Here is a 57671-nt window from a genome sequence, read left to right as displayed (position 1 = left end):
TTGTAGAGCATCAGCTTGTGGCGCTTCAGCCGCCGGCCGACCTGGCGGGTCATCCGGTCGGCAAAACGCATGGCGCCATCGGCGGGGAAAAGCTTCAGGAAGTTCAGGAAGCCGAACATCAGCTGCGCCACCAGCCATTGCTGGAAACGCCTGAGCGCCAGAACGATCCTGGTGATGAACAGCTTCAATCGGTCAGTCCATCTTCAGGATGATCTTGCCGAAGATCTGACGGGATTCCATGCGCTCCAGGGCGCGGTCGATATCGTCGAAGCTGACTTCGGTATCGATGACGGGATGAACGAGGCCGCGGCCCATTTTCTGCATGGCGTCTGCCATGTTTTCCATGCGGCAGCCGAAAGAGCCCAGGAGCTTCAGCTGCTGCTGAAAGAGCATCATCAGGTTCATCTCGGTCGAAACACCCGAAGTGGAACCGCAGGTGACGAGACGGCCGCCGCGCTTCATGCAGAGCATCGAGCCCGCCCAGGTATCCTTGCCCACATGTTCGAAAACGACGTCGACGCCCTTCTTCTTGGTGAGCTTGCGCACCACACCTTCAAAGCGGTCGGTGCGGTAGTTGATGACGTGATCGGCGCCGAGCGCCTTGGCCCTCTCGATCTTGTCGTCGGAACCGACTGTCGTGATGACGGTGCAGCCGATCTTCTTGGCAAGCTGGATCGCCGCCGTGCCGATGCCGGAGCCGCCGGCATGCACGAGAATGGTTTCACCGGGTTCGAGCTTGGCATTGTCGAAAAGCATATGCTCGACGGTGCCGAAGGTGACGGGCGCAAGCGCTGCACCGATCGCATCGACACCGGGAGGGGCAGGAACCAGGAGGCGCGCCGGCAGGTTCACCTTCTCCTGCGCGAAGCCGTCGAGATGGAAGCCATGCACGCCGGAGACATGTTCGCAGAGATTGTCGCGGCCTTCGCGGCAGGGACGGCAGAGGCCGCAGGTGCGCGCGCCGTAGATCGCGACGAGCTGACCGGGCAGAACATTCGCCACGCCGGGGCCCATCGCTTCGACGACGCCGGAGGCTTCCGCGCCGATGACGAGCGGCATCTTGCGCTTGGCGAACGCCATGCCGCGCCAGCCCCAGACATCGATATGGTTCAGCGCAACCGCCTTGACGCGCAACGTCACCTCGCCGGCACCAGGGGCGTCCGGTTCCGGCAGGTCGGTGATCTCAAGCTTGCGGTCATCGATCAGTTGCAAAGCGCGCATGGCAAAACCTCTCGCGTTTAAGGCGTTTTTCTTATTGCTAAAACATGTCGCGCAAAAGTGTGCAGCGGTTTTGCGGCGACGACATGCGTAAAGACAAAGACCTAAACCGTGTCAAGCGAATCCGAACGATCGCGACACGGTTTAGTGTTGTCGGGAACCGCTTAAGCCGGTTCGAGCGCCATGACAAGGCTGGCATTCTGTCCGCCGAAGCCGAAAGAGTTGGAAAGCACGGCCGAGACCTGGGCTTCCCGCTTCTTGTTCGGCACGACATCGAGAACGATCGACGGATCCGGGTTGTTGTAGTTGATCGTCGGCGGCAGCGTGCCTGTCAGCATCGTCTGCAGCGAGAAGACTGCCTCGACAGCTCCTGCCGCCGTCAGCGTATGGCCGATCATCGACTTGTTGGACGAAACCGGAATGCCAACCAGCTTTTCGCCGAAGACGGCAGACATGGAGCCATATTCCATCTTGTCGTTTTCAGGCGTCGAGGTGCCGTGAGCGTTGATATAGCCGATATCGCCTTCGCTCATGCCGGCATCCGCAAGTGCCGCGCGGATCGTCGCGATCGCCGGCCCGCCATCGGGCGAGGAGCGCGTGCGGTGGAAGCTGTCGGCCTTGTCGCCCGCGCCCTTCATGATGCCGAGAATCTTGGCGCCACGGGCAATTGCCGATTCCAGCGATTCAAGCACCAACGTCGCGGAACCTTCGGCGATGACGAAGCCGTCTCGATCCTTGCTGAACGGCTTGGAGGCCTTGGTCGGCGGGTCGTTCTGGGTGGAAAGAGCCGAGAGCAGCGAGAAGCGGATCAGCGCTTCGGCACTCAGCGAACCGTCGGTCGCGACCGTCAGCGCCCGGTCGGTACGGCCCTGGCGGATCGCCTCGATGCCGAGCTGGATGGCCGTCACACCCGATGCACAGGCTGTCGACAGCGTGATCGGCAGGCCGCGCGTGCCGAAACGGTCGGAGAGACGCTCGGAAATCGCGCCGAAAAGCGCCGCCTCATGGAAGGCCGGATCGGGACGCTGGCGCATGGCGGCGAGGAACCGCTCATAGGCGTCACCTGGATGGTCGGCTGCCGGCGAACGGTCGGCAAGTTCGAAGCGGGCGCTCCATTCCGGCTCGATCGGCGGCGCGGCCAGGAACAGCGGGCCGTTGAAATCGCCGGAAATACCGGCATTGGCAAGTGCCTCGATGGTCGTCTCGCGTGCAAAGGCAAAGGAGCGCTCGACCGCGTTCGGCACGGGAATGTCGATGAAATCGACCGTGCCGGCAATGCGCGTCGAAAGGCCGTCCGTCGGGAAACGGGTGATCTCGTGAATGCCCGATGTGCCGGACGAAAGAGCCGCCCAGTTGTCTTTCAGGCCCTGGCCGAGCGAGGTCATGATGCCCATGCCTGTTACCGCAACGATCGGCCGGCCGAGATGATCCCTGTAAGCGGAAGCTGTCATTTCAGTCTCTCCTCACGCTTCTGCGGAAAGAACGGCGACGCCTTCGCCGCGCTGGTGTCCAACGGTAGTGACGACGGCCGCTTTCGTGCCCGCCTTCATCGGCGCTTCGTGCGCGGCATCGAAGGGCGGAACCTTGGCCGTTGCATCGATGGCAAGGGCGGCAAGCGCGAGGCCGAGCGTGAAATGCGCCTCGATCGCGTGGCCCGAAACGCCACCGAAGCCGCGGATCGCAGCGCCCGGAAGCTGATGCTCCAGCACCGCCTTTTCGCGTCCGGCAATCTCATGCATGCCGGTCGAGCCGGAGAAGATCGCCGTGGTCTCAGTCGCAAGCGCAGCCGCGGGCTTCAACAGCCGCTCCATCCGAACTTCGAAATTGCCAGCACCGCGATTGCCGCGATCGCCTTCGACGGCGTTGATGGTGGCATAGATATGCGCGCCCCGCGCTTCGGCATGCTTGCGCGATTCAAGCACCAGGAAGGCGCCGGCCGAACCGGTGATCATCCCGCCGCCTTCGAGGCCGGAGCGCGACCAGAGCGGTGCCCATTCGCCGCGCGTATGTGCGCCGATCGCCTCGGTGAGCAGGATCATGTCCGGACGTTCGGCAGCAAAGGCGCCGCCGACCAGCGCGTGGGTGGATTCGCCCGACTTGATGCGCCAGAAGGCCGTCTCGACTGCAGAAACGCCGGAGGCTTCCTCACCCATGAAGGTGCGCGAGGAACCGGTGACCTTGTGAACGATGGAGATATTGCCGGCGAGCAGATTGGAAAGCTGCGCTAAGAACAGCGTCGGGCGCAGCTCCGTCGTCAGCTTTTCGTTCAGCAGCAGCTCGCGGTCGTTGCGCTTCAGGCCCTCGTCGACGATCAGCGTATCGACATTGATGTCGCGCTCGCCGCCGCCGGCTGCCACGATCATGTCCATGGTGCCGCAGGCTTCCATGTCGTCCTTGAAGCCGGCATCGTCGAGTGCCAGGCCCGCCGTGAAGACGCCGATGCGCTGCCAGTTTTCCATCTGGCGCTGGTCGCCGCGCTTGGCGATCTGCTGCGACCAGTCGATCTCAGGCAGCGGATGAACCGGATAGGGTTTGAACTTCTCGGTCTCGACGACGGTCTGGGGCGCAGCTTCGGCGGTCAGGAGGGCGATATGCGCATCCTTGCCGACACCCTGACAGGTCACGATGCCGATGCCGGTGATGACGACGTCATTGGCGGCCTTGCTCATCTATTCACTCCCCTGGGCCTTCGCCCCCTGCGCAGCGATGGCGGCCATCAGGCCCACCTCTTCCGCGCGTTTCTTCACGATATCGCCGAGCGGAATTTCGCTGAACGGCATGGTGCGCAGCTTGAGCTGCGCATCGCAGACCTTCTTGCCGCCGCTGGTGATCTTTGCCTTGGTTACGGCAAAACCGGAGCCGTCATGTTCGAGGAAAGCCTCGATATCGAGCACCGCTTCCGGCTCGACGAAGGTGCGCATCTTGGCGCCATCGACCGACATCAGGAAAGGCATGGATGCAAAATTCGTGGCAGCCAGCACCAGCATGCCGGAGGCCTGCGCCATGGTTTCGATGAGAAGCACGCCGGGAACGAGCGGCATGCCCGGGAAATGCCCTTCGAAAACGGGGCTCTTGGCCGGCACGACCGAGCGCGCAACGAGCGTGCGCTTCTCAAGGTCCACCGCCTCGATACGGTCAATCATCTGGAAATATTCCAGCAGCATCAGTCTTCTCCGGCGCGACGCGCAAAAGCCCGTCGGAAGGCCTACTTAGGAACAAAACCGCCCGGCCGCCATATCAACGGCGGCAGGGCGTGAAAAAAAGACGATGATGTTGCTTCAAGCCTTTGCGGCGCGCAGCTCGTCAATCTTGGCACAGAGGTTCTTCAGCACGAAGTATTCCTCGGTGGAAACCTTGCCTTCGTTGACTTCCTGCGTCCACTTCTCGAGCGGAATCTTGATGCCGAATTCCTTGTCGATGGCGAAAACGATATCGAGGAAGTCGAGGCTGTCGATACCGAGGTCGTCGATCGTGTGGCTTTCCGGCGTGATCGTTGCGCGGTCGATCTCGCTGGTTTCAGCAATGATGTCGGCAACTTTATCGAATGTAGCGGTCACTCGCTCTACCTCTTGGAAATGAAGATTCTCCTCCTCATAGGCAAATCCATTTCAAAAGCCAATGCTTTCGTCCCGGTTGCAAGCCAATTTGGCGAGCAGGTGTTGCCTAAACAGCAATGGAATGGCGCGCTTCGGCCTGTCCGAGATAGGCATCGATTCGTAAAGCGGCCACCCGGCTAATGATTTTTCTGGCCTCCGTGCCGACAAAACCGTCTGCCTCGACGCCGCAGATATCGTCCTGATCCACGGTTGCAACGGGTAATGTACACACAGAACGAAACCTCCGTGCACCTAAACTTGCGTTGAATTGCGGCGCTGCCGGATGACTCGTATAGGGCGAAACAGAGCCGGATATTTCTGCAGCAGGTTGGTGTTCAAGGTGGGAAATAACCCACTGAAGAAGGAAACTTTGATCTGGATCAAATTGGAATCCGGTCGGAATTGATAAAGATCAAGACGCAGACGCAAGAAATCGGAATAGATGACCTTGGGGCCGAAGCGTAACACAAACGCAGGCACATGGTCGGATCGGGGCACCGGAAAATGGACATCGCGCGTAGTGAAGATCCTGACATAAGTATTCCGGCAACCTGCCGCGTCTGCGAGGCACGCCACGGCGTCGTCTGCGGGGCGCTGGCGGCTGCGCAACTGCGCGAGCTCTGCAAGCACTCGACTCGCCGCAAGCTCGATGCCGGCTGCGAGATCGTCGCCCAGGGCGAAGAAGTCTCGTCCTATTCCAACATCATGAATGGCGTGGTGAAGCTCTGCAAGGTCATGCCTGACGGGCGCCAGCAGATCGTCGGCCTGCAATTCGCCCCCGATTTCATCGGCCGCCCCTTCGTGCCGGAAAGTACATTGTCGGCCGAAGCGGCCACGCCGACGGAAATCTGCGTCTTCCCCCGCGGGCTGCTCGACCGAATGATATCGGATACGCCGGAACTGCAGCATAACCTGCACGCCCAGGCGCTGAAGGAGCTGGATGCGGCGCGGGAATGGATGCTGACGCTCGGCCGCCGCACGGCCCAGGAAAAGGTCGCAAGCCTTCTCTATCTCGTCGCCACGCATGCAGAGCCGGAAACGACCAGCAGCGCTGCCTTCGACTTGCCGCTCTCACGCAGCGAGATCGCCGATTTCCTGGGGCTGACGATCGAAACCGTCAGCCGCCAGATGACGAAGCTGCGCAAGCAGGGCGTCATCCGCATCGAAAACAATCGTCACATCGTCGTTCCCGATATGGATCAGCTGGAGCGCATGATTACCGCGTGATCACCACGCGCGTATTGGCAAGACCGTTTTCCTGCGCCATCGAGAAGAACGCCGCCGCATTGGCGGGATCGAGGCGCACGCAGCCATGCGAGGCCGGCGTGCCCAAACGCTTGCGTTCGAACGTGGCGTGAACGGCATAACCGCCGTTGAAGAACACCGCGAATGGCATTGGCGCATTGTCGTATTTCTTCGAGCGGTGATCGCGCGACAGCCACTTGGCGCTCCACGAACCGGTCGGCGTGGAATAACCTTTGCGCGCCGTCGAAACCCTCCAGCGATACTTGACCCAACCGTTCTGGCTCACAGTCATCGTCTGCTTGCTGATGCTGATATTGGCAACCAGCGTGGCAGCTTCAGCTGCAACCGGAGAAAATTGCAGCAATAATACTGCGGTCGCGGCCGCAAAAAACGTCTTCATAGTGATCCCTCAATCGAACTCTAAACGCTTGCCCCACCCAACGAGAGGAGAAACTACAACAATACTGCGTATATTGCCTTAAGCCGAATGGTAATCACATTTTTAACAGAACAGGGCAGTTATCGCACTGCATCTCACTCCGGAAAGCCAGCCTTGCGGTAGCCATCGACGAAATGCGCGAGCGTCGCTTCGTCGCGGAATGGCTCCATCGCGACCCAATGGCTGATGGTGAAATGCGGGTTTGCGACGAGAAACAGCTCGGCCTCCGCACGGGCCTCTTCGAGCCGGCCGAGCTGGGCCAGGCCCGCCGCCAGGAAACGGCGTGAGCTTGTGCGATAGGTTTCCTCCCGGTGCAGCGTCTCGACAACGGCTTCGTAGTTACCATCAGCATATTGCGCCTGGCCGAGCGTCAGATAGTACCAGCTGGCCGGAAAAGGATTCAGCCGGAAGGCCTTGCCGATATGTTCGAGACCCTCGTCGATCCGCCCGGCGAGAACAGAAATGTCTGACAGGGCCGCCCAGGTGTCTGCCTCGTTCGGGTCTAGCGCGATGGCTTTTGCAAATTCCGCATCGGCTTCTGAAAAGCTGCGCTCGTAGGCAAGCAGGTAGGCCAGCACCCAGCGGCTGCCGGCATCGTTGGGATCGAGCGCGACGGCCTTGCGCGCAAGTTCCAGGGCAACGCTGCGGTCAGCGTCCGTCGGTCCACCGCTATGCACCCATCCCATCCAGTGGTTGAGCGCAAGCCAGCGATGGGCCTCGGCATAATCAGGGTCGAGGGCAATGGCCCGTGTCAGCATCAGCTGCGTTTGCCGCGCACTTTGCGGCGCATCATCCATCAGCGTACGCGCCCGCACGCAGAGATCGTAAGCATCGAGGTTCTTGGGCCGGTTGCGGGGCGGCATCGGCCGCAGCCGGCCGAGCAGCGCCTCGACGATCTTGCCGGTGACCTCGTCCTGAACGGCAAAGATGTCGTCCAGGCTGCGGTCGAAGCGCTCCGCCCAGAGATGGTCGCCACTCCCGGCGTCTACCAGCTGCGCATTGATGCGCACGCGCCCGGCGGCGCGTCTTGCGCTGCCTTCCAGCAGGTAACGCACGCCAAGCTCCGCGGCGATCGCGCGCACGTCCATTGCCTTTCCCTTGTAGGCAAAGGCCGAGCTGCGGGCGATGACGAACAGGTCGGGGAACCTGGACAGGTCAGTGATCAGGTCTTCGGTCAGGCCATCCGCGAAGAAGTCCTGCTCCGGATCAGAACTGACATTGATGAAGGGCAGCACGACAATCGATGGCTTGTCCGGCAGCGCCGGAAGCTTTCGCTTCGCGCTGCCAAGCTGCTTGATGGCCCCGATAAAGCGGTAGCCGATGCGCGGAACCGTAGAAATCCATTCACCGCCATCAGCGGCCGGCCCCAGCAGCTTGCGCAGTTGCGCGATCTGGACGGTGAGATTGCCCTCCTCGACGGCAGTGCCCGGCCAGGCCGCATCCATCAGCTCGGTCTTGGCCAGAATTTCGCCGGGCCGCCCGACGAGCGCGGCAAGCAATTTTACCCCGCGGTGCCCGACGGCAACGGGATCGTCATTCCGAAGAAGCGTCCCCGCCTCCGGATCAAGCACGAATGGACCAAAGGCAAAGCGCAATCCCTGCATGGCGCGCATCCTAGAGGCTTTCATTCCGGGTTGGAACCGTCCTGCCCGATGCCAGACCCAGGTATTCCGCGGCGGTTCATGCGCTTGGCATCAAGGATGCGATCTGTGTACATCAGGCAGCAGACGGTGGCGGCGACAACGAAATAATGACCACCTGAAGATCGAGCATCGAGGCGGTTCCCATGGTTTTCTGGATAGCAAGTCTGGTTGGATTGGCGGTCGCCTATCTCTTCGGCTCCCTACCCACGGGCTACCTGGCGGGAAAACTGCTGAAGGGCATCGATATCCGCGAGCATGGCTCCAGATCCACCGGAGCAACGAATGTATTGCGAACCCTCGGCAAATGGCCTGCGCTGGCGGTTCTCCTCATCGACGTGCTGAAGGGCGTCGCAGCAGTCGTCTTTGCCCGCTGGTTTTACCTCTGGTTCTCGACGGTCTTATCAGATACGCCGCCGACAGCGCTTGATCTGCAGAGCGCCGAGCCCTGGGCTGTGTGCCTGGCCGGTCTTGGTGTGCTGTTGGGGCACGGCCGTTCGATCTGGCTGAATTTTACGGGAGGCAAGTCGGCGGCCACGGGGCTCGGCGTTCTGCTGGCAATGTCCTGGCCTGTCGGCGTCGGCGCTGTCGTGGTTTTCGGCGTTGCGCTCGGCATCTCCAGGATCGTTTCCCTGAGTTCGATGCTGGCGGCGTTGACGGCTATCGCTCTCGTCTTCGGCCTGCAGCAACCCTTGCCCTATCGGTTGCTGGTGATCGCAGGCGGCCTATACGTGATCCTTCGCCATCACGCCAATATCAGGCGGCTGCTGTCAGGGACGGAGCCGCGCCTCGGGCAAAACAGCCGTTGATCGACCCCCTACGCTGCGAGACAAAGCCCGGCTTCAGCCCTGCCTGACGATGGTGCCGAGCACGTTGACGAGCAGGCGCGATGCGGTCAGCGCCGACACGCCGTCGATATCGGCAGGAGGATAAAGCTCCACAAGATCGAAACCGGCGATGCGCGCCCGCTTGCCGAGACCGGCGATCAGGTCGATCACCTGCGTGTAGGCCAGCCCGCCGGGGCTACGTGCCGCCACCCCGGGCATGATGCCGGGATCGAGGCCGTCACAATCGAGAGTGACGACGACCCTTGCGCCCTCGGGAATATGCAGCAGGGCCGCTTCGATGCCATCGGCATGAACCTCTCGGGCGGTGACGATATGGCTGCCATAGCGCAGGGCCGCCTCGATCTCGGTCAGACGCGCGCTGCCGACGCCGCGTATGCCGACCTGCACGATGCCGGCGACGTGCGGCATCTCGCTTACCCTTCGCATCGGGTTTGAATAACCATAGCGCTCGCCATGGAGCTCGTCGCGCCAGTCGATATGGGCATCGATCTGCAGGACCCAGACCGGCCCGTGATCCGCGAAAGCCGCCAGAAAAGGAATGGGTACGGAATCATCGCCGCCGAGCAGGATCGGCACGGCCGGCAATGCCAGCACCTCGCGCGTCTTCGCCTCGATCCGGGCGCGATTGCCGGCATTGTCATGCATGATGGTCTCGATCTCGCCGGCATCGATGCAGGAGACCGGCCCGCCGGCAAAGAGCGGGCCGCCGAGATCGAAATCCCAGTGCTCAATGAGATCGGCATCCTCCTGGCTTGCAGCGCGGATAGCGCCGGCGGCCAGCGCATAACCGCTGCTGTCCTTGCCGGGATAGGTGCTGCCGTGCGCGGCTGCGAAGATCACTGCACGGGGCACACGGCCATCGGGCAGGCGATCGGGAAGGCCGAGAAAGGAAGATGAGGCGGTCATGTCCGTGTTGTCCTGATGGGGCGAAATCCTGTTCTGCCCTGTTTAGTCCCTTTGGAAGTTTTTGCGAACTTTTTGGAAGCGCTTAATTACCGCGCCCGCCCTATCGCGCAGAATTCATCCTCTGTTTCAGGTCGAGGGTCTCAGGACCTTCAAACCCTATGGAGGTAATCATGAGCGATAGCTGCACATTCTCGTCCGCTCCGCATCGCCGGCCACTGCATCGACATCACGGGCTGATGGCTATGAGGAGCGTGATCACGAGCCTTTTCCGGCGCATACGCCTTCGCCAGGAACTGAGGCGAAGGATGAAGGTTAGCTTCCCGCTGATCGACGATATCTGCCCGGCAAGACAGTGGGAGGCGGAAAACGTCGGGGCCTTCTGGCATCTATGAGGCAAATGTCGAATGACACCGGATCACCAGCCTCCGCCGACCGCAGCGCTTCACCGGCACCCGTACGGAGAGGATCGCATCCCCTGGGCCGCAATGGCGGGTATCATCGCCACCGTCACGGTCTTCGCCGTGGCGCAGGGGCTGACCTATCCGCTGCTGAGCTTCATCCTCGAGCGACAGGGCACGACATCCACCCTGATCGGCCTGTCGGCGGCAATGACTCCGACAGGCTTCATCGTCTCGGCGCCCTTCATTCCCGCACTCTCGCGGCGTATTGGCGGAGCCCGGCTTGCGATCCTGTGTTCGGTCCTTGCTGCGCTCACCCTCACCGCGATTGCCTGCATCGATGATGCCTGGATCTGGATGCCGCTGCGCTTCCTGCTCGGTTTCTTCGCCAACCCTCTTTACGTGATCAGCGAAACCTGGCTGCTCTCGCTCACACCCGCATCACGCCGGGGCCGCATCATGGGCCTCTATTCGTCGATCGTTTCCGTTGGCTTTGCCATCGGCCCGCTATCGCTCGGCCTCGTCGGCACCGAGGGCTGGCCGCCCTTCATGATCGGTATCGCCGCCTTCCTTGCCTGCGGCCTGATCGTGCTTGCGGTCACCCCTCGCCTGCCGGACATGCGGCATGAAGGCGAGGCAATATCGGTCGGCGGTTTCTTCGCGCTGGCGCCGCTCCTGTTGTTTTCAGTCTTCGCTGCTGCCGCTTTCGAGCAGATCCTGCTCTCCCTGTTTGCGGTCTATGGCGCAGCCCTCGGCAGCGAGGAGGAGCGCATCGCATCGCTGATCACCTGTTTCATAACAGGCAATGCCGCGCTGCAGATCGTGCTCGGGCGCGCCGCCGAACGGTTCGGCTCGCGGCGGACGCTGTTGTTCTGCGTTGTGGTTTACCTGATCGGCTGCCTGCTCTTGCCTGTTGTCTTCGATGCCTGGCTCATCTGGCCACTGGTCTTCCTATGGGGCGGAGTTTCCTTCGGCATCTATACCCTGTCGCTGATCCAGCTCGGCGAGCGTTTCACCGGCCAGGCCCTGATCGCCGGCAACGCAGCCTTCGCCCTTGTCTGGGGCATCGGCGGCATCGTCGGCTCCCCCGTAACAGGACTGGCGATGCAATTGATCGGGCATCAAGGCCTGCCAATCTCGCTTGGCCTTCTGAGCTGTGTATTGGCGGTGTTGCTGATGGCAAAGAACGGACGAGACTGAAGGCTAACCTAGAGCAGGCAGACGAAAGCCACGAAGGCAAGCAGCGTCAGGGCCATGCAGCTCGCCTGAAAGACCGAAATCCCGGCCTCCACGTCCCCTGCCGTCGCCACATCCCGGCCCGTGCCGTTGATCATCGGCTCACGCACCACGACACCCGAATAGACGCGCGGGCCGGCAAGCTGCAGATTGAGCGCGCCGGCCATCGCCGCTTCCGGGCGGCCGGAATTCGGCGAGCGGTGCAGTTTGCCGTCGCGGATGCCGACGCGGAAGGCTTCGCGGAAGGCAGCCGTGCCGCGGCGGATGCCGGCGCCGACGGCGATCAGCAGGATGGAAAGGCGCGCCGCCGGCCAGTTGGCGATATCGTCGAGCCGCGCCGAAGCCCAGCCGAAATCGACGTATTTTTCCGAGCGGTGGCCGATCATCGAGTCAGCCGTATTGAGCATCTTGTAGAAGAACAGGCCCGGCAGGCCGAAGATCGCATACCAGAGCGCTGGTGCCACGACGCCATCGGAGAAATTCTCGGCGAGGCTTTCGATCGCCGCACGGCAGACGCCCGGCTCGTCCAGCGTTTCCGGATCGCGCCCGACGATGCGCGACACCGCCTTGCGCCCGCCGACAAGGCCTTCGTTCTTCAATGCCGTGGCAACCGCCGCGACATGGTCCGACAGGCTCTTCTGCGCCAGGAAGATCGCCACGCAGAAGACTTCGAGCAGGATGCCGACGGGGCCGAAAAGCATCAGGAACCAGTGCAGCACCAGGCCGGTGACGATCGCAAGCCCTGACAGCGCGAGGATAGCCACTACGCCGTTCTGCCGGCGCTGCGCCTTGCTCAGGCTGTCGCGGTTGAAATGCTGGTCGAAATAGGCGATCGCCCTGCCGAAGATGGCGACCGGATGCGGAACGCGCAGCCACAGCCATTGCGGATCGCCGATGATGCGGTCCAGCAGCAGCGCCAGAACCAGCACGAGAGAATGTTCATCCAAATTCATCGGTCAAAGCTCCGAAGGGCCGCGGCAAGTCGTGCATCATCAGCAGCGTCAGGCGCAAGGCCGAAGCGCAGCCAGTCCGGCGCGTAATCGAACCGGCGGACGAGAATATGATGGCGGCAGAGAGTCGTGTAAATGTCACCGGCCTTCGCGTCGGCAACGAGGGTGAAAAGCGGCGTGCCGCCGGCAACGGCAAGCCCGGCCTCGGCAAGCACGGTACGGAGACCCCGATGGCGCCCAGCAATCGAGCGGGCAATGGCGGAGACATCCGAATTCAATAGCGAGCTCGCCATTGACAGTGCCGGCCCCGAAACCGCCCAGGGACCGAGCCAGTCCTCGAAATGCTGGAGGATATCGCTCCGTGCAATGGCAAAGCCGAGCCTCAGCCCTGCTAGCCCGAAGAACTTTCCGAAGGAGCGGAAGATGATCAGGTTCGAAAGCCCTGATGCACGTGGCGCGAGGCTGGCTTCCGGGCTGGTATCGCCGAAAGCCTCATCGACCACCAGAAAACCACCGCCCGTCTTCAGCCGCTCATGCAGTGCTTCCAGCCTGTCGGCCGCATAAATCCGACCGTCGGGATTGTTCGGGTTGACGACGACCGCCAGCCCGTGCTGCACACCGATGTCATCGATATCGCTGACCGCATCGACCACGAAACCGGCAGCGCTGAACGCCCGCGCATATTCCCCATAGGTCGGCGACAGGATCGCCACTCGCCTCCCCGGCGCGATCAGCCGCGGCAGAAGCTGGATTGCCGATTGCGTGCCGGGAACCGGCAGCGGCAGGATCGCGCCGCTGCGATAATGATCGCGCGCCGCAWGTCGTGCCGTCTCGACCAGATGCCGGTCCGGCAGGCGATGCCACGCCCGCGCTGGTATCTCCGGCAGCGTCACCGGATTGGGATTGATGCCCGTCGAAAGATCGAGCCAGTCCTCCAGCCGTCCACCGAAGCTTGCCGCCGCTGCGGTAATGCCGCCGCCATGCACGATCGGCGCATTCATGTGGCAGCTCCCGCAAGATCGATCAGATGCATGTAGGAGCCGGCCACCTGCCCGCGCCGCAAGCCGGCCAGGCCGAGATCGTTGCCGAGTGCATCCTGCGTGGCAAACATCCGGTCGGCCTCCCCTTCGGAGACGATCGTCGAATAGTGGAATTCATGCGCCGTCATCGGCCTGTCGAAAAATGCGCCGTCGAGTGGTGTAACACGGCGATAGCCGAGATGCCGCTTGCGCGTCTCATAGCTGGTGACGAGAGGCAACAGGCCGAGCATTTCATGGCGCTCGCCCTTCTCGTCGATCAGCCCCTCGCCCAGCACCATGTAGCCGCCGCATTCGCCATAGATGCGCACGCCGCGATCGGCCGCAGCCTTCATCGCCACCGCAAAATTCTGCGAGGCCGCGAGCCTGCCCGCATGCAGTTCGGGATAGCCGCCGGGAAGATAGATCGCATCGGCAGTGACGGACGGGCCTTCGTCGGCCAGCGGCGAGAAGAAGGAAATCTCAGCGCCGCGCCGCCGCCAGCCGAGCAGCATATGCTCGTAGCAGAAGGCAAAGGCGATATCGCGGGCAACGGCAATATGCCTGCCGAACGGCATCAGCCGGGCGATATTGGCAGCCGACGGCCGGTTCATGCCCTGACGCGCGATGCGCATCAGGAATTCGAAATTGCACTCTTCGGAAACGGCATTCGCCGCATAGTCGATAAACGCGTCGAGCGCGCCATGTTCGCCCGCCTGTACCAGCCCCAGATGCCGCTCCGGCAGCCCCAGCATCGCATCCTTGCGGATGACGGCAACGATGGGCATGCGGATCGCTTCCAGCGCCTGACGCAGCATCGCCTCATGCCGGTCGCTGCCGACCTTGTTGAGGATGACGCCGGCAATGCGCACATCGGCCCGGAAACCGGCAAAGCCGCTGACGAGCGGCGCCACCGACTGCGACAGCCGCGAGGCATCGACGACGAGCACGACGGAAAGCCCGAGCTGCGCCGCGAGATCGGCCGCCGTGCCGCGCCCGTCCGCAGCACCGTCGAAGAGGCCCATCATGCCCTCGATCAGCAGCACGCGGTCGCCGGAGCGATGCAGCGTCGCATTGGCGGAAATCAGTTCAGGCCGCATTCCCCAGGGGTCGAAATTCAGGCAGAGCGTGCCGCTTGCCGCAGCATGAAACGCCGGGTCGATATAATCGGGGCCAGCCTTGCCGGGTGCGACGGCCACGCCGCGATTGCGTAGCGCCCGCAGCAGCCCAAGTGTCACCGTCGTCTTGCCGGAACCGGAGGATGGTGCGGCGATCAGCAACCCGCTCATGCCGTCTCCTTTCCTCGGCCGTTGGCATGTCGAAAAGGATCTGGCTGCAGCCGCCGTCCGCCGAGAGCTCCCAGCCAGTCGAGCGAGGCGCGCAGCCGCACCACTTCGCCGACCACGACGATTGCCGGCGGCTCCAGCCCGGAGGCGGCAACGGCCTCCGGCGCTTGCCCAAGCGTCGTTTCCAGCACCTGCTGGTCGCCGGTCGCCGCGTTGCAGACGAAGGCCACGGGTTCGGATGCCGAACGGCCGGACGCAATAAGATTGGCGCTGATCTGGGATATATGTTTCATCGCCATATACATGACGATGACGGGCGAACCCTTGCCGATCGCTTCCCAATTGATCGCATCGGGCACGATGCCGGAGGAATCATGGCCGGTCAGGAAGGTCACGGCATGGTTGATGTCGCGATGCGTCACCGGAATGCCGGCATAGGCAAGCCCGCCGATCCCGGCGGTAATACCCGGCACGATGCGGAACGGAATATTGTGTTCGACCAGCGTCAGCGCCTCTTCCCCACCGCGCCCGAAGACGAAGGGATCGCCGCCCTTCAGCCGCAGCACGCGCTTTCCGGCCCGCGCCAATTCCACCAGTCGAAGCGAAATATCCCGCTGCTTGGCGGAGGGCTTGCCGCCGCGTTTTCCCGCATATTCGAGCTCCGCACCTGACCGCGCGAGCTTCAGACATTCCTCATTGACCAGCGCGTCATGGACGATCACATCGGCCTCGGCGAGCCCCTTGGCGGCAAGCAATGTCAGCAGGCCCGGATCGCCGGGACCGGCCCCGACGAGCCAGACGCTGCCCGGCTCGAGCGCCGGCAGATGTGAGAATGCGCTATCTATCATCCCGCTGATCTAGGCCTGCCGACAGACGAGGTCAACGCTCTCGCTTGCCGCGCACCGGAAGTTGACAAAATGGACCTGAATCAACTCCGCAAGAACCGGAATCAACCTCAAAAGAAATACCCCTAAGAGATTGATTGGATTCCGAAATGGAAAACGGGCCGGCAGCGATGCGCAAGGCCGGCCCGTCGAAAGTCATCAGGCGCGCAGCAGCGTATCGCGGATGAGATCGATCACCTTTTCCGACTCGATGCCGGTGGCAACGAACTGGCTCGGCAGGCCGTCCCAGTCGCCCGGCGGGAAGCGGCGGCCATCCGGCTTGATCACCGTCTGACCATCGGCAATGCCGCCGCAGACGACCCGCACCGCACCCGTGATCGTCTTGAACAGTTCCGGTGCCACGACATAGACGCTGGCGCAGCTGTCATGCACCATCATGCCGTCTTCGACCGCGTGCTTGTAGAAGTCGATATAGGACTGGGAGAGCACGTCGAGCTGCTTGACCGCGTTGTCGCCCTTGGCGGCCATGTCGCCGAGATAGCTGCGGCTCATCGTGGTGATCGCCGTGACATCGAGACCGATGACGACGACCTTCCACGGCGCGGTCAGCACGATATCGGCAGCTTCCGGATCGCCATGAATATTGGCTTCGGCAACCGGCGAGACATTGCCCGACACATAGAAGTTGCCGCCCATGATGACGACTTCCTTCACCAGGCTGGCAATCTCGGGGTCTTCCTTCAGCGCCAGCGCCAGGTTCGTCATGCGGCCGACGGCCACCAGCGTCACCTCGCCCGGATTGGCGCGCACCGTCTCGATGATGAAGCGATGCGCCGGACGCGGATCGACCGGCAGGTCGATCACATCAGGCACCGGCATGTCGCCAAGGCCGTTCTCGCCATGAACCATGGTCGGCCACGGACGCTCCTGGCGCGAGGGATTGATGGTAACGCTTGCTCCCTTGGCGACGGGTGCGGCGATATCCCACTCCCGCTTCAGGAACAGCGCATTGCGCGTCGTCGTCTCGATCGAGGCATTGCCGAAGATCGTGGTGATGCCGATCAGATCGATCTCGGGATGGCGATGCAGGAAAAGCAGCGCCATTGCGTCATCGACGCCCGGATCCGTGTCATAAATGACCTTGTGCATATGTATCCTCCAGAGCAATTCCAGCAAAAATCTGCAGCGGTTTTGCGCCTTGAATTGGGTGAAAACAAAGGGATAGAGCACATTCGTGATTCAAAAAACGAAGATGCTCCGGATTCGAATCGCTGGCAGCCGGACGGCGCCGCGAAGTGCCGCCACCATAACGCCCGTCAGGCTTTCTGCAACCCGATGCGGGCGACGGCCGCTGTCGCATGCTGAGATTTGATCTTGCCGAGCACCAGCCCCGCATCCATGCCAAGAGCCGCAAGGGCCGCCGCTTCCGCCACCCCATGGCAGCCGACACGGGCAAAGACGATGGCAGAGGGATTCCTGAGCCGCGGCGTCTCTTCCTCCAGCCGCACCGCATCGAAGAACACGGCAGGCACAACAAAATGCGCCGCAACCGCAAGGATCGCCGCCTCCTGGCTGCGGCTATCGATCGAGGCAACAGCCGCGAGCTCAGCCCCGCTGATACCAGCCGCCCTCAACGCCTCGACGGCAAGCGCCATAACCTCGCTATCAGGCGTCCCGCGCTCGCAGCCGAGCCCGAGCACATGCCGCCTTGCCTCATCAATGGTGATTTCGCTCATTCCCATCAGCCGATTGCGTCCTGCTGTGTCCCCGGAGCCATTGCAGCTCAAGGCGGGAAATGCAACAAGGCCGCCCGAAAGCCCCGCCCCGCATACCTCTCCCGGAACAGCATCTTGCCTGACATTGCCATCCATCTGCTTCTGCTGCTCTGCGCGGCGGCCTTCTTTGCCGGTTTCGTCGATTCCATTGCCGGTGGCGGCGGCCTCATCACCGTCCCCGCCATGTTGATCGCAGGCATCCCGCCGCTGCAGACGCTCGGCACCAACAAGGTGCAGTCCCTCTTCGGCGCGGCCTCGGCAACCATCGCCTATGCCCGCAAGGGCCATGTGAAATTGTCGGAACAATTGCCGATGGCGCTGATGGCCGTCATGGGCGGCGCGCTGGGTGCGGCACTCGCCACGCTCGTTCCCGGCCAGGTGCTGCAGGCCATCATGCCGGTGCTGCTGGTCGCGATCGCCATCTTCTTCGCCGTCAAGCCGAACCTCAACGACCTCGATACCCACAGGCGCATGACGCCCTTCGTCTTCGGCCTGACGCTGGTGCCGCTCATCGGCTTCTATGACGGCGTCTTCGGCCCCGGCACCGGCTCTTTCTTCATGCTCGCCTTCGTGACACTTGCCGGCTTCGGCATGCTGAAGGCGACGGCCCACACCAAGCTCCTCAATCTCGGCTCGAATTTCGGCGCGCTCGTCGTCTTCGCAAGCTTCGGCGCGACACTCTGGAAGATCGGCCTGTTGATGGGTGTCTGCCAGTTCCTCGGCGCGCAGCTCGGCTCGCGTCTCGCCATGCGCATCGGCGCCAAGCTCATCAAGCCCCTGCTCGTCGCCGTCTGCATCGCCTTTGCGATCAAACTTCTGTCCGACTCGGCAAACCCGCTGCGCGTCTGGCTCGGCCTGTAGGATAGCTCACCGACGATCCCGTTAAGCCGCCGCTACGAGTGGGTTTCCTGAAGGATCGCCAGAGCCTCGCCGGCCTTCGACTGCTGCGTTGCGAACCAGCGGTCTTCCCCGGCACCTGCCGCCTGTGCCAGCCGGGCCGATCCCTGTTCTTCAGGCGGCGTTTCAGCGGCACGGCGCTTCTCACGCTCGAGCGCGGTAATATAATCCTGGTTGCTGAGGGCCAGAACCTCGGCAAGCGTCATGCCCTGCGGAATGATCGTCCGCTCGCTCGCATTCCCGGCTTCATCGCCCGATGCCGCCTCTTCGTCCTCCGCCCTTCCAGACCGCGCACTCGTCAGAATTCCGCTCCGCGTATCCCCGACACCCTTGTCGCGCCCGCCTGAGGATGCTTCGAAGGTAGCGCCCATGTTCGAGAAGAATTTCATCACCTGGGTCATGCGAAAATCGGTCAGTTCATCTTCGGTCATGGTCGACTCGAGGCCTTCGCTCAAGGGGCCGATCTTGAGGGCCGAAGGGTCGAAACCATTGGCGACGATGGTGCCGCCACCCTCGTAGACGCGCGCCACGACCTTATCGCCCATCTTGACCACGAGTTTCACGGGCAACGGGTTGCCGTTCTCATCGCCAAACCAGCCCTCGTCACCAAGATCCTGGATGCCGGCAGCGGACGCCGCGCTCATCCTCACGATACCCGAAGATCGTCCCGAGGCATCATAGGTGTGATCGTCATCGTCCTCTTCCGGGCCGGATGATAACAAGGCAACGAGAGGGTTGGAATCGCCGGTAGCATCCGCGCTTTTCGTCCCATCCTTAGGCTTGCCTGCTAGAATACTTGCGGCCGTAGAAGAGCCCGCGAGCCGGCCGAAAATCTCAGTGCTGATAGATGACACGTTATGCTCCTCGCGATGGAAGGGAGACGCCGCGCCGAAACCTTCGACCCGGGGCTGAACCACCATTCAGGTGGTATCCAGCGCACAAGCCAATATCTGTGATTGCTTGTTCCGGGCTGACCGGCCGCAAGCTTGGATTGCAGAACCAGAAATCGGAAAGTGGAAATGGAATAAAAGAGATGGAAAGACGAGTGCACAGGTTCCCGCTCCGCCTCATTCCCGGAAAAGCTAGCCGCTGAACTTGATCTCGTCGATATCAGTCAGCACCGTCTTGGCCGAAACACCCGGCGCATTGGCGAAATGCCAGGCGACATATTGCTCGGCATAAGGATCGGCGGATGACATGCCGTCGATGGGCAGGATGACGTTCATGCCCTTCAGCGCCGCATAGGCTGCCGTATTCAGCACCGCGCCTTCGGATGCCGTGCCGGTCACGATAATGGTCTTGATGTGCTTCTCGGTCAGGATCTTTTCGAGATCGGTGTTGATGAACTTGTTGGCGCCGGCTTGCACGATCGGATCATCAGCGTCGGGCGCCAATACGTCGGCGATATCTGCTTTCGCAGCGCCGCCCGTGATGCTGTAGATAACGGGCAGGCCGCTCTTGCGGGCCTCCTCCATCAACTTTTCCACCTTCGGCAGCGAAGCGATGCAGCGAGGCTTGTTCCTGGTGTTGCATGGCCCCTTGGACGGATCCTGCGCGCCATTGAAATCGAGCAGCAGCAGCGCCGTATCCGACTTATCCACGGTGACCGGCTTCAGCACAGGCGCAGGCGGCACCTTGATCGTATTCCAGTCGTCGATCACGGTCGCTTGCGTCGTGGAGGCGCCGAGAAGTGCGATGGCGAATGCGGCTAAGGCTTTGTACGAACGGGTTTTCATGCCGGACTTCCTCCGGGGCAAAAGGGTCGCCGGAAATCTCCGAACTCATCCCTCGCCTGTCAAATCACCAAGCCGCGACCAGGACTTGATCCTGTAAGAAACTGCCTTCCATTACGTCCGGCGTAATTGATAGGGTGCGCTGCCTTCCCCCATGATCGCGCTGCCTGGAATTGATGGGCGATCAAAAGGAGATGACCCGATGAACGACGCAAACACCAACACCGAGCGCTACCTTGCCATCTGGAACGAGACGGATGCCGCCCGCCGCCGCGCTCTCATAGCCGAGAGCTGGAGCGAAGCCGCCACCTATATCGATCCGCTGATGCGCGGCGAAGGCCATGAGCAGATCAACTCGCTGGTCGAGGCCGTACAGAGCCGCTTTCCCGGCTTCCGCTTCGAACTGATCGGCGTGGCCGATGGTTATGGCGACAACCTGCGCTTCTCCTGGGGCCTCGGCCCTGAAAATGGCGAAGCGCTGATCAAGGGCACGGATTTTGCCGAACTCGAAGACGGCAGGCTGAAATCCGTCCGCGGCTTCATCGACCAATTGCCGGAAGCCGCCTGATGACACCGACCGCCCGCTCCCTTGGAGATCACCTGCGCGAATGGCGCCAGCGCCGCCGCATGAGCCAGCTGGATCTCGCGCTGGAAGCCGATATCTCCCAACGGCATCTGAGCTTCATCGAAAGCGTGCGCTCGACCCCGAGCCGCGAAATGCTGCTGCATCTTGCCGAGCGGCTCGACGTACCCCTGCGTGACCGGAACCCGCTGCTGCTGGCAGCGGGTTTCGCCCCCGTCTTTGCCGAACGCAGACTGGACGATCCGGCCTTAGAACCGGCGCGACGCGCCATCGACAGAGTGCTGAAAGGCCACGAGCCCTTCCCGGCACTTGCCATCGATCGCCACTGGACACTGGTGGCCGCCAACGCCGCCATTGCACCGTTGCTCGAAGCCGTTGCCGATCCATCTTTGCTGGAAACGCCGGTCAACGTTTTGCGTCTCAGCCTGCATCCGCAGGGGCTCGCACCTGGTATCGCCAATCTCTCGGAATGGCGCGCCCATCTCCTCGACCGGCTGCGGCAGCAGATATCGGTCTCGGGCGACCCGGTGCTGGAAAAGCTGTTTAAGGAGCTGCTGTCCTATCCGGCGCCCAAAGATGCGAGCGGGACTCACACCGATCTTGCCGGCATTGCCGTTCCCCTGCAGCTTTCAACAAAGGCCGGCCTGCTCTCGTTCATCTCGACGACAACCGTCTTCGGAACGCCTGTCGATATCACCCTGTCGGAACTCGCGATAGAAACGCTCTTTCCGGCCGACGAGGAAACGGCCGCGATCCTGCGCGGCCATCTCGCTAATTAGGAATCAGAATTCCACGCCCGGCTGCCCCTTGATGCCGGAGCGGAAGGGATGCTTGACGAGCTCCATCTCGGTGACGAGATCGGCGATCTCGATCAGCTCGTCCTTCGCGTTGCGGCCAGTCAGCACGACATGGGTCATGTGGGGCTTTTCGTTCCTAAGGAACTCGACCACCTCGTTGATATCGAGATAGTCGTAGCGCAGCGCGATGTTGATTTCGTCGAGCAGCACCATGGAATTGCGCTCGTCACGGATCAGTTCCTTGGCCTTTTCCCAGGCAGCACCCGCCGCCGCGACATCCCGCGCCCTATCCTGCGTTTCCCAGGTAAACCCCTCGCCCATCGTGTGAAACTGGCAGATATCGGAGAAATGCTTCTCGATCAGATCGCGCTCGCCCGTCCACATCGCGCCCTTGATGAACTGCACGACGGCAGACGGCTTGCCGTGGGCGATATGGCGGAAGATCATGCCGAAGGCAGAAGACGATTTGCCCTTGCCCTTGCCGGTGTGGACGATGATCAGGCCCTTCTCATCCGTCTTCTTTGCCATGATCTTGTCGCGGGCGGCCTTCTTCTTCGCCATCTTCTCGGCGTGGCGGGCATCGTCCTTTTCGGCTGTTTCTACTGGCTCATCACTCATGGCTGGCTGCCTGCTCTTTTCTTGGTTTCGTTGATTTCAGTGAGGTTGAATTGCGCCGAGTTGCTGCGCGGCGTCCAGAGCTTGCGCTCGATCGCCTCCATGAGCCGCTCCTTCATTTCGGAAAGCGCGGCGGGGTTCTTCTCGGCCATGAAATCGCGCACCTTGGGGTCGGCGACATAGGCCTGGTAGACCGCCTCGAAATGATGGTTGCCGACAGCACCGGTCGTCGCCGCAAAGGCAAAGAGATAATCGACCGTGGCGGCAATCTCGAAAGCGCCCTTGTAGCCGTGGCGCATGACGCCATCGATCCATTTCGGATTGACGACACGACCGCGCACCACCCGCCCGATCTCCTCTTCGAGGGAGCGGATAACAGGCTTTTCCGGCCGCGAATGATCGTTGTGGTAGATCGCCGGCCGCGCACCGCCGAGCGCTTCCGCCGCCGCCGCCATGCCGCCTTCGAACTGGTAATAGTCGTCGCTGTCGAGCAGGTCATGCTCGCGATTGTCCTGGTTCTGGACGACGGCCTGAATGGAGCGCAGCCGTTCCTCGAACACCCCGCGCTCGGCCTGCCCCTCCTCGCCCGCGCCATAGGCATAGCTGCCCCAGACGAGGTAGGCTTCGGCAAGATCGGCCCGCCGCTCCCAGCCCTTCTCGTCGATCAGCGCCTGCAGGCCCGCACCATAGGCGCCGGGCTTCGAGCCGAAGATGCGATAGCCGGCCCGCTTTGCCGCGGCCTTCTCATCGAGCCCGGCAGCGGTCAGCCGCGCCGCCTCGCCGCGCATGCGCTCGGCAATCGGGTTATCTGCGGCATCCTCCTCGAGCGCGCCGACGGCTCGGATCGCCTTGTCGAAGAGCGCGATCTGCTCCGGGAATGCATCGCGGAAAAAGCCCGATATACGCAGCGTCACATCCACCCGCGGCCGCCGCAACATGGCGGGCGGAATGATCTCGTAGCCGGTGACCCGCCGCGAGGCCATGTCCCACACGGGCTTGACGCCGATCAGGGCCAGCGCCTGGGCAATATCGTCGCCACCAGTGCGCATGTTCGACGTGCCCCAGGCCGTCAGCCCGAAGGAGACGGGCCATTCGCCGTGATCCTGTACGTAACGGCGGATCAGCAATTCTGCGGATTTCTTGCCGAGCTCATAGGCTGCCGGCGTCGGCACCGCGCGGCTGTCGACGGAGTAGAAATTCCGCCCCGTCGGCAGGACGTCAGGCCGCCCGCGTGTCGGCGCTCCGGACGGGCCGGGTGGGACGAAACGGCCGTCGAGGCCGCGCAGGAGGGCGTCGATCTCGGCGGGGCCGCAGGCGAGGATGGATGGTTTGAGGCGGGCCTCGATCTCGTCGAGTACGCATCTGGTTTGAGGCCAGAGAATTGGGCATTCCATTTCGCCGGAAACGAACTTGGCGGCAAGCATCTCAATCCGTTCGACGGTGTCGCCGTTTGTGCGCCAGGGAGCGTCGGTAATATCGGCGAGGATTGGTGGACGTGGACCAGTCCAAAGCGCTGCCATATCGCAATCGAGAGGATCGAAGGAACGCTGAAGCGCGCGGCTCCCCTTCTCCCCAGCGGGGAGAAGGTGGCCCGAAGGGTCGGATGAGGGGGCCGCAGACTCGGCTTCGCCTATGCTCAGCCGCTCGCTCCTACCGTCGCTCACCCCCTCATCTGTCCTGACGGACATCTTCTCCCCGCTGGGGAGAAGCGGGAAACTCAACCCAGCATCCCCGGCAATCGCGCGCTGCAAACTCGCATCCTCACCCTCACCCAGCCCACGCGGCACCCGCGCCAGCGCCACGGTGAGATCCGTCAGCAGCCGCCCCTCGGGCGACAATCCAAACACATGCAGTCCGTCACGGATCTGCATTTCCTTGAGATCGCAGAGATAGGCATCGAGCTTCTTCAGCGCCTCGCCTTCGCTCTCACCCTTGGCAATCCCCGCATCACGATCAAGCCCGATATCCGCAACAAGCTCGAGGATCTGGCGGGATAGCAGCCGGATGCGCCTGGGATCGCCGCCCGACGCCTCGTAATATTCATCGACCAGCGCCTCCAGATCCTTCAGCGGCCCGTAGCTTTCGGCCCGCGTCAGCGGCGGCGTCAGATGGTCGATGATGACGGCAGCCGTGCGGCGCTTGGCCTGCGTGCCCTCGCCGGGATCGTTGACGATGAAGGGATAGAGATGCGGCAGCGGCCCGAGGATCGCTTCGGGATAGCAGGTCTCCGACAGCGCCAGAGACTTGCCCGGCAGCCATTCCAGATTGCCGTGCTTGCCCATGTGAATGACGGCCTGCGCGCCGAATTCTTCGCGCAGGAAAGCGTAGAAAGCGAGATAGCCGTGCGGCGGCACGAGATCGGGCGAGTGATAGCTTTCCTTCGGATCGATATTATAGCCGCGCGCCGGCTGGATACCGATCAGCAAGTCGCCGAACCGCGCAAAAGGCAGGGCGAAAGCGCCATCGCGGACATAGGGATCGCTCTCCGGCAAACCCCAGCGCGCGCTGACTTCATCCTGAATCTGAGCGGGAAGAGATTCCAGGAAATCATTGTATCGACTCAGGGAAATCGTTTCGCGCACGACCTTGCCATCGAAGCCGGAATTGGTCGGCCCCTGCATCAGATGCCGTATCAACGCATCGCCATCATCAGGAATATCGGCGACCGGATAACCGGCCTTCTTCATCGTCCGCATGACTTCGATCGTGCCGGCTGGCGTATCCAGGCCGACGCCATTGCCGAGCCGTCCGTCGCGGTTCGRATAATTCGCCATGACGAGCGCGACCCGCCGTCCCTCCACAGGCATCTGCCGCAGCCGCGCCCAGTTCGCCGCAAGCGCAGCGACATAGCGCATGCGCCCGGCATCCGGCTCGCTGGAAACGATATTGGCCTCGACCGCAGCATCGTAGCGCGCCGCCGATTTGAAAGAGACGGCGCGCGACAGCACCCGGCCGTCCACTTCCGGCAGCGCGACATTCATGCCGAGATCACGCGCCGACAAGCCTTGCGAGGAAGCGGCCCAGGCTTCCCGCGACGAAGCGGAAAAGATCGCCTGCAGCACGATGGCGTCATTGGCCTCCAGCACTGTCGGCTGGCGATCGGCGCCGGGTGCGGAGACGGCAAAGCCGGTCGTGTTGATGACGACATCGGGCTTGAGGTCGGCGAAGATAGATTCAAGTATGCCTTTGGAGATGGGATCCTTGAGGCTGTAGGCGAAGACCGGCAGCGGGCGCAGGCCCTGTGCCTGCAAGGCTTCGATGAGTGCTTCGACAGGGCGGGTTTCGCCGCTTTGAACGAGGGCGCGGTAGAATGCGATGGCGACAGTCGGCACCGACCGTCCCTTCTCCCCATCGGGGAGAAGGTGGCCCGAAGGGTCGGATGAGGGGGCCACCCCACAAACCTCGCCATCGTACTCCCGCTGCTCGCTTCCTCCGTCGCTCGCCTCCCTCATCTGCCCCGTCGGGCATCTTTTCCCCGCTGGGGAGAAGGCAGAACCTGCTACCGCCTTCCACTCCTCAATCCCGACAAGCCCCCGCCCCGGCCACCAGATCCCCGCCTTCATCAGCGGCGCAGCCGGCGCCGGCTTCTCCGCCCCAGACAGCATCGCCGCCGCATAGGCCAGAAAGCCTCGCGCATTGGCATCACCACCCTCGATCAGATACCCCCAGAGCGCATTGAGATCATCGAGCGCCACATTCGAAAACGGCGTCAGCCCCGCATCCGGCCGCGCATCCCCCGGCAGCACCGCAATCAGCGCCCCGTTGCGGGCGGCAACCGCATGCAACGCCTCCAGCGCATAATGGAAATAGCTCGCCCCACCCAGCGCCCGCACGATGATCAGCTTCGCATGCCGCGCCGTGCGCTCGATATAGGTATCGACCGACATCGGATGCTTCAGGCTCATCAGGCTCGCAAGCCTCAGCGAATGCCCCGTCGCTCCGCCGCCATGAGCCGCGGCGATTGCCGCAAGCTCGGTGTCGGCGGCAGAGAGGAACAGGATATCGCCCGGCGACTGGCCGAGGTCGATGGCCTCGTCCCCGTCGCTGATCGTTCCCTGTTGAGCCAGAAGCAGATGCATCGAAACTCCTTAGACCAGCGCCACGATCGCCTTGCGCACCGCGTCCTGATCCATCTCGTGCAGGCCGATGACGACGAGGCGCGTGCTGCGTGCTTCGCCCGGCGCCCAGGCGCGGTCGAAATACTGGTCGATGCGGGCACCCACGGCCTGCAGCTGCAAGCGCATCGGCTTGCCGGAGACATCGATGAAGCCCTTGAGGCGCAGCACGTCATGCTCGGCGATAATGCGCTTCAGCTTCTCGACGAAACCTGATGTATCGGCGATAGCGCCGAGCTCGACGACGAAACTGTCGAATTCGTCGTGATCGTGCGGCGTACCGTCCTCATGCTCCAGCTCGTGATGGGACTTGCGGTTGACGATATCGTCTTCCGTGCCGATGCCGAGGCCGAGCAGCACGCTTGCCGGCACGTCGCCATTTTTCGCTTCGATCATCACAGGCTTGCGGGCGATGCGCGAGGCGACTTCTCTTTTCACACGGCTAAGGCCGTCAGCGTCGATCAGATCGGTCTTGTTGAGCACGATGAGGTCGGCGCAGGTCAGCTGATCCTCGAAGAGCTCCTCGATCGGGCTTTCATGATCGAGCGATTCATCCTCGACGCGGCGTGCATCGACGGCATCATGGTCATCGGCAAACCGCCCGGCGGCGACGGCCGCGCTATCGACCACGGTGATGACGCCGTCAACGGTGACTTCGCTGCGAATATCCGGCCAGTTGAAAGCGGCTACCAGCGGCTGCGGCAAAGCAAGACCCGAGGTTTCGATGACGATATGATCAGGGCGCTGCTCGCGCTCCAGAAGCTTCGTCATGGTCGGAATGAAATCGTCGGCCACCGTGCAGCAGATGCAGCCATTGGTGAGTTCAATGATATCGTCCTCGGTGCAGTTCTCCGCCCCGCAGCCCTTCAGCACATCACCATCGACGCCGAGATCGCCGAACTCGTTGATGATGAGCGCAATCTTCTTGCCGCCGGCATTGGTGAGCAGGTTGCGGATCATGGTCGTCTTGCCGGCGCCGAGGAAGCCGGTGATTACGGTTGCGGGGATTTTCTGCTGCATGGAACTAACCCTTCATTTTCAGCGGCAGTCCTGCCGCGATAAAATAGACATCCGCGGCTTCTGCCGCGATCATTTGGTGCAGCCGGCCGGCATGGTCGCGGAACTCCCGCGCCATGCGATTCTCGGGCACGATACCGAGACCGACTTCATTGGAAACGATGACGAGCCGCGCCTTTGCCGTAGGAAGCCAGGTGGCAAGGGCGGCGGACTGGGCGGCGATATCGCGCTCGTCCATCATCAGGTTGGTGAGCCACAGTGTCAGGCAGTCGACGAGAACAGCCCTGCCCTCGCCGTCGATGGCGGCAAGGCGTTCGGTCAGATCCAGCGGCTCCTCATGCGTGGTCCAGGAAGGGCCGCGGTCGGCCTTGTGCTGGTCGATGCGCGCCCGCATTTCGTCGTCCCAGGCGCGGCCGGTGGCGATGTAGTGGCGGTCGAGGCCGCTGGCTGTCACGAGGTTTTCGGCAAAGCGGGATTTGCCGGAGCGGGCACCGCCGAGGATGAAGGTGGCGGTCATGCTCGGACGACCCTCGCAGAAAGCGCCGAACACAAGCAAAGCGTCAAATGACAGGAGTACCCTGCGGCCCCCTCATCCGACCCTTCGGGCCACCTTCTCCCCGCGGGGGAGAAGGGGAAACCCCACCGCACCACCAGAGGCAGCGCTGAATCATATCCTTCAGCCAAGACAACCTCCGTGCTGGCAGCGGGTGAATACCCAGAATGGGCATTATGCCCGGCACGGATGGCAGGTCTCCTGGCTCGCAGTTGTCGGCGGCGACCGGGGCGACCGTTTACGGTCGCCCCTGATCGTGCCAGCGGATCTGCCTCGCCTTCCCGGCTGCATCTCGTGAAAAGGCGGACGATTCGTAGAATTGGAGGCGTCCTGCCCCGGCTGATCACGATGCATTTCCAGTGGCTTTTCCGGCACCTGTCCCGCCTTGCCCGCCTGCACCACGCAGGCTGCCGACGCAGCAGTCGAAATGCCGGATGGAAGACCCTGACTGCTCTACAGTCGCGGGGTCGGCTGTGATGAAAGCGCCCGGTTTGGGTCCGCCCCGTCACATTCCCTTTTCATCCGGAAGGCGTAACGCCGATCCGGAACCATCCATTATGTCTATTCATGGTTAGGCCCCCGCCCCCGCCATGTCAATTGGCGCACTGGGTGCATACGGCCCTCATCTCGACTTAGACTACAGATATTATCGTCTTTAATCAAAGGCTTACGTCACAAAAACTTTACGGCCCGGCCGGTATTTCGCCGCAATTGCCGCTCATGCGGATGGCGGCCCCGCCCTTGACCTGCACTCCTGCTGCCTAGTTTCCCCATGATGCTCTCCCGAATGGATATCCGCCGCCTCGGCCCTCTTGGCACAGTCCTCGATCCGGGACGCATGCGCGCGCTCGTCCGACATAGCGAAATGGGCATGGTCTTTGCCGGCGCGCTCGTCGGTATCGCCTCGGGGCTTGCGGTCACCGCCATGAGCTACGTCTCGGAGGAGATGCACAGGCTGATCTTCGGCATCGACGGCACGACGAGGCTCAGCGCCTCGCAGATCGACAACAAGTTCCTGCTGATGGCCGCCCCGGTTGCCGGCGGCATGCTGCTCGGCCTGCTCATCTTCATTCTCGCCAGATGGCGCAAGAAGCCGATGGTCGACCCGATCGAGGCGAATGCGCTGCATGGCGGCCGCCTGTCGCTGACGGACAGCATCCTCGTCGCCATCCAGAATCTTGTCTCCAATGGTTTCGGCGCATCTGTGGGGCTGGAAGCGGGCTATACGCAGCTTGCCGCCGGCATCGCCTCGAAATTCGGGCTGAAGCTGCAGTTGCGCCGCTCCGACATGCGCGTCCTCGTCGGCTGCGGTGCGGCGGGCGCTATCGCTGCCGCCTTCAACGCGCCGCTGACGGGCGCCTTCTATGCCTTCGAGCTCATCATCGGCACCTACACGATCGTCTCTCTGACGCCTGTCGTCGTCGCCGCTCTTGTCGCTACGCTGGTCGCCCGTCTGCTCTCCGGCAGCGATTTCATCATCGATGTCGGCAGCTTCGGCGCGGTCGCCCCGGCCGATTACGTTCCGGCGCTGCTGCTTGGCGCGGTCTGCGCCGGCGTCGGCATCCTCATCATGCAGGGCGTATCCTTCGTCGAGGAGCTGGCGCGCAAAAGCTCCATCGCACTGCCCTTCCGCCCGGCGCTCGGCGGCATCGTCGTCGGCCTCCTGGCGCTGGTCTCGCCGCAGGTGCTGGCCGCCGGCCACGGCGCGCTGCATCTGAACCTCGCCCATGAGATCACCATCCCGGCACTCATCGGCCTGTTTCTGCTGAAATCGGTGGCCTCAGCCGTCTCGATCGGCTCCGGTTTCAGGGGCGGCCTGTTCTTCGCCTCGCTTTTCATGGGTGCGCTGCTTGGCAAGCTCTTCGCCTACTCGGCTCCTTATTTCGCCGATGCAAGCCTGACGCCGGTTATCTATGCCGTCGTCGGCATGAGTTCGCTGGCCGTCGCCGTCATCGGCGGGCCGTTGACCATGACCTTCCTGGCGCTGGAGATCACCGGCGACTTTCCGATCACCGCTTTGGTGCTCGCCGCCGTCATCACCTCCTCGCTCGTGGTGCGCACGACCTTCGGCTATTCCTTCGCCACATGGCGCTTTCATCTGCGCGGCGAAAGCATCCGCAGTGCCCATGATGTCGGCTGGATCCGCAACCTGACCGTCGACAAGCTGATGCGATCGGACGTGAAGACGGCAAAACCCGGAATAACGCTGGACGAATTCAAGCAGGCCTTCCCGATCGGCTCGACGCAGCGCGTCATCCTCGTGGAAGAAGGTGACAAATATGCTGGCCTCGTGCTGGTACCGGAAATCTACGCCAACCCCACCAGCGCGCAGGACGAAGCCCAGCAGCTGACCGATTTTATCCGGTATAAAAACGACTTCCTGCAGCCGCAGATGAACGCCAAACAGGCGGCTGCGATCTTCGACAAGACCGAAAGCGAAGCGCTTGCCGTCGTCAACAACCTCATCGAGCGCAAGGTAATCGGCCAGCTCAGCGAAAGCCACACGCTGCGCCGCTACAGCGAAGAACTCGACCGCCGCCGTCGTGAGGTCTCAGGCGAGATCTGAGGCATTTGCCGCTGAAGTCAGAAACACGCCGCCATTAGAGCTACGCATCAAACTTTCTGAAAATCGATTCCGATTTCAGGCCACTGCCGTAGTAGGTACCGCGAGCTTGAACACGTCCGCCCTCCTCGAAACGCCGCGCAATTCGAACGATCCCAGATGTTCGCAGGCGACACCGCAGGCGGCCGCGAAGCTTTCCGACATCAGAAGGGGCTGGCCGAGTTCGCCGCAGAGTTTCTCGAGCCGCGAGGCCTCGTTGACGGCCCTGCCGATCACGGTGAAATCAAGCCTGCCGCGAGCGCCGACATTTCCGTAAAACACCTCGCCGAGATGCAGGACGACGTCGACGCCGATATCAGGCCCGCCCTCGCGCATCCGCCGACGATTGAGCGCCTCGTTTGCCTCCAGAACATTTCGGGTCGAGGCGAGCGCAGCCATGCAGGCCTTCTCGGGATCCTCGCCGTCTTCACCGCCTGTCGGAAAGATCGCCAATACGCTGTCGCCCATGAACTTGAGGATCTCGCCGGAATTTTCCTCGACATGGCGGCCGATCAGCTCGAAATGCTCGTTCAGAAACCCGGCGATCTCACCGGGTTGATAGACTTCGGTCAACGCCGTGAAGTTTCTGAGGTCAGCAAGCAGGATCGCGGCATTGATGGCGCCTCCCGTTCCCCTCTGGACCTCGCCCGCAAGGATGCGCGCACTCGTCTTAGCGCCTGTATAGACAGCAAGGATGTCCGAGGCGGTTCTCGATGCCGCGATGCGGTAGCAGGCAAGCCCCAGTGCCGGGAAAAGCTTTGCGATGATCGTCAGCTGATCGTTGGAAAATCCGCCCGGCCTGTCGCTTGTCAGGGACAGGCTGACCCCGCGCAACGCGGCCTCCTTCGGAAACTCCAGCAGGCTGACCAGATGATCCGTACCGCCGCCAAGCGCGAATTCTGCAAGCTGCGGATAGTCGTCGACACCCTCCCCCTTGGCAAGGATCCAGCGCCCCAACGTTTCGCCTCGGCCCAACAGATAATAGATCGGCGTCTTCTCGAAGCTCAGCTGCGCCGCGCTGCCATATTCGGCCCTCTCGATGGTGGTCGCGCCGCCCCGCACGAAATTGGCCGAGATGCCGGCATACATGGGATGAATGGATGGCATCGCGATACTGCCTCGCCAGATGGGAAAGCCATCCGCGATCAGCCGATCGCACAAACCGGCAATGAGCTCACCGATATGTTCGCTCCTGATTCCCTCGTCTATAAGCCACTGAATATGATCGTTAATTTCGGAACCTCCACATGGGCCGGTGCAATTCTATAGTCGGAAATAGGGCGAATGGGCGGCAATGCCGAACCGGGCTGCGACCTCAGGCAATGGCTGCGAGGCCAATGTTTCTAACCATCCATCCCGGCAACGATAACCGCGGGGCAGGCGAAGAGAGAACGATACCTGGCGACACCTTCATTTGCCTGCCTCGCCTCCTCATACCATTCCCGGGCAATGGAGGCGGTGCGGAATTCGATGATCAGAAGCCTGTTCATCTGCCGGTTTCCCTGGACCGGTTGGACCCTGCCGCCCGGAGACCGGACACGGCCTCCATGGAACGTCATATCCGCCGATATGCATGCAAGATAATCATCGATCGCCTGATCTTTGATATCGGGATGGATTTCGAGAATGAAATAGGCGCTCATGGATCGCTGCCTGTAACAAGGGCCGAACAGCCATGCGAGAGTATCGACATGACGCTGACGATTCCTTAGAATATCGAAACAATTAGTTCGGAGATCTAAACGTTTTGCCGAAAAAGTCAACTGACCGCCTCGCGCGCTACATTCCGACGGTCCAGCTGTTTTCGGCCCGGCTCGGGCTGTTCCACCAGAAGGTGGCCGAGCAGGTGGGCTTGACCAGCACCGAATTCAAGTGCTTCCGGCTGTTGGAAAAACTCGGACCGCTGTCGATGACGGCCCTGTCGCGCGAGGTCGGATTGAAGATCGGGACGGTCAGCGGGCTGATCGACAAGCTGGAGGCGACCGGCTTTGTCGTCAGGCAACGGGACGAGACCGACAAACGCCGCCTTGTCCTGGTTGCCTGTCCCGAGGCCTCGGCACGCGCCACCCGGCTCTACGAGGAGCAGAGCGAGCCGGTCTCCGCGATCCTGGACTCCTACAGCGAGCCGGAATTCAACCTGCTGCTGACCTTCCTCACCGATCTCGGCAATATCTTCGCCCGGACCTCTCCGCCGTCGCTGAAAGAACCGCATCCCGAGCAGGCCTCCACCCACTCCGGTGAGAAGCCATGAAAAACGCCGCAGGAATGAAGGCAGGCATCTCCGCTCACATCCTGACCGTCATGCCGCCGTCGACGGTGAGCACGTGGCCGTTGACGAAGGAAGCGGCACCGCTTGCAAGAAACAGCGCCGCGCCGGCGATCTCGTCTGGGCGGCCCCAGCGCTGGACCGGGATGCGCTGGCGCACGAAGGGCATCAATTCCTCGTTTGCAGCCATCGCCGCATTCGTCTCTGTGGCGAACCAGCCGGGCGCAATCGCGTTGCTGGTGATGCCATGCGGGCCGAATTCGACCGCCATGGCGCGCATCAGGCCGGTCAGGCCCTGCTTGGCCGCCGGATAGACGCAGTCGCCGGGCATTACGACATGGCCGCTGATCGAGGTCACCGCGATCAGGCGGCCGTAATTGCGCCGTTTCATCAGCACGGTTGCGTCCCGCGAAAGCGTTATCGCGGCGGCCAGATCGGTGCGCAGCAGCTCGATGATGGCATCGTCGTCGAATTCGGCCAGCGGGCGCCTGTCGCGGGCGCCGACATTGTTGATCAGGATATCGAGACGGCCATGGGTCTTTTCGATGTCGGCCATCAGCCCGCGCTGGGCCTCTCGGTCGGCGATGTCGAACGCGGCGGCCTGCGCCGTGCCACCAGCKGCGCGGATGATCCTTACGGCATCTTCCAGCGTCGCCGCCGTGCGACCGGTGACGATGACGTGCGCACCGGCCTCGGCAAGTGCGCGTGCCATCTCGAAGCCCAGGCCGCGGCCGCCACCGGTCACGAGCGCCACCTGGCCCGCCAGCGAGAATCCATCCAGTATGCTCATAATCTTTATCGCTCTCGACTGGGTGCGTTGCAGCGACAATTAATGGACTCAGTCAACTAATTTGGCAAGAGCTGAGCGTCTTCGCTGAACGCAGGCCATATCCGACCTAGCCGAGCAGCCCTGCAAGCCAGTGCGGGTGGAGATGTTGCTCCAAGCCACCTGCGACCTCGTCGAGCGCACGGTCGACGCTCTCGCGATAATTACCGCCTTCACCTGAGAGGCCAAAGCTTTGAAGCAGCCGGGTGCGGTAGGCGTCGCTGCCGAAGAGGCCATGCAGATAGGTGCCCATGATCCGGCCGTCGGCCGAAACCGCACCATCGGCCAATCCTTCCACGATCGCCGCCGGGCGGGCACAATCCTCCCCTCGCGTGATGCCGAGATGAATCTGATAGCCTGACAGCGGCACGTCATATTCCGCCGAATGGGCAGAGCTGTTGCGCACAGTCTTCTCCGGCGCCATCTCCGTCTCGACATCGAGCAGGCCGAGCCCTTCGATTTCTGTCGTCGCTCCCTCGATGCCGAGCGGATCACGTACAGTGCGGCCGAGCATCTGATAGCCACCGCAAATGCCGATCACCCGGCCGCCGCGCCTGACATGGGCGGCAAGGTCGCGGTCCCATCCCTGGGCCTGGAGATCGGCGAGATCCGATATCGTCGATTTCGAACCGGGAAGGATGACGAGCCCCGCATCATCGGGCAGCCGCTCGCCTGCCCGCACGAAGACAAGCTCGACATCGGGCTCGGCCCGAAGCGGATCGAGATCGTCGAAATTGGCAATGCGCGGCAGCACCGGCACGGCAATCTTCAGCGCGCCCGCCGCCCCTTTCGCCAGCCGCTCCAGCACGACGGAATCCTCGGCCGGCAGTCGCCCCGCCGCCTTCAGCCAGGGCACGACGCCGAAGCACGGCCAACCGGTAAAACCTTCGATAGAGCGGATACCGTCGTCAAACAGCGAAACGTCGCCGCGAAACTTGTTGATGATGTAACCCGAGATCATCCTGCGATCTTCCTCGCTGAGGATCGCATGGGTGCCGACGAGCGAGGCGATCACCCCGCCGCGGTCGATATCGCCGACGAGGACAACAGGCACATTCGCCCGCGTCGCAAAGCCCATATTGGCAATATCGCCGGCCCTGAGATTGATTTCGGCCGGCGAACCCGCACCCTCGACGATGACGAGGTCCGCACCCTCGGACACCTTGCCGAAACTCTCCAGCACAGAGGCCAGAAGCTGCGGCTTCAGCCGCTGATAATCGCGCCCCTTCGCCTGCCCGAACACCCTGCCCTGCACGATGATCTGGCTGCCATTCTCGGACTGCGGTTTCAAGAGCACCGGGTTCATATGCACGGAGGATGGCGTGCGTGCTGCGAGCGATTGCAGCCATTGCGCCCGGCCGATCTCGCCGCCGTCGTCGGAAACTGCCGCATTGTTAGACATGTTTTGCGGCTTGAACGGCCGCACCTTCAGCCCGCGATTGGCCGCCAGCCGGCAAAGCCCCGCCACCAGCACCGTCTTGCCGACATCCGAGCCGGTTCCCTGCAGCATGATGGCTCTGGTCATAACTCTATCCGTGAACGCTTCCAGGCAGGCCTACAATGCCGGCGGGCGGACGGTCAACCGAGGCCTGAAAATGCGAAAACCGCGATCGAGCCATGAAGCCCAATGCGGTTTGCCGTAAACGCTGGCGTCTTCACCCTTACACGATGAAGCTCGCTTTTCCCGGGACGCAGTACCTGATCCGGAAAAGCAGCGGTTGTCCCCGCCACGCATCAACAGATAACGGCACATTCTTACCGGATGGTTATTGAAGGCCCGCCCAGAGGCAAAATTCGACTTTTTTTGAACTTTTCCGAATTTTTCTCATCCGGAACCGCTTCAGCCCTGGCCGTGAGCGTGCATTCCCGCTGATCGAATCCAGGTGGAACATTCATGAGCGCAGCCATAAGTCCTTCGGATTCAATAATTTAGTTACAGATGGAACCCGAAAGACGGATGATTTCTTGAAGCAGATCCGTAGCTTTGCTTACCATGAGCCATCGATAGAAATGGCCGGCGACGAGCCACCGGAAACCAGACGAACGGCGCCGCAAACAGGAGAGGCCGGAGAACCGTGATCTCCGCCGGGCGATTGGCACCTGAAACGGCGGAGAGATTTGTCGGCTAATTATGAAGCTCCTGGATTTCAGCGTGACGCATGATCCGGCCGAATGGAATGCCTGCACCTCGGTTCGGGGCTGCGCCAATCCCAGGATGAACGCCTATCCGGTGTCGCAGGCCTTCACGCTGATGACCCGGTCATTCGCTGACCGCGCCGGCCCCGTCATGACCTGTCTGAAGGCACGCAGCTGGGATAACGAGACCATCAGCCAGGGCTGGCATGGCAGGATGAAAACGGTGAGGACAACGAAAGTGCGGCCCTCTATTTCCTGCAGAATTATGAGGAACTCTGGAGCCGATGGATTCCGGTCGATGTAGCCGAGGAGGTCAAGGCCAGTCTATAACCTTGCTGACAACAAGGACTGGACGATTCGTCATGACTGGCACGGTGCCCTTCCCCGATCGCGATACCGTCGCGGAAAAACTCGCGGCGCTCTCGGAAACCGATAAATCCTATCTGTCGCTGCTGATGGAAAACCCGGCGCAGGACGATAACCTGCTCGCTGGCCTGTATCGGCATCTCGATGTCGCCTCCGCCTCGCGCCTTCTCAACTCGCTGAAGCTCGAAACTCTCGGCAAGTGGATCGGTGAAGCTGGGCCCGACCGTCTGCAGATCAGGCTCATGGAAGCGGCACGCTCCAGCCAGCACCCTGCCTATGCCGCATTCCGGACCGGGCTGACCCGATCCGGCGGGCTGGAAAAAGCTTATCCGACTTCGAAAATCTGAACCTGTTTATCTCTTCGCTGCGCGATCGACACTGCGGCCGGCATCCTGCGTTGCGTTGACGGCACTTGCCGTATCCCTGCCGACGCCGCGGATCGTATTGGCGCAGGAAGAAAGTGCAAGAAGGACCATAAAGGCGGCTGCGATTTTACCCGTGGTCGTCATGTGCGAAATCCTTTTGTGAAATCAACCCCGAACGGCCAATGCCGTCCGGGCGGGATAACGCATTCGTGAGCGAAAAGTTCACCGGCTAAAAGAAATCAGGCAGCCGCCGCTTTCGACCTTTCGGCGAAGGATGCGCGGATGCTGTCGGCGACCGTTTCGATCGGCCCCGTCATCTGCGATGCGGTGAGCAGCTGGATGTCGAAAGAGCCCAATTCCGGCAGCCCTTCCTGGATGCCGAGGATTGCCATATCCTCGCTGACATAGGAGAGTGGCAGCGGCGCGATGGCGAGATCGGAGACCACGGCGGCGCGCTGCGCCATGGTGTGGGCGCTGAGATAGGCGACGCGATAAGGCCGCTTGTTGCGCTCCAGCTGGGAGATCGCTTCCTGCCGCCAGATGCAGCCGTCTTCCCAGATCGAGATCGGCAGCGGATCGCGCCGATGCGCCGAACCGCACTTGGCGCCCGCCCAGACGAGCCGTTCGCGATAGACGACCTCACCATTGGTCGGGAAAGGCCGCGTGGCGCAGTTGATGAGAGCGAGATCGAGGCGTTGCTCCTCCATCCGCTTCTTCAGGCCTATGCTCATGTCGATCGTCACGTCGACCATGATACCCGGATAGATCTGTGCAAAACTCTTCAGTATCTGCGGCAGCAGCCGCTCGCCGATATCCTCGGGCGCGCCGAGCCGCACCACGCCGCTGAGCTCAGGCATGATGAAGCGCGATACTGCCTCGTTGGAGAGCGCCAGGATGTTGCGTGCATAGGACAGCAGCATTTCGCCATGCTGCGTCAGCGTCACCGAGCGCGCATCGCGGCGAAACAGCGTGACACCAAGCTGTTCCTCGAGCTTCTTGATCTGCATGGAAACGGCCGACGGCGTGCGGAAGACGGTTTCGGCGGCAGTCGAAAAATTACCGGTCTCTGCAATGGCTACGAAGGTGCGCAGCACATCATTGTCGAGCAGCGGAATGGGACGGCGAAACGGGATTGTCATCGTCACATCTTTCAATTTTTCTGAATGATGAGGCATTATCATTGCATTTGATTGAAAGTCAATCCGACCCCAAGGGATCGGATCGATGACACTTTAGCCCTCAGTACCGAAACGGTTGGTCTTGAAACTCTTTCCCGCCGCACCTGAAGCAACCGTCCTGCCCCCGCCGACAGCCTTCGGATAGGTATTGCCGACCATAGCAGGCGCCGTAAGTCCGACCGACGCTTCTGGCGACCGCACTGCCCAGGCAATCAGCGCTCGTGCGGACATCTCGCCGACGCCACCCGAGACATGCTCCGACGCGGAAACCGGCAACACGGCGATCTGCTCAGCCGTCGGCGCGGGATGAGTCAACCGGTCGGCGATATCTGAGGTATTGGCGGGCTTGCGACCGACAACGAAGCGCGTGAAATCGGCCGGGGCCGGCTGGACGGATGCCAGCGCAGCGGCAACCGCGGGTACAGGTGCGGGCGTTTCGCTCTCCACGGCCTCGATTTCAACAGGCCGCAGCACTGGCAGCGGAACAGTAAGCGAGGCAAGATCGGCAAAGGCCCGGTCGGCAACTGCCTTGTCCTCGGGCTTGGCAAGCTGCGGCGCCAGTCCGATCTCGGCCCGCTTCTGCGGCGTCGGCAGCATGGCGGTGACAAGGCTTCCGGTCACGACGGGATCAGGTGCCTTCGCAGGTGCTGGTGCGCGTGCGGTCAGCAGGGTCGGTGCCGCTGGCTTTGGCGTTACAGGCGCATCGTCCTCCTCATCCTCGCTTGCGGCAATCTCGATCGGCGCGGAGCGGATACCCTTCTTGCGGTCGGCAAGCGCCACCTGATAGCCCGGAAGCGGCCGACCGTCCGCCGGCAGGTGGATCGTGCGTCCGTCGGGGAAAAGCCGCGCCAGCTCCTGGCGCGACATGCGCGGCCAGGCGCGCACATTGCCGACATCGAGATGCACGAAGGGGGAACCCGATGTCGGGTAATAGCCCACACCGCCGACTTGCATCTGCATGGCAAGCCCGCGCAGCGTCGTGAGCTTGACGCCGGGAATATAGAAATCCATCGCCTTGCCGAGCATGTGCTGGCTGCGCTTGGCGACACCGGTATTGCGCGAGCGGTTGCGCAGCATGTTGTTGGTGGCAGGCGAGCGGTAGGCCGAGACGACGTGGATTGCCTCCTTCGCCCCGCTCTTGCGATAGACCTCCCAGACGAGATCGAGCAGCCGCGGATCCATCCTGGCCGGTTCATTGCGCCGCCAGTCGCGCAGGAAGCGGTTGATCTGGTTGAGGCCGCGCTGGTCGAACTTGCCGTTGCGCTTGAAGACGATCGTCGCACGCTCGCCCGTATGCGTGAAGTAGAGCTTCAGCGCCCTGTCCTCTGCCGCTGCCTCGCTCGATCCGGCAATGACAGCAAAAACGAAGGCCGCAACGATCGCCACGCGATAGGCGACGACAGACAGAAACCACGCAGACGCGGTCGCTGGAATGGCGGCGATGGCTTGATGAAGGGACACAGGCTTCGTCCTTGGTGCGAGACACGAAAACATCACAGGCACCGCATACGCGGCGGCGTTAAGCCTTCATTATGGTCAATAGATCCTTAAGAGGCGGTTTATAAGCAGCGGATTACATGAAGCTCCGTTTCCGGAAGATGCCGTCGTGCGGTTCTCCGGTTGCGCCGGCTGTAGGAAGTCCCGCCACAATTATCTTGCCTGAAGAGCTCGATCTTCGACGGCAACTATCGCAAAGCGAAGCGAGATCGCATAGTTTCGACGGATCGTTGTCATCAAAACAGGCCAAAGTTTGTTTACCGAAATAGCCATCGTCGTCCTTCTCACCATTCTCAACGGCGTCCTTGCCATGTCGGAGCTCGCGATCGTCTCCGCCCGCCCGGCACGCCTCAGGGTTATGGCAGACCAGGGAAGCAGAGGAGCGCGACTGGCCCTGCACCTCGCCGAGGATCCCGGCCGTTTCCTGTCGACGGTTCAGATCGGCATCACCCTCGTCGGCGTCCTGTCAGGTGCCTTCTCGGGCGCCACGCTCGGCGCGCGATTCTCCACCTGGCTTCTGGCGCAGGGGCTTCCCGATGCCTGGGCGGATGGGCTTGGCGTCGGTACGGTCGTCGTGGCGATCACCTATCTCTCCCTCATCATCGGCGAGCTGGTGCCCAAGCAGGTGGCCCTTCGCGCGCCGGAAGCGGTCGCCGCCAGGGTCGCGCCGACGATGACCTACCTGTCGAAGGCCGCATTGCCGCTCGTCTGGCTGCTCGACGGCTCGGGCAAACTCGTTCTCGCCCTGCTCGGCCAGTCGGGAAGGAACAGCGATGGCGTCACCGATGAGGAGATCAAGACGGTTCTCGCGGAAGCCCAGAGCGCCGGCGTGATCGAAATCGGCGAGTCCGCCATGATCACCGGCGTCATGCGTCTTGCCGACAGAACGGCGCGCGCGCTCATGACGCCGCGGCGCGATGTCGAGCTCGTCGATATCGAAGATACCGCCGAGGAGATTCGCAAGACCATTCAGTCGACATCGCGAACGCGACTGCCGGCACGCAAGGGCAGCTCCGACGAGGTTCTCGGCGTTCTCGCCGTCAAGGACTATTACGATGCCCTTGAAGCCAACCGGACGGTCGACATCATGACGCTGGTACGGGATGTTCCGATCATCTCGGATCTCGCTCCCGCCTCCTCGGTGATCGAATCCATCAGGAAGTCGTCGCAGCATATGGTTCTGGTTTTTGACGAATATGGCCACTTCGAAGGTGTCATCACGTCAGGCGACATCCTTGAATCCATCATGGGCGTTTTCGGCGACGCGGCCTCCGGCGAGGAACCGGCGATCAAGCGACGCGACGACGGCTCCTACCTGGTTTCCGGATGGACGCCGATCGACGAGTTTTCGGAATTCATGAATTTCCCTGTTGACGCAGACGTCGAATATCAGACCGTCGCCGGTCTCGTCCTGGAAGAACTGAAGCACCTGCCCGAGCTTGGCGAGACCTTCGTCAAGAACGACTGGAAATTCGAGGTGATCGACCTCGACGGGCGGCGCGTCGACAAGCTTCTCGTCAGCGCGCTGGCGAAGAACGATGCGCGGGCGGAAACATGATCGCCACGATCAGGGCCGCAATGCGAGCGGTCTGACGGCCGCTCACCGCGACTCGACGTGCCATTCTCAGCCTTGCGCCCCATATCCTTCATTCCGAACGACGATCAAGGCCGGACAACAATCAAAGGATCTCCATGTCAGCCACCGCCCACGACGCAGACCGGTCTCATGCAGGCCAACAAAAGTTTGCGGCCCTCCTGCTCGGGGCGGTTGGAGTGGTCTATGGAGATATCGGAACGAGCCCGCTCTATGCCTTCCGCGAAGCGCTACGGCCCTTCGCCCATGACGGCGTCACCCCACAGGAAGTTATCGGCCTGATCTCGCTGATGATCTGGACGCTGACGATCATCGTCACGTTCAAATACGTGCTGTTTCTGCTGAGGGCGGACAATGAGGGCGAAGGCGGGACCCTTTCCCTGCTGGCCCTCCTCATGAAGAAAACCAGCCGGCACGCCACCGTCTTTTTCTTCGCAGGGATCATCGGTGCCGCGCTTTTCATCGGCGACGCGATGATCACGCCTRCGCTCTCCGTGCTGTCGGCGCTCGAAGGGTTGAAGCTCGTCACTCCGGTCTTCACGCCATACATCCTGCCGATCGCCGTCGCGATCATGCTGCTCCTGTTCCTGGTGCAGTCGGTCGGCACGGCCTCCGTGTCAAAACTCTTCGGCCCGATAACGCTCCTGTGGTTCCTCGTGATGGGCCTTGCCGGGCTTGCCCACATCGCCGACGACCCCGCGATCTTCGCAGCACTCAATCCCCTCTACGCCTTCGATTTCATCACCCATGCGGGCCTCATCGGCCTCGTGGTCCTCGGCGCCGTCTTCCTGACCGTAACAGGCGCGGAGGCGCTCTATGCCGATCTAGGGCATTTCGGCAGGAAGCCGATCCAGGTCGCTTGGTTCGCTGTGGTCTTCCCCTCGCTGCTCCTCAACTATCTCGGCCAGGGCGCGCTTGTGCTCGCCAACCCGCAGGCCGCGTCTGATCCGTTCTTCCTGATGTTTCCGGAATGGGCGATCCTTCCCGTGGTCATCCTTGCCACGGCTGCCACGATCATCGCCAGCCAGGCCGTCATCACCGGGGCGTTCTCGCTAGCCCGTCAGGCAATCCATCTCGGTTTCCTGCCGCGGCTGGAGATCTGCTTCACCTCCGCCTCCAATACCGGCCAGATCTATGTACCGGCGGTCAATATGGCGCTGCTGCTTGGCGTGCTTGCCCTGATCTTCGCCTTCGGTTCGTCAGAGGCCCTTGCCACGGCCTACGGAATTTCGGTCACGGGTGCGATGGTCGTCACCACGATCCTGTCCTTCCAGTTTCTCCGCGTCGTCTGGGGATGGAACGTGCTCACGGCGCTCGCCGCACTCCTGCCGCTCCTCCTGCTTGAAAGCATCTTTCTCGGCGCGAACCTCCTGAAGATCCACGACGGCGGCTACGTTCCCGTGCTGATCGCCGGCGCGCTCATGGTGATGATGTGGACCTGGAGGAAGGGAACCAAGCTAGTGCGCCAGAAGTCCGCAAGCAACGACATACCCCTGATGCAATTTCTTGCGTCGATCGAACGAAAATCGGATCACGCTCCCGCTCAGGTCCCCGGCACGGCGATCTTCCTGACCAGCCTTCCCGACATGACGCCCGGCGTGCTCCTGCACAATCTGAAGCACAATCGCGTCCTGCACGCGCGCAACGTCATCCTCAACGTGAAGACCGCGCCGCGGCCCTATGTGTCGGAAACGGATCGGGTGACGATCGAAAAGCTGTCGGAGCGCTTCATCAAGATCCAGCTCCTGTTCGGCTTCATGGAGGACCAGGACGTTTCCAAGGCCCTGCCGCTCTGCCGCAAGGCGGGCTTTGATTTCGAGATCATGTCGACCTCGTTCTATGTCGGCAGGCGCAAGCTCGTCGGGGATCCGAATACCGGTCTTCCGGCCTGGCAGGACCGGCTCTTCATCGCCATGGCGGGCTTCGCCATAGATCCCTCAGATTATTTCCAGCTTCCCAGCAACCGCGTGGTGGAGCTTGGTGAACAGATGGTCATCTGACGGCCTGCACATAGGTCGCCTGCACATCCGCTTACCCCCTTTGCATGTCGCCATCAGGCTTGAAGAGCTGCCGAATGCAGTCCTTCACAGCCATGGGCACGGCCCTACCATCTTTCAATTTCTCTGAACCTAAGAGCCAGTTCATTTCATTTGTTTGAACCAGCCTCAGTACCTATATTTTAGTTGTGACGATGAGGCTGAAGAAAAAGGAGGCCGATCATGTCGCAAATAGCAGGCTTCAACATCCTCCAGGCTTTYTTCGCATTCCGTGCGCGCCTGTTTCGGGTGGCTGCACGTGAAAAGATCAGGCAGGAAATGAAGCAATATCCATCGCACATCGCGGCCGATATATGCGCCCTGCCCGCTCTCGACGAGGAGCGGTGATAGTTCAAAATCGCTTATGGTACTCATAAAATCTATTCGTTTGRATGATGAGTCCCGCAAGCGCATATTTCACTTCAAGGACACGGGAATCCCGGATCCAGCAAGGAAAGGAAACGGCAATGACCTCGTTGACTTACAGGGATGGCGGCAAGGACCTTTCATCCTACAGCAGACATTCTTCGTTCGGTTTCTATGCCGACAAGCTCGTGCGCGCATGGCGCCGGTGGCAGACGGAACGCCAGATCGAATCCATGCCCCTCGACATCCGCAAGGATATCGGCTGGCCGAGCGCCGACGAGACCGGCAAAGACAGAGCTCACTAAAGACAGGGCTCATGAATGCACCATGTAATGAATACGACATACCTCCCAAGCTGAAGGCGGTGTCTGTCCCAACGCAGCACCGCCTTTTTCATCTCCGCCGCCCACCTACTCTCCAGTGAATTTCACAAGACCACAACGCAGCATCGAGGCCATTTTCTCTGCTCGCGCCGCAAATCACTGCTGATGTCGCAGATTTGCTCTTCCTAGCCGCATTTATCCATGCCAGTGTCGCTTTTGGAACATCGGAACGACGCATTCCACGCGACCAATATGCAGTCGCCCTCGAGCATGGATTTTCCAATGAACAAGATGCAGCTCAAGAAACGTTCCGTAGTCTTCTTCATGGTCCCGCAATTCACCATGCTGCCCTTTGCAGCGGCCGTGGATACCCTGCGCATCGCAAACCGCATGCTTGGCTATCAGGCCTATACGTGGCGCCTGAGTTCCGTCGACGGCGAAAAGGTCTATTCCTCCTGCGGCATCGGCGTGGAGGCCAATTCATCGCTCGCCGAAGAGCGCCGCCATCTCGGCGGCGAAAACCGGCCGGGCATGGTGCTCGTCTGTTCCGGCATCGATGTCGAGACTTTCAACCATAAATCCGTCAATGCCTGGCTGCGCGAATCCTACAATCGAGGCGTCGCCGTCGGTTCGCTCTGTACGGGCGCGCATGTGCTTGCCCAGGCAGGTCTCCTGAACGGCAAGCGCTGCGCGATCCACTGGGAAAACCTGCCGGGCTTCTCCGAAGCCTTCCCGCAGGTCGAGGTCTATGCCGACCTCTACGAGATCGACAACAATCTCTACACCTGCGCCGGCGGCACGGCATCGCTGGACATGATGCTGAACCTCGTCGGCGAGGATTTCGGCGAAAGCCTCGTCAACCGTATCTGTGAGCAGCACCTGACCGATCGCGTGCGCAACCCGCATGACCGCCAGCGCCTGCCGCTGCGCGCCCGCCTCGGTGTCCAGAACGCCAAGGTGCTGTCGATCATCGAGCTGATGGAAGGCAATCTCGCCGAACCGCTGTCGCTCCTGGAGATCGCCGAAGGCGCCGGCCTGTCACGCCGCCAGATCGAACGCCTCTTCCGCCAGGAAATGGGCCGCTCCCCAGCCCGCTACTATCTGGAGATCCGCCTCGACCGCGCCCGCCACCTGCTGGTGCAGTCCTCCATGCCGGTCGTCGAAGTCGCCGTCGCCTGCGGTTTCGTCTCCGCCTCGCACTTCTCCAAGTGTTATCGCGAACTCTACCAGCGCTCACCGCAGCAGGAGCGCGCCGATCGCAAGATGACCATGGCGACAGCCCGCCAGCAGGCAGTTGCGGCTTGAGAGAAACGAGATAGGCGGCCGACTGGGCCGCCTTTATCGTTTTGACAAGCCGGCCCGCTTCTCCCGTCATGCTCGGGACGAGCCCGGGGATGACGACGAAGAGAACTGCAAGCGCCCCCTACTGCGCCGCCTCTTCCGTCATCTTGGCATCGGAATAGACCAAATTCCGGCCCTTGTGCTTGGCCATGTAAAGGAACTGGTCTGCCGCGTTCAGATAGTTCTCGAAGGTCTCGTAACCGGTGATCTCGGCGACGCCGATCGACACCGTCACCGCCAGCTCCTCATCGTCGGCCGTCACTCTGAGGCGGGAAATATCCGAGCGGATCTCATCGCAGAGCTTGGTGGCCGCCAGCGAATCCATCAGCGGGAAGAGAATGGCGAATTCCTCGCCGCCGAGGCGCGAGAGAAGATTGTCGCTGCCTTCGAAGATCGTCCGCAGTCTGTCTGCGACAGCCTTCAGCACCTTGTCGCCGATCTCATGGCCATAAGTGTCGTTCAGCCGCTTGAAGTGGTCGATGTCGAGAATGGCGACCGCGCTCGACATTTTCAGCCGCAGGCACTCGTTCACCAGCTTCGGGCCGTTATCGTAGAAATAGCGCCGGTTATAAAGCCCGGTCAGATAATCGCAGGCCGCCGCCGCGCGCAGTTGCTTCATCTGCGTCAGCGTCTCGACATTGTTGGCAATGCGGCACTGCAGCTCTTCGGCGACGAACGGCCGGTAGACGAAGTCGCTGGCCCCGGCCTTCAGGAAACTTGCCGACAGCATGCGGTCGTTCGAGGAGGAAACGCCGATGACGCGCAGCTTGTCAGAGCCGAACCGGTGGCGGATGCGCCGCGTCAGCTCATAGCCGCTCATATCGGGCATATGATGATCGGTGACGACGAGCTCGATATCGCTGTAGGCCTCGAGTGCCGCAATCGCCTCGAGCCCGGAACTGGCTTCGACGACCATATATTGCTGGGCTTTCAGGAGATCGACCAGCACCTGGCGTGCCGATGAAACGTCGTCGACGACAAGCACCCGCGTCTTGCGGTTCATGATCGCCCGGCGCACCGTCGCGACCAGATTGTCGAGCGCGAATTCGTTGTCCTTCAGCACATAGTCAATGACATTCCGCTCGAGGATGCGGGCGCGGGTATTGAGATCGAAGGTCGCGGTAAAGACGATGGCCGGAATATCGTGCTCGATCGTGCAGTCGAGCGCCTCGCCATAGGGTGCGTCAGGCAGGTTCAGGTCGACGACGGCTACGCTGTAGCCTTGGCCGTCCTGCGAGAGCTCTTCGCGCAGCGCCTTCAGCGAGGAACAGCAGACAACACTGAGGTTGAGCTCGGTCTGGAACCGATGGCAGAGCACAGCGGAAAACATCCGGGAATCCTCAACCAGAAGTATGCGAATTCCTCCAAACCGAGGACCTGCATTCTCCCGCTGAAAATCCCCCTGGAATGTCACAGCTACCTATCCCTCCGCACGCCCATGGGGGTCGACTCGCCCCCTCTTGCAGCGTGCGGGACGATAACCGAGGCCTCCCCTCCCGTGAAGGGGAAAACGACGGAAGCTACACCTGCGATTGCAGAAATGTGAGCCTCCGTCATATCTTTCCGGTGTAGACCGATCACGTAGGGGCGTTTGCCCGTACTCGATCTTTGCGGCAGGGTCAGGCAACCGCCCGCTCCTTGCGCATCGACTGGATCTGCAGGAGCGTATCCAGGTTCTGGTTGACGCGGCAGTAGAACTCCTCGTCGATGAACGGACGCAGCATGAAGTCGTTGCCGCCGGCCTTCAGGAACCGTGCCGAAAGCAGCCGGTTGGAAGAGGAGGAAACGCCGATGATGCGCAGCTCATGCGAGCCGATCGAGGCGCGGATGCGGCGCGTCAGCTCGAAGCCATCGATATCGGGCATGTTGTAGTCGGTGACCATAAGGCCGATATCGCGGTTGGCCTTGAGGATCTCCAACGCCTTGGCGCCGCTCTCGGCGGTGCTGACGCGGAAATTATAGCGCTTCAGGCGGCTGGAAAGCAGCGCCCGGGCCGTGGCGCTGTCGTCGACGATCAGCACGTGATGACGGTGGTTCGTCAGGAAGCGGCAGATCGATTCCGCCAGCAGGTCGACGGCAAAGATATTGTCCTTGAGGATGTAGTCGACGATATCCTTGGCGAGCAGCTTGTCGCGCATGCCTTCCTGGAACGTGCCGGTAAAGACGATCGTCGGGATCGACAGATCGACCAGATATTCCAGCGCCTCGCCGTTTTCGGCGCCCGGCAGGTTGATGTTGGAGATCGCGAGCGTAATCGGATCAGAAGATTTGTCGTAGGAAAGCTGCAACTCTTCGAAGCTGCGGCAGATCTCGACATCGATATCGAAGAGCTCCTTCAGGCGCTTTCCGATCATCGACGTGAAGACATTGGAATCTTCAGCGAGGATAATGCGCGCGCCGGCAAACATTTCTCCGGAATATTGCATCCCCGAAATACCTAGAAACGCCATGGCAAACCTTTAAAATGGAAATTGTGTCCCCGAACGAAACGGTTACATGAATTGATTTGAATAATTATTAATTGGGTTGCCATAGCCAGCTATGAAAAAGGCGGCCGATGATGCGGCCGCCCTTTTCTTGTCCATATGCTTAAGAAATTGAAGCATCTCGCGCTAAACATAGACTTAAAGCGCGTCGCGATATCCCTTAGCCACGAAGTGCTGCGTTCTCGGTGTCGAACGGGCTCTCACCGACGACGGTCGCGTTGTACGTGGTGCCGAGGATCTTGATCTTCAGCTTCGTGCCTTCCTTGGCGTAATCGGGCCGCAGCATGGCAAGCGCCAGCGAGCGATTGATACGGAAGCCGAAAGTGCCGTTGGTGGCGCGGCCGACAAGCTCGCCCGCCTCGTTGTAGATTGCCTCCGAGCCGCGCGCATCGACGTCATTGCCGGTCTCGACGACAAGCGTCGCGAAGTTCCACTTCAGGCCCTTTTCCTTGTAGGAAAGCAGGCCCTCACGGCCGAGGAATTCCTTTTCCGGCTTGATGAAGCGGTCGAGGCCGGATTCATAAGCATTATATTCGATCGACATTTCGCGCGGGATCAGGCGATAGGACTTTTCCACCGACATGGACAGCATGGCGCGGATGCCGAAAGGCTTGATGCCGAATTCGGCACCGGCTTCCATCAGCTTGTCGAAAATGTAGTTCTGCATCTCGATCGGATGATGCAGCTCCCAGCCGAGCTCGCCGACGAAATTGACGCGCAGCGCATGGGCGGTTGCTGCACCGACCGAGATCTCCTTGCCTGATAGCCAGGGGAAATCCTTGTTGTCGAGGCTGGCGCGGGTCAGCTTCTTCAACACATCGCGCGACTTTGGACCGGCGAGAACAAGCACGCCCCAGCCTTGCGTGATCGGCGTGAACTTCACGCTGCCGTCTGTCGGCAGCAGCTTGCGCATATAGTCGTGGTCATGCGCCTCATAGGCGCCGGCAGAGACGAGGTAGAAAGTGCCAGGCGCGCTTTCATAGACGGTGAATTCGGCGCGCACGCCGCCTTCCCTGGTCAGCATGTGGCAGAGCGCGAGACGTCCGCGCTTCTTCGGGATCGTGTTGGCAAAAATCGATTCCAGCCATGCGCGCGCACCGGGACCTGTGACCAGTGCCTTGGCGAAGGCCGACATGTCCAGCACGCCGACATTCTTGTTGACGTTCAGGACTTCGTTGCCGACATGCTCGAAATAGTTCGAGCGGCGGAACGACCAGCGCTCCAGGACGCGGCCGTCCTCGGTAGGGTCGGAATGATTGTGGTTGGTCAGGACATCGGCGCCAACGCCGATCTGGTCCTTCGGCAGGTCATAGCCCTCGGGCGCAAACCAGTTGGCGCGTTCCCAGCCATAGACGGAGCCGAAGACCGCACCGAGCTTCTTCAGGCGGTCGTAGACCGGCGTCGTCTTCAGCGGACGGGCGGCGGAGCGCTCTTCATCCGGATAGTGCATGGTGAAGACGTTGGCATAGGCTTCCTCGTTCTTGGCGATGAGGTAGCCTTCCTTCGCGTAAGGGCCGAAACGGCGCGGATCGACGCCCATCATGTCGACGGTCGGCTCGCCATCGACGATCCATTCGGCAAGCTGCCAGCCGGCGCCGCCGGCGGCGGTTATGCCGAAGGAATGGCCTTCATTCAGCCAGAAATTCTTGAGCCCCGGTGTGGGACCGACGATCGGGTTGCCGTCGGGCGTATAGGCGATCGCGCCATTATAAACCTTCTTGATGCCGACTTCGCCGAAGGCAGGCACGCGGGCGATCGCCGTTTCGATATGCGGCATCAGCCGGTCGAGCTCTTCCTGGAACAGCTCGTATTCGCTGTCATCGGACGGACCGTCGACATAACAGACAGGCGCGCCGTGCTCGTAGGGGCCAAGCAGCAGCCCGCCATTTTCCTCGCGCATATACCAGGCGCTGTCAGCCTCGCGCAGCACGCCCATTTCCGGCAGGCCCTTGGCCTTGCGGGCGAGAATATCGGGATGCGGCTCGGTGACGATATACTGGTGCTCGACCGGGATGACCGGGATGTTGATGCCGACCATGTCGCCGGTCTTGCGGGCGAAGTTGCCGGTGCAGGAAATGACGTGTTCGGCGATAATCTCGCCCTTGTCCGTCGTCACTTTCCAGAACCCGTCAGGCTGCTGCTCGATGGCGGTGACCGTCGTGTTGCGGTAGATCGTGGCGCCGTAGTCGCGGGCACCCTTGGCAAGCGCCTGCGTCAGGTCCGCCGGCTGGATATAGCCGTCATCGGGATGCTGAATGGCGCCGAGCAGTCCATCGGTCTCACAGAGCGGCCAGATCTCCTTCACCTGCTCGGGCGTCAGGATATTGACCTTCACGCCGATCGTTTCGGCAATGCCGGCATAATACATAAATTCGTCCCAGCGATCCCTGGTGCGGGCGAGACGAATGTTGGAAACCTTGCTGAAACCGACATTCATGCCGGTTTCCTGCTGCAGTTCCTGATAGAAGCGGACGGAATATTTGTGAATCTGGCCGACCGAATAGCTCATGTTGAAGAGCGGCAGGAGGCCCGCCGCATGCCAGGTCGAGCCAGAGGTCAGCTCCTTGCGCTCGATGAGCACGCTGTCGCCCCATCCCTTCTTCGCAAGGTGATAGAGCGTCGAAACGCCGACCACGCCGCCGCCGATGACCACTGCCCGCGCATGTGATTTCATGGAATAATACCCTCTTCAACCGAATGTCCGGCCTGCGATACCCGGACGAACCATTGTCGCGAACTATGCAGCGAGGCATGAGCCGTGAGAGGCCTGTTTACGACATGCGAAAAGCTTGCCGCGACCACCTGTAAATAGACAAGCGTCAAAAGCCGTGAGGCTCAAAAAATCATAAAAATCGGCAATAACCAGGCTCAAGCCGCCGTCACTTGACGACGGCCGAACCCTTGACGATCTCGATCGTCTCGTCGCCGGAAAGCCCGATACGATCGCCATCGGGCGTCGTCATGAAGCAGCCGGAGGGACAGAACCTTTCGGAAGCGCCGGCGTCGACGACGACTTCCACACGGTTGCCGCCTTCAGTGACGGTCAACACCACGGGCGCCTCGTCCTTGTTGGTGACGGAGGCCGCCTGCGCCAAAGGTGCGGCGGAAAGGAGAAGAAGAAATGCGACTGCGGAACGTGTCACGACATGCGACATAGGCTATACGCCCTCCCCTCGAGCGCTCGTCGCTGCCCGGCAGCGATCGATTGCCTGAGGTTATAGCACCACAGCCGTGAATGAGCGCTGAATGCCCCGTTCAGCCTTTGAGCTTGCCATCGGCCGCCTTGCTGCGCAATTGGCGCACCGGCTGCTCGTCTTCCACCGTCTCGTCGTCCCTGGCCTCATTTTCGGCCGCGGCGTCCTCGGGCTCATCAGGCTTTTGGACAAGCGCCTTCTCCGCCTCGGCATTCGCCTGCCGGTGGATGGTCAGATCGCTCTGCGGCAGCGGGATCTCGATGCCTTCCGCCCTGAAGCGCCTAAGGATCTCGATCCTGAGATCGTTGCGCACCGCCATGCCGTCACCCATGTCGGCGAGGAAGAAGCGCAGCTCGAAATCCAGCGAATAGGGGCCGAAGCGCAGGAACTCGACATGCGGCTCCGGATTGCGCATCACCAGTGGCACCTTGGAAACGAGTTCCAGCAGGATATCCATCACCTTTCGCGGATCGGCCTCGTAGCTTACGGAAACCGGGATTTCCGAACGGCCGATCTTGTTGCGATGCGTCCAGTTGCCGACGAGCCCGTTGATGAGTTCGGAATTCGGCACGATGATCGACTGCTTGCGGAAGGTCTCTATTTCGGTGGCGCGCACCGAGATGCGCTTGACGATACCTTCGGCCGTGCCGGACACGACATGGTCGCCCACCTTGAAGGGACGTTCGACAAGCAGGATCAGACCGGAAACGAAGTTCGACACGATGTTCTGCAGGCCGAAACCGATACCGACGGACAGCGCCGAGGCGACGAGCGCGAGATTGGAAAGGTCGATGCCCGCCGCCGAAACGCCGAAGATGGCGGCCACACCGACGCCGAGATAGCCGATGCCCGTCTTCACCGAATTGCGCACGCCGAGATCGACATGGCTGCGCGCCATGACATTGCTGTCCAGCCACTTCTGCACCCAGCGCGTCGCGAGATAACCGCCGGCAAAGAGCAGGATGCCGGTAAAGATGCCGAGCAGCGAAATGCTGATGCCGCCGAGACGGACTTCCGTAAACAGCCTGTAAGCAAGCAGCTGCAGATCCTGCACGTGGAAGCCCCAGAGCAGCAGGATGAGCGGAATGCCGGTCAAGAGCGCGACCGCATAGATCAGCAGGCCGACAACCAGACCCACCTGGTCGATCGCAACAGGCCCGAGCTTGAAGCGGGTTTCCAGGAAACGCCCGAGGAACGTATCGCCGAAATTGTCCTGCCGTGAGATCGCCTTGCCGAGCAGCAGGCCGATATAGGTGGTCACCACGATGGCGCTGGTGATTATGAGCTGCGTGGCGACGAAACGTGCCAGGCCCACATAGCCCGAAAGTGCAGCAAGGATCAGCCCGGCACCGAAGACGCGCAACAGGATCGCCATGCCGCGCGGCCAGTGGCGGCCAGGCGCATCGGGATCGCCGTTCCTCGCCAGCATCGGCTTTCCGAAGGATACGGCAATCAGGATGAGACCGATGATCAGTGCCGCAAGCAGGCTGCGCACGACCGTCAAAACCAGCGGCGAGCCCATCGCCTCGCCGATGGCGCCGAAGAGATAGTCGAGCGCGTTGACCACCGCCATGGCGATCAGGCAGTAGCCGACCGAGCGCGCGCCGAGATTGGAAAGGCGCACCAGGCGCCAGGACGGATCATTCGGCGCGAAGACCGCATTGACGAAGCGGCCGACGAAATAGACGAGACCGATCGAGCCGAAGAGCGCGGCGATCACGGGCGTGATGTCGCTCCTCAGCACATTAAAGCCGTCGAGGAAGATCAGCGACGTCACCAGCAGCACATCGAGCGCCGCCGTGCGGATCAGCGTCGACCAGAAGGCAAAGGCAAGACGGCTGATATAGGAAGGTTCTTCGACATTGACGTCGCGCCGCAGATACTGGCCGAAAAGCCGGTAGCCGCCCGAGAGCAGGATCAGGGCCGTCGCGAGCGACAGGAAGATCGCCGCAAACAGCGACAGGGCCTTGAACTTCCAGACGAAGGTAATCCAGCTCGAAAGCGTCTGGGAAAACTCGCTCACTTCCTGCACGAAGGCACTGGTCGCATCGTCGAAGACGGAGACGGAGATCTCGGTGCGCCGGAACAGTGTATCGGCAAAAAGCTGGCGGCGCGTCGCCGTGATCACGTTGGAAAGCTTGGTGATAGCGATCGACAGATTCTCCGCGTCACCCGTGACGGCGTTGATCTGCGAGCGCTCGGCCGTCAGCGCGTTACGCTCTTCGGTGACGATCTGCGCTTCCGGCGGCTGCCCGTCCTTCGGCGGTTCGCCGAGCTCGGCAAGGCGGCTCTTGATCTGGTCGAACCGCGGCCGCAGGCTGACGGACGTGGCGATGACGGTGCGGCCGAGCTCGTCGGTCTTGCCGGCAAGCTCCACCAGACCGTCGTCATCGTCGACATTCTGCTTGACGCGGTCCTGCAGCGAAGCAAGCTCGTTCTTCGCCTTGTCGATATCCTTCAGCGCCTGATCGAGGCCGGTACTGGCGAGCGGCGCCTCGGCCGGCGCAGCCTCTGCCGGAGCCGCCGGAACCGGAGCCGATTGGGCCGGCGTCGTCTGGGTCTGAGCCTCAGCCGCCGGCTGCGGGGTCTGCGCAGAAGCGGCCCTTCCATCGAAATGCAGGCCGGCAACAGCCAGCGAAAGCAGAAGAACGGTGCGAAGCAGCCAGTGTATCAAGCGCAAGAAGCCCCCGCGTGGATTCGTCTCATCAGGTAATTGACCGCTTCTTATAGGAAAGAAAGGCGACAGAAAGGCGGAATTTCGAGGTGGCAGCTCAGAAACCGGAACCGGGAAGCGCGAGATAGGCCAGTTCGGCATCACTCGACTCGCGCCCGACAAGGGCATTGCGGTGTGGAAAACGGCCATATGTCGCGATCACTTCGCGGTGGCGAAGCGCATAATCACGAAACTCCTCGTCGCCGAGCGCTGTGAAAAGTGCCACCGAGCGATCCTGCTCAACGAGATCTTCTGCATGCTCGAACGGCATGTAGAAAAAGGTTCGCAGGATACCCTCCACCGACTGATCCGCACCATTGGCAAGCGCAAGCTTCGCCTCGCGCAGCGCCAGCCCATCGGTCGCAAAGGCAAGTGGCGTCGCGCGGTAGATGTTGCGTGGAAACTGGTCGAGCACGATCACGGCCGCAAGCCGGCTCTCGGGGCTGGAGCGCCATTCCTCGGTGACTTCAAGGGCAAGCGACAGGTGGGTGGCACGAAACCGCGCCCGGATTTCCTCGTCCAGTTCTGCAGTCGAGCTGAACCATTCCTTGCGGCTGCAGCGAACGAACCAAAAATCATAAACTTCGCCCGGCGTGCAGACGCTATCCGTATTCATGATGCTCCCCCAAGCGTCAGCTTACAAAAAAGACCACGTCAGCTCACGAAAACCGAACCAGACTACAAAAGCTACGTCAGCTTACGGAAAAGACCAGCATCGCTCTCGTGCCGCGATGCTCCGGATCATAGACGAGTTCGGATTTCAGGCTGGAGGCCATGGCGGTCAGGATCTTTGTGCCGAGACCGGTCCCCTTCGGCGGGCCGTCCTGCTCGAAGCCGCGGCCGGCATCCTCGACCGTCACACGCAGCACATCGCTCTCATGCTCGACGATCACGGTAATCTCGCCGGGAACACCATCCGGATAGGCATATTTGAAGGCGTTGGTGACGAGTTCACTGACGATGAGGCCGAGCGTGATGACCTTGTCGGTCGCCAGATTGACCGGCTGGGAAGTCAGCACCACGCGATGCGGCCGTTTCTCGTCTCGCATCGAGGCTTCGAGCTCGGTCAGGAGGCTGCTCAGATATTCATCCACCTGCACCGTGCCGACCTGCCGGTTGGTGTAGAGACGGCGGTGGACGCTGGCGATCGCATTGATACGCATCTGCGTTTCCTGCAGAGCGTCGATCGCTACCTGGTCGCTGGTCATGGAGGACTGCATGCGGATCAGCGCGCCGACGAGGCCGAGGCTGTTGGCGATGCGGTGATTGACTTCGGCAAGCAGCATTTCCGCATGGTCACGCTGCTGGCGGATCACCTCCTGCGCCTGCGCCGTGTCACGGCGGAAGCGCGCCCGCTCCAGCCCCTGTTCGAGGGCGGCAGCCAGAAGATCGAAATAATCGGGCGAAATGCCCTTGAGAACATAGTCGTCTGCGCCGGCCTTCAGTGCTGCGACCGCAATGCTCGTATCGCCGGAGCCGGTGGCATAGATCACAGGCGGATGGTTGGGCATCGCGATGATGCGCGGCAGGATATCGAGCCCGGTTTCGGCCTTCAGGAAATGATCGAGAACGACGGCCTCGATGCCGCCTTCGGCAAGCACCGCAAGGCCGGAAGCTCCGTCGCTTGCCCATTCGAGCGTAAAGCCGCGGCGGCCGAGATTCTTCTGCATCAGCAGCGCCAGCGCTTCATCGTCATCGATATAGAGGATACGGATCGTTCCACCCGTATCGCCGTTGGACTCGCTCATTCTGCCTCCGGGCATTTTCCCGCAGCAATACCGGCTGTGAGGCCGCCGAGTCTTTCTGCATGAGACTGTCGTATTGCATGGACAGGCGCGCGTAAACAGCACCTAGCCTTTGGTATCATGTGATGCCTGACGCCAGGCAGATCGAAGGAGAATGCCATCGAGAATGTCGACCCTTCCCGGCTGCGGCCGGAAGCCCTCTAAAAAATCGCGAACACGAATACTGAAAATCAGTGCCGTAAACGCAAGGGAAGGCAAATGGTTCCGCGGAAAGTCAGCTTTTTTGAAAGCGCCGGTGGTGAGAAACCTCGGCACCCGCATCGGCAGCAAGCTGCAGGAAGCGCAGGCAGGACAAGAAGCCGATCATGCCGACGACGAAGAACGCCCAGCGGAAATCGCCGAGAACAGGGTCCGCTGCACCCCGAAGCCCCGAGGAAATGTTGAGCACGGCCGCCGCCACCGCAACGCCGAGCAGCATGGAAATCTGCTGCAACATGCTCGACAGCGTCGAGGCCGAGCTTCTCTGCGTCGGGCCGATATCGGCAAAGGAGAGCGTATTGAGCGCCGTAAATTCCATCGACCGCGAAAGCCCGGCAATGAAGAGCAGCGCCGAGATGATGATCGCAGGCGTTTCCGGCGTCAGCAAGCCGCAGGCGACGATTGAGGCGGCAGCGATGATGCCGTTGAAGAAGAGCACGTTGCGGAAGCCGAAGAACCGCAGGAGCGGCGTCGTCACTACCTTCATGCCGAGATTGCCGAGGAAATAGACCAGCAGATAGGTGCCGGCGGCAATCGAGCTCAGGCCGAAACCGAGCTGGAAGAGCAGTGGCAGCAGGAAGGGCGTGGCATTGATCGCGACTCGGCAGGCCGTGCCCGCCGAAAGCGTCGTCATCGAGAAGGTCTGAACCTTGAAGGCCGAGAGATCGAGCAGCGGATTGTCGGCCCGCAGAAAGTGCCGCGTCGCCATGACGGAAAGGACGATGCCGGCGGCAAGCAGCACGAGGAGCGGCACGAACCCGCCCTGCCCTTTGACCGACAGTTCGAGCGCCGCAAGCAGCGAGGTCAGCCCCGCCGCGCTCAGGAAGAAGCCCTTGATGTCGAGAGGCCCGACGCGCTCTTCTCGCTGCTCCGGCACGAAGCGCAGCACGAGCGCAATGCCGACGAGGCCGATCGGGATATTGATGAGGAAATTCCAGTGCCAGCTTGCATAGGTGGTGATGAAACTGCCGAGCACCGGCCCGACGACGGGTGCGGTCAGCGCCGGCCAGGTGATCAGCGCGATCGCCTGCACCAGCTCGGACTTGCGGGCATTTTTCAACACGATGATGCGCCCCACCGGCGTCATCAGCGCACTGCCGACGCCCTGCACCGCGCGCGCGATGACGAACTCCGTCAGGCTTCCCGACAGGCCGCAGAACAGCGATGCCAAGGTGAAGACGGCAATCGACACGAGAAAGACGCGCCGCGCGCCAAACCGGTCGCCGAGCCAGCCGGAAAGCGGAATGAAGGCCGACGTGGTCAGCATGTAGACGGTGATGCCGATGCTCATGGCGACCGGCTGCACACCGAAACTCGTCGCCATCTGCGGCAGCGAGGTGGTGACGATCGTACCGTCGAGGATCTGCATGAAGAAGGAAACAGCAACGACCAGCGCTACGATCTTGGCCTGGCGGACGCTTGCCGCCCCATCTGTCTTCTCATCCGTCTGAACTGCAGTCATCGATCTGCCAATGCGAATTCCTGAATGCGCGGGAAAGGGCGGGAAAACGAGGAGACAAGCCGCGCGGAGGGAGTTCAGCCTGCATACGCCGCTTATGCCAGATCGGAAAGGTCAATTGCCGCCAAGGCTGAATTTTTTGTCAACATGTTCGGCAACAATCGATATCAGTGTCCAACAGCCGTCTCAATCGGCTTCGCGGTCACACTTGCCGGCGAAAGCTTGCCGAGTTCGGATCTGCGGCTGGCAGTATCGAGTTCGGAAAAATCATCCGGCAGCTCGGACGTGACCTCGCCCTGCACCACGCAGTCGATCATGAACATCGGTCGGCGCTTATGCTCCTGCACCAGCCGGCCGACATATTCGCCGAGCGTGCCGAGCGCGATCAGTTGGATGGCGCTCAAGGCCGATATGGCAGCCATGATGCTTGACCAACCGGTGATGACATTGCCTTCGAACCATTGCACGAGCGTGTAGACCAAAAGCCCCACCGCGAAGACGGCCGAAATAAGCCCCATCCAGGCACTGATGCGCAGCGGAATGATCGAGAAACTGGTGATCGCATCGATCGCGAAGCGGATCATCTTGCGCAGCGGATATTTCGTCGAGCCGGCATAGCGGACATCGCGCGTATAACGCAGTGCCACCTGCCTGCCGCCGATCCAGCTCACCATGCCGCGGATAAAGCGATGCCGCTCCGGCATATTGAGGAGGATATGGACAATGCGCGCCTTCATCAGCCGGAAATCGCCTGTGTCCTGCGGGATCGAGATGGACGTCAGCCGCGTCAGCAGCCGGTAGAAGACCGAAGCGGTAACAAGCTTGAACTTCGTTTCGCCCTTGCGCTCGCTCCTCTGCCCGTAAACGACATCGGCCCCCTGATCCATGATCGCCATCATCTGCGCCAACAGCTCCGGCGGATCCTGAAGATCGGCATCGATCAGCAGCACGCGCTCGCCGCGCGTCACCGCAAGGCCCGAGGTCGCCGCAAGCTGGTGGCCGTGATTGCGCAGAAGCTTGACGCCGAGCACCTGCGGAATGTCTGCCGCAAGCCCCGATATGACGTCCCACGTATCATCGCTGGAGCCGTCATCGACGAGGATGATCTCGAAGGATTGGCCGGCTACGGCCTCCGCTGCCGCCCGCGCCCGCCGGCAGAACTCATTCAGCCCCTCGGCTTCGTTGTAGCAGGGCGCGACGATGGAAAGCTTC

The 57671-nt window shown here is 61.6% G+C and carries 52 protein-coding genes, 1 pseudogene and 1 riboswitch (2 of these 54 running past the window's edge); of the genes and pseudogenes, 15 read left to right on the top strand and 38 right to left on the bottom strand.

Going from position 1 to position 57671, the window contains the following annotated elements; translation table 11 throughout:
- The 7 genes from AC1D35_RS01095 to AC1D35_RS01065 all read right to left on the bottom strand — a co-directional run.
- Positions 1-188, bottom strand: partial view of a lipid A biosynthesis lauroyl acyltransferase gene (locus AC1D35_RS01095; RefSeq protein ID WP_113311116.1) — the 5' end (the start) only. Its footprint begins 748 nt before the window's first position; only the first 188 of its 936 coding nucleotides appear in the window; the start codon lies at positions 186-188; the stop codon falls past the left edge of the window.
- 4 nt (positions 189-192) lie between these two features.
- The gene (locus AC1D35_RS01090) at positions 193-1221 is read right to left on the bottom strand and encodes a zinc-binding dehydrogenase (RefSeq protein WP_113311117.1); all 1029 of its coding nucleotides are present in this window, start codon (positions 1219-1221) and stop codon (positions 193-195) included.
- A gap of 161 nt (positions 1222-1382) precedes the next feature.
- Positions 1383-2669, bottom strand: a complete 1287-nt coding sequence (locus AC1D35_RS01085) for a beta-ketoacyl-ACP synthase (protein ID WP_113299347.1) — start codon at positions 2667-2669, stop codon at positions 1383-1385.
- Between the two features lie 12 nt (positions 2670-2681).
- Positions 2682-3887: a beta-ketoacyl-ACP synthase gene (locus AC1D35_RS01080; protein ID WP_113299348.1), complete on the bottom strand. Its 1206-nt coding sequence runs from the start codon at positions 3885-3887 to the stop codon at positions 2682-2684.
- Positions 3888-4382 (bottom strand): 3-hydroxyacyl-ACP dehydratase FabZ family protein, encoded by a 495-nt coding sequence (locus AC1D35_RS01075; RefSeq protein ID WP_113311118.1) that lies wholly within the window; start codon positions 4380-4382, stop codon positions 3888-3890.
- Between the two features lie 114 nt (positions 4383-4496).
- Positions 4497-4775: an acyl carrier protein gene (locus AC1D35_RS01070; RefSeq protein ID WP_007814022.1), complete on the bottom strand. Its 279-nt coding sequence runs from the start codon at positions 4773-4775 to the stop codon at positions 4497-4499.
- Positions 4776-4881: 106 nt separating this feature from the next.
- Entirely contained in the window at positions 4882-5022 is a 141-nt protein-coding gene (locus AC1D35_RS01065) for a hypothetical protein (RefSeq protein WP_162748605.1), read from the bottom strand.
- A gap of 296 nt (positions 5023-5318) precedes the next feature.
- Between AC1D35_RS01065 and AC1D35_RS01060 the strand changes: the two genes are divergently transcribed.
- Positions 5319-6041: a Crp/Fnr family transcriptional regulator gene (locus AC1D35_RS01060; protein ID WP_113299350.1), complete on the top strand. Its 723-nt coding sequence runs from the start codon at positions 5319-5321 to the stop codon at positions 6039-6041.
- Here AC1D35_RS01060 and AC1D35_RS01055 read toward each other — a convergent pair.
- Both AC1D35_RS01055 and AC1D35_RS01050 read right to left on the bottom strand, forming a co-directional pair.
- A complete protein-coding gene (locus AC1D35_RS01055; RefSeq protein ID WP_113299351.1) occupies positions 6031-6459 on the bottom strand; it encodes a L,D-transpeptidase in 429 nt (142 codons plus the stop codon). The two genes, AC1D35_RS01060 and AC1D35_RS01055, sit on opposite strands and share 11 nt — an antisense overlap.
- Positions 6460-6593: 134 nt before the next feature.
- The gene (locus AC1D35_RS01050) at positions 6594-8102 is read right to left on the bottom strand and encodes a winged helix-turn-helix domain-containing protein (protein WP_113311178.1); all 1509 of its coding nucleotides are present in this window, start codon (positions 8100-8102) and stop codon (positions 6594-6596) included.
- A gap of 182 nt (positions 8103-8284) precedes the next feature.
- Here AC1D35_RS01050 and plsY point away from each other — a divergent pair, with 182 nt between their 5' ends.
- A complete protein-coding gene (gene plsY / locus AC1D35_RS01045) occupies positions 8285-8947 on the top strand; it encodes a glycerol-3-phosphate 1-O-acyltransferase PlsY (protein ID WP_113311119.1) in 663 nt (220 codons plus the stop codon).
- A 33-nt stretch (positions 8948-8980) separates the two neighbouring features.
- Here the strand turns inward: plsY and AC1D35_RS01040 are convergent, their stop codons facing one another.
- Positions 8981-9892: an agmatinase gene (locus AC1D35_RS01040; protein ID WP_113311120.1), complete on the bottom strand. Its 912-nt coding sequence runs from the start codon at positions 9890-9892 to the stop codon at positions 8981-8983.
- 404 nt (positions 9893-10296) lie between these two features.
- On the opposite strand from AC1D35_RS01040, the gene AC1D35_RS01035 reads away from it, so the two are divergent.
- Positions 10297-11490: an MFS transporter gene (locus tag AC1D35_RS01035; RefSeq protein WP_113311121.1), complete on the top strand. Its 1194-nt coding sequence runs from the start codon at positions 10297-10299 to the stop codon at positions 11488-11490.
- Positions 11491-11498: 8 nt separating this feature from the next.
- Here the strand turns inward: AC1D35_RS01035 and cbiB are convergent, their stop codons facing one another.
- From cbiB to AC1D35_RS01005, 6 genes are all read right to left on the bottom strand, one after another.
- Positions 11499-12479 carry an adenosylcobinamide-phosphate synthase CbiB gene (cbiB, locus tag AC1D35_RS01030; RefSeq protein ID WP_113311122.1) on the bottom strand — a complete coding sequence of 327 codons (981 nt, stop codon included), beginning with the start codon at positions 12477-12479 and terminating at the stop codon, positions 11499-11501.
- Entirely contained in the window at positions 12476-13477 is a 1002-nt protein-coding gene (gene cobD, locus AC1D35_RS01025; RefSeq protein ID WP_477938173.1) for a threonine-phosphate decarboxylase CobD, read from the bottom strand. Before cobD ends, cbiB begins: the two co-directional genes overlap by 4 nt.
- Positions 13474-14781: a cobyrinate a,c-diamide synthase gene (locus tag AC1D35_RS01020; protein ID WP_477938172.1), complete on the bottom strand. Its 1308-nt coding sequence runs from the start codon at positions 14779-14781 to the stop codon at positions 13474-13476. The genes cobD and AC1D35_RS01020 overlap by 4 nt, the downstream gene beginning before the upstream one ends.
- On the bottom strand, positions 14778-15626 hold the full coding sequence (cobA, locus tag AC1D35_RS01015) for a uroporphyrinogen-III C-methyltransferase (protein ID WP_113299359.1): 849 nt from the start codon (positions 15624-15626) through the stop codon (positions 14778-14780). The genes AC1D35_RS01020 and cobA overlap by 4 nt, the downstream gene beginning before the upstream one ends.
- 195 nt (positions 15627-15821) lie before the next feature.
- Positions 15822-16772, bottom strand: a complete 951-nt coding sequence (locus AC1D35_RS01010) for a nucleoside hydrolase (RefSeq protein WP_113311125.1) — start codon at positions 16770-16772, stop codon at positions 15822-15824.
- A gap of 167 nt (positions 16773-16939) precedes the next feature.
- Positions 16940-17359 (bottom strand): cobalamin biosynthesis protein, encoded by a 420-nt coding sequence (locus tag AC1D35_RS01005; protein WP_113311126.1) that lies wholly within the window; start codon positions 17357-17359, stop codon positions 16940-16942.
- Positions 17360-17473: 114 nt separating this feature from the next.
- Here AC1D35_RS01005 and AC1D35_RS01000 point away from each other — a divergent pair, with 114 nt between their 5' ends.
- Positions 17474-18259 (top strand): TSUP family transporter, encoded by a 786-nt coding sequence (locus AC1D35_RS01000; protein WP_113311127.1) that lies wholly within the window; start codon positions 17474-17476, stop codon positions 18257-18259.
- A 32-nt stretch (positions 18260-18291) separates the two neighbouring features.
- Here AC1D35_RS01000 and AC1D35_RS00995 read toward each other — a convergent pair whose 3' ends face one another.
- Positions 18292-19215: a hypothetical protein gene (locus AC1D35_RS00995; RefSeq protein ID WP_113311128.1), complete on the bottom strand. Its 924-nt coding sequence runs from the start codon at positions 19213-19215 to the stop codon at positions 18292-18294.
- 162 nt (positions 19216-19377) lie between these two features.
- Positions 19378-20031: an isochorismatase family protein gene (locus AC1D35_RS00990; protein ID WP_113311129.1), complete on the bottom strand. Its 654-nt coding sequence runs from the start codon at positions 20029-20031 to the stop codon at positions 19378-19380.
- Between the two features lie 199 nt (positions 20032-20230).
- Here AC1D35_RS00990 and AC1D35_RS00985 point away from each other — a divergent pair, with 199 nt between their 5' ends.
- Positions 20231-20596: a nuclear transport factor 2 family protein gene (locus AC1D35_RS00985; protein WP_113311130.1), complete on the top strand. Its 366-nt coding sequence runs from the start codon at positions 20231-20233 to the stop codon at positions 20594-20596.
- Positions 20596-21390 (top strand): helix-turn-helix domain-containing protein, encoded by a 795-nt coding sequence (locus AC1D35_RS00980; protein WP_477938171.1) that lies wholly within the window; start codon positions 20596-20598, stop codon positions 21388-21390. Before AC1D35_RS00985 ends, AC1D35_RS00980 begins: the two co-directional genes overlap by 1 nt.
- A gap of 3 nt (positions 21391-21393) precedes the next feature.
- On the opposite strand, the gene cobO is transcribed toward AC1D35_RS00980, so the two are convergent.
- From cobO to cobU, 4 genes are read right to left on the bottom strand one after another with little or no spacing between them, the layout of a single operon-like run.
- Positions 21394-22026 carry a cob(I)yrinic acid a,c-diamide adenosyltransferase gene (cobO, locus tag AC1D35_RS00975; protein ID WP_113311131.1) on the bottom strand — a complete coding sequence of 211 codons (633 nt, stop codon included), beginning with the start codon at positions 22024-22026 and terminating at the stop codon, positions 21394-21396.
- Positions 22023-26102 carry a cobaltochelatase subunit CobN gene (gene cobN, locus AC1D35_RS00970; RefSeq protein ID WP_477938170.1) on the bottom strand — a complete coding sequence of 1360 codons (4080 nt, stop codon included), beginning with the start codon at positions 26100-26102 and terminating at the stop codon, positions 22023-22025. Before cobN ends, cobO begins: the two co-directional genes overlap by 4 nt.
- A gap of 9 nt (positions 26103-26111) precedes the next feature.
- On the bottom strand, positions 26112-27158 hold the full coding sequence (gene cobW, locus AC1D35_RS00965; RefSeq protein WP_113311132.1) for a cobalamin biosynthesis protein CobW: 1047 nt from the start codon (positions 27156-27158) through the stop codon (positions 26112-26114).
- A 4-nt stretch (positions 27159-27162) separates the two neighbouring features.
- Positions 27163-27672 (bottom strand): bifunctional adenosylcobinamide kinase/adenosylcobinamide-phosphate guanylyltransferase, encoded by a 510-nt coding sequence (cobU, locus tag AC1D35_RS00960; protein WP_113311179.1) that lies wholly within the window; start codon positions 27670-27672, stop codon positions 27163-27165.
- A gap of 455 nt (positions 27673-28127) precedes the next feature.
- Positions 28128-28276: riboswitch (cobalamin riboswitch) on the bottom strand.
- A gap of 207 nt (positions 28277-28483) precedes the next feature.
- On the opposite strand from cobU, the gene AC1D35_RS00955 reads away from it, so the two are divergent.
- Entirely contained in the window at positions 28484-30274 is a 1791-nt protein-coding gene (locus tag AC1D35_RS00955; protein WP_113311180.1) for a chloride channel protein, read from the top strand.
- 75 nt (positions 30275-30349) lie between these two features.
- Here the strand turns inward: AC1D35_RS00955 and AC1D35_RS00950 are convergent, their stop codons facing one another.
- Positions 30350-31417, bottom strand: a complete 1068-nt coding sequence (locus AC1D35_RS00950) for an adenylate/guanylate cyclase domain-containing protein (RefSeq protein WP_477853631.1) — start codon at positions 31415-31417, stop codon at positions 30350-30352.
- A 236-nt stretch (positions 31418-31653) separates the two neighbouring features.
- Positions 31654-31953: a DUF1330 domain-containing protein gene (locus AC1D35_RS00945; RefSeq protein ID WP_113296735.1), complete on the bottom strand. Its 300-nt coding sequence runs from the start codon at positions 31951-31953 to the stop codon at positions 31654-31656.
- Between the two features lie 104 nt (positions 31954-32057).
- Here AC1D35_RS00945 and AC1D35_RS00940 point away from each other — a divergent pair, with 104 nt between their 5' ends.
- Positions 32058-32561, top strand: a complete 504-nt coding sequence (locus tag AC1D35_RS00940) for a MarR family winged helix-turn-helix transcriptional regulator (protein ID WP_113311133.1) — start codon at positions 32058-32060, stop codon at positions 32559-32561.
- 34 nt (positions 32562-32595) lie between these two features.
- Here AC1D35_RS00940 and AC1D35_RS00935 read toward each other — a convergent pair whose 3' ends face one another.
- Entirely contained in the window at positions 32596-33366 is a 771-nt protein-coding gene (locus AC1D35_RS00935) for an SDR family oxidoreductase (RefSeq protein ID WP_113296733.1), read from the bottom strand.
- 106 nt (positions 33367-33472) lie between these two features.
- The gene (locus tag AC1D35_RS00930; RefSeq protein WP_113311134.1) at positions 33473-34927 is read right to left on the bottom strand and encodes a cobyric acid synthase; all 1455 of its coding nucleotides are present in this window, start codon (positions 34925-34927) and stop codon (positions 33473-33475) included.
- 606 nt (positions 34928-35533) lie between these two features.
- On the opposite strand from AC1D35_RS00930, the pseudogene AC1D35_RS00925 reads away from it, so the two are divergent.
- Both AC1D35_RS00925 and AC1D35_RS00920 read left to right on the top strand, forming a co-directional pair.
- Positions 35534-35868, top strand: a pseudogene (locus tag AC1D35_RS00925) (glycine betaine ABC transporter substrate-binding protein); the annotation flags it as partial.
- Between the two features lie 32 nt (positions 35869-35900).
- Positions 35901-36251 (top strand): hypothetical protein, encoded by a 351-nt coding sequence (locus AC1D35_RS00920; RefSeq protein ID WP_113296731.1) that lies wholly within the window; start codon positions 35901-35903, stop codon positions 36249-36251.
- 6 nt (positions 36252-36257) lie between these two features.
- On the opposite strand, the gene AC1D35_RS00915 is transcribed toward AC1D35_RS00920, so the two are convergent.
- The 3 genes from AC1D35_RS00915 to AC1D35_RS00905 all read right to left on the bottom strand — a co-directional run bounded on the left by AC1D35_RS00915 (position 36258) and on the right by AC1D35_RS00905 (position 38908).
- Positions 36258-36413, bottom strand: coding sequence for an entericidin domain-containing protein (locus AC1D35_RS00915; protein ID WP_113296730.1), 156 nt, complete (start codon positions 36411-36413; stop codon positions 36258-36260).
- Positions 36414-36508: 95 nt separating this feature from the next.
- Positions 36509-37450: a LysR family transcriptional regulator gene (locus tag AC1D35_RS00910; protein WP_477832085.1), complete on the bottom strand. Its 942-nt coding sequence runs from the start codon at positions 37448-37450 to the stop codon at positions 36509-36511.
- Positions 37451-37501: 51 nt separating this feature from the next.
- On the bottom strand, positions 37502-38908 hold the full coding sequence (locus tag AC1D35_RS00905; protein ID WP_113311135.1) for a peptidoglycan L,D-endopeptidase MepK: 1407 nt from the start codon (positions 38906-38908) through the stop codon (positions 37502-37504).
- Positions 38909-39197: 289 nt separating this feature from the next.
- Between AC1D35_RS00905 and AC1D35_RS00900 the strand changes: the two genes are divergently transcribed.
- The 5 genes from AC1D35_RS00900 to AC1D35_RS00880 all read left to right on the top strand — a co-directional run bounded on the left by AC1D35_RS00900 (position 39198) and on the right by AC1D35_RS00880 (position 44568).
- Complete coding sequence (locus AC1D35_RS00900; protein ID WP_113296727.1) at positions 39198-40502, top strand: hemolysin family protein; 1305 nt, start codon at positions 39198-39200, stop codon at positions 40500-40502.
- A gap of 134 nt (positions 40503-40636) precedes the next feature.
- Positions 40637-42538, top strand: coding sequence for a potassium transporter Kup (locus AC1D35_RS00895; RefSeq protein ID WP_477938169.1), 1902 nt, complete (start codon positions 40637-40639; stop codon positions 42536-42538).
- A 219-nt stretch (positions 42539-42757) separates the two neighbouring features.
- Positions 42758-42922 (top strand): hypothetical protein, encoded by a 165-nt coding sequence (locus AC1D35_RS00890; RefSeq protein ID WP_477853625.1) that lies wholly within the window; start codon positions 42758-42760, stop codon positions 42920-42922.
- Positions 42923-43041: 119 nt separating this feature from the next.
- Positions 43042-43245, top strand: coding sequence for a hypothetical protein (locus AC1D35_RS00885; RefSeq protein WP_113311137.1), 204 nt, complete (start codon positions 43042-43044; stop codon positions 43243-43245).
- 300 nt (positions 43246-43545) lie between these two features.
- Positions 43546-44568: a GlxA family transcriptional regulator gene (locus AC1D35_RS00880; protein ID WP_113296741.1), complete on the top strand. Its 1023-nt coding sequence runs from the start codon at positions 43546-43548 to the stop codon at positions 44566-44568.
- A 118-nt stretch (positions 44569-44686) separates the two neighbouring features.
- Here the strand turns inward: AC1D35_RS00880 and AC1D35_RS00875 are convergent, their stop codons facing one another.
- From AC1D35_RS00875 to AC1D35_RS00835, 9 genes are all read right to left on the bottom strand, one after another.
- Positions 44687-46018, bottom strand: a complete 1332-nt coding sequence (locus tag AC1D35_RS00875) for a diguanylate cyclase (RefSeq protein ID WP_113296723.1) — start codon at positions 46016-46018, stop codon at positions 44687-44689.
- A gap of 205 nt (positions 46019-46223) precedes the next feature.
- Positions 46224-47054: a response regulator gene (locus tag AC1D35_RS00870; protein WP_113311138.1), complete on the bottom strand. Its 831-nt coding sequence runs from the start codon at positions 47052-47054 to the stop codon at positions 46224-46226.
- A 196-nt stretch (positions 47055-47250) separates the two neighbouring features.
- On the bottom strand, positions 47251-49764 hold the full coding sequence (locus tag AC1D35_RS00865) for a GcvT family protein (protein WP_477938168.1): 2514 nt from the start codon (positions 49762-49764) through the stop codon (positions 47251-47253).
- A 205-nt stretch (positions 49765-49969) separates the two neighbouring features.
- The gene (locus AC1D35_RS00860; RefSeq protein ID WP_113296720.1) at positions 49970-50245 is read right to left on the bottom strand and encodes a hypothetical protein; all 276 of its coding nucleotides are present in this window, start codon (positions 50243-50245) and stop codon (positions 49970-49972) included.
- Positions 50246-50345: 100 nt separating this feature from the next.
- Positions 50346-52964 carry a mechanosensitive ion channel family protein gene (locus AC1D35_RS00855; RefSeq protein ID WP_113311140.1) on the bottom strand — a complete coding sequence of 873 codons (2619 nt, stop codon included), beginning with the start codon at positions 52962-52964 and terminating at the stop codon, positions 50346-50348.
- A gap of 91 nt (positions 52965-53055) precedes the next feature.
- Positions 53056-53613 (bottom strand): DUF924 family protein, encoded by a 558-nt coding sequence (locus tag AC1D35_RS00850; RefSeq protein ID WP_113296718.1) that lies wholly within the window; start codon positions 53611-53613, stop codon positions 53056-53058.
- Between the two features lie 76 nt (positions 53614-53689).
- Positions 53690-54745 (bottom strand): histidine kinase dimerization/phosphoacceptor domain -containing protein, encoded by a 1056-nt coding sequence (locus tag AC1D35_RS00845; protein ID WP_113296717.1) that lies wholly within the window; start codon positions 54743-54745, stop codon positions 53690-53692.
- A 271-nt stretch (positions 54746-55016) separates the two neighbouring features.
- Positions 55017-56462 (bottom strand): MFS transporter, encoded by a 1446-nt coding sequence (locus AC1D35_RS00840; RefSeq protein ID WP_113311141.1) that lies wholly within the window; start codon positions 56460-56462, stop codon positions 55017-55019.
- A gap of 164 nt (positions 56463-56626) precedes the next feature.
- Positions 56627-57671: the 3' portion of a glycosyltransferase family 2 protein gene (locus AC1D35_RS00835; RefSeq protein ID WP_113311142.1), read on the bottom strand. 35 nt of this gene lie beyond the right edge of the window; the window shows 1045 of its 1080 coding nt (coding positions 36-1080); its start codon lies off the right edge, out of view; its stop codon occupies positions 56627-56629.

This window comes from Rhizobium sp. P1_E6 (assembly GCF_056405875.1).
Note: the sequence above shows the minus strand (reverse complement) of the source record. Positions and strands in the feature narration are given on the sequence as shown.

Excerpts from the sequence above, each read along its gene's own strand:
- AC1D35_RS01090 (WP_113311117.1), bottom strand. The coding sequence starts at position 1,221 with ATGCGCGCTTTGCAACTGATCGATGACCGCAAGCTTGAGATCACCGAC.
- AC1D35_RS01085 (WP_113299347.1), bottom strand. The coding sequence starts at position 2,669 with ATGACAGCTTCCGCTTACAGGGATCATCTCGGCCGGCCGATCGTTGCG.
- AC1D35_RS01080 (WP_113299348.1), bottom strand. The coding sequence starts at position 3,887 with ATGAGCAAGGCCGCCAATGACGTCGTCATCACCGGCATCGGCATCGTG.
- AC1D35_RS01075 (WP_113311118.1), bottom strand. The coding sequence starts at position 4,382 with ATGCTGCTGGAATATTTCCAGATGATTGACCGTATCGAGGCGGTGGAC.
- AC1D35_RS01060 (WP_113299350.1), top strand. The coding sequence starts at position 5,319 with ATGGACATCGCGCGTAGTGAAGATCCTGACATAAGTATTCCGGCAACC.
- AC1D35_RS01055 (WP_113299351.1), bottom strand. The coding sequence starts at position 6,459 with ATGAAGACGTTTTTTGCGGCCGCGACCGCAGTATTATTGCTGCAATTT.
- AC1D35_RS01050 (WP_113311178.1), bottom strand. The coding sequence starts at position 8,102 with ATGCAGGGATTGCGCTTTGCCTTTGGTCCATTCGTGCTTGATCCGGAG.
- plsY (WP_113311119.1), top strand. The coding sequence starts at position 8,285 with ATGGTTTTCTGGATAGCAAGTCTGGTTGGATTGGCGGTCGCCTATCTC.
- AC1D35_RS01040 (WP_113311120.1), bottom strand. The coding sequence starts at position 9,892 with ATGACCGCCTCATCTTCCTTTCTCGGCCTTCCCGATCGCCTGCCCGAT.
- AC1D35_RS01035 (WP_113311121.1), top strand. The coding sequence starts at position 10,297 with ATGACACCGGATCACCAGCCTCCGCCGACCGCAGCGCTTCACCGGCAC.
- cbiB (WP_113311122.1), bottom strand. The coding sequence starts at position 12,479 with ATGAATTTGGATGAACATTCTCTCGTGCTGGTTCTGGCGCTGCTGCTG.
- AC1D35_RS01020 (WP_477938172.1), bottom strand. The coding sequence starts at position 14,781 with ATGAGCGGGTTGCTGATCGCCGCACCATCCTCCGGTTCCGGCAAGACG.
- cobA (WP_113299359.1), bottom strand. The coding sequence starts at position 15,626 with ATGATAGATAGCGCATTCTCACATCTGCCGGCGCTCGAGCCGGGCAGC.
- AC1D35_RS01010 (WP_113311125.1), bottom strand. The coding sequence starts at position 16,772 with ATGCACAAGGTCATTTATGACACGGATCCGGGCGTCGATGACGCAATG.
- AC1D35_RS01005 (WP_113311126.1), bottom strand. The coding sequence starts at position 17,359 with ATGAGCGAAATCACCATTGATGAGGCAAGGCGGCATGTGCTCGGGCTC.
- AC1D35_RS00995 (WP_113311128.1), bottom strand. The coding sequence starts at position 19,215 with ATGGTGGTTCAGCCCCGGGTCGAAGGTTTCGGCGCGGCGTCTCCCTTC.
- AC1D35_RS00990 (WP_113311129.1), bottom strand. The coding sequence starts at position 20,031 with ATGAAAACCCGTTCGTACAAAGCCTTAGCCGCATTCGCCATCGCACTT.
- AC1D35_RS00985 (WP_113311130.1), top strand. The coding sequence starts at position 20,231 with ATGAACGACGCAAACACCAACACCGAGCGCTACCTTGCCATCTGGAAC.
- AC1D35_RS00980 (WP_477938171.1), top strand. The coding sequence starts at position 20,596 with ATGACACCGACCGCCCGCTCCCTTGGAGATCACCTGCGCGAATGGCGC.
- cobO (WP_113311131.1), bottom strand. The coding sequence starts at position 22,026 with ATGAGTGATGAGCCAGTAGAAACAGCCGAAAAGGACGATGCCCGCCAC.
- cobW (WP_113311132.1), bottom strand. The coding sequence starts at position 27,158 with ATGCAGCAGAAAATCCCCGCAACCGTAATCACCGGCTTCCTCGGCGCC.
- cobU (WP_113311179.1), bottom strand. The coding sequence starts at position 27,672 with ATGACCGCCACCTTCATCCTCGGCGGTGCCCGCTCCGGCAAATCCCGC.
- AC1D35_RS00955 (WP_113311180.1), top strand. The coding sequence starts at position 28,484 with ATGCTCTCCCGAATGGATATCCGCCGCCTCGGCCCTCTTGGCACAGTC.
- AC1D35_RS00950 (WP_477853631.1), bottom strand. The coding sequence starts at position 31,417 with ATGCCATCCATTCATCCCATGTATGCCGGCATCTCGGCCAATTTCGTG.
- AC1D35_RS00945 (WP_113296735.1), bottom strand. The coding sequence starts at position 31,953 with ATGAGCGCCTATTTCATTCTCGAAATCCATCCCGATATCAAAGATCAG.
- AC1D35_RS00930 (WP_113311134.1), bottom strand. The coding sequence starts at position 34,927 with ATGACCAGAGCCATCATGCTGCAGGGAACCGGCTCGGATGTCGGCAAG.
- AC1D35_RS00920 (WP_113296731.1), top strand. The coding sequence starts at position 35,901 with ATGACTGGCACGGTGCCCTTCCCCGATCGCGATACCGTCGCGGAAAAA.
- AC1D35_RS00915 (WP_113296730.1), bottom strand. The coding sequence starts at position 36,413 with ATGACGACCACGGGTAAAATCGCAGCCGCCTTTATGGTCCTTCTTGCA.
- AC1D35_RS00910 (WP_477832085.1), bottom strand. The coding sequence starts at position 37,450 with ATGATAATGCCTCATCATTCAGAAAAATTGAAAGATGTGACGATGACA.
- AC1D35_RS00885 (WP_113311137.1), top strand. The coding sequence starts at position 43,042 with ATGACCTCGTTGACTTACAGGGATGGCGGCAAGGACCTTTCATCCTAC.
- AC1D35_RS00880 (WP_113296741.1), top strand. The coding sequence starts at position 43,546 with ATGAACAAGATGCAGCTCAAGAAACGTTCCGTAGTCTTCTTCATGGTC.
- AC1D35_RS00870 (WP_113311138.1), bottom strand. The coding sequence starts at position 47,054 with ATGGCGTTTCTAGGTATTTCGGGGATGCAATATTCCGGAGAAATGTTT.
- AC1D35_RS00865 (WP_477938168.1), bottom strand. The coding sequence starts at position 49,764 with ATGAAATCACATGCGCGGGCAGTGGTCATCGGCGGCGGCGTGGTCGGC.
- AC1D35_RS00860 (WP_113296720.1), bottom strand. The coding sequence starts at position 50,245 with ATGTCGCATGTCGTGACACGTTCCGCAGTCGCATTTCTTCTTCTCCTT.
- AC1D35_RS00850 (WP_113296718.1), bottom strand. The coding sequence starts at position 53,613 with ATGAATACGGATAGCGTCTGCACGCCGGGCGAAGTTTATGATTTTTGG.
- AC1D35_RS00845 (WP_113296717.1), bottom strand. The coding sequence starts at position 54,745 with ATGAGCGAGTCCAACGGCGATACGGGTGGAACGATCCGTATCCTCTAT.
- AC1D35_RS00840 (WP_113311141.1), bottom strand. The coding sequence starts at position 56,462 with ATGACTGCAGTTCAGACGGATGAGAAGACAGATGGGGCGGCAAGCGTC.